Origin of the sequence: Methanoregula sp. (genome assembly GCF_049690535.1) — an archaeon.
In the GTDB taxonomy this organism is placed as follows: Archaea; Halobacteriota; Methanomicrobia; order Methanomicrobiales; family Methanospirillaceae; genus Methanoregula.
This window is the reverse complement of sequence record NZ_JBAVMX010000087.1, coordinates 1-57,671: the sequence shown is the minus strand read 5'-3', so window position 1 is coordinate 57,671 and position 57,671 is coordinate 1. Positions and strand designations below refer to the sequence as shown.

The 57,671-nt window shown below is 52.2% G+C and carries 44 protein-coding genes (1 of these 44 running past the window's edge); 35 read left to right on the top strand and 9 right to left on the bottom strand.

Annotated features, from left to right (window positions below):
• From wrbA to WCE46_RS06495, 4 genes are all read left to right on the top strand, one after another.
• On the top strand, window positions 1-102 hold the 3' portion of the coding sequence (wrbA, locus tag WCE46_RS06510) for an NAD(P)H:quinone oxidoreductase (RefSeq protein ID WP_424732892.1). Its footprint begins 513 nt before the window's first position; the window shows 102 of its 615 coding nt (coding positions 514-615); its start codon lies off the left edge, out of view; its stop codon occupies window positions 100-102.
• 170 nt (window positions 103-272) lie between these two features.
• Complete coding sequence (locus WCE46_RS06505; protein WP_424732891.1) at window positions 273-1,487, top strand: NAD(P)-dependent malic enzyme; 1,215 nt, start codon at window positions 273-275, stop codon at window positions 1,485-1,487.
• A gap of 199 nt (window positions 1,488-1,686) precedes the next feature.
• On the top strand, window positions 1,687-3,597 hold the full coding sequence (locus WCE46_RS06500) for a molybdopterin biosynthesis protein (protein ID WP_424732890.1): 1,911 nt from the start codon (window positions 1,687-1,689) through the stop codon (window positions 3,595-3,597).
• 82 nt (window positions 3,598-3,679) lie between these two features.
• Window positions 3,680-5,110, top strand: coding sequence for an aldehyde dehydrogenase family protein (locus WCE46_RS06495; protein ID WP_424732889.1), 1,431 nt, complete (start codon window positions 3,680-3,682; stop codon window positions 5,108-5,110).
• Window positions 5,111-5,124: 14 nt separating this feature from the next.
• Here the strand turns inward: WCE46_RS06495 and WCE46_RS06490 are convergent, their stop codons facing one another.
• The 3 genes from WCE46_RS06490 to WCE46_RS06480 all read right to left on the bottom strand — a co-directional run bounded on the left by WCE46_RS06490 (window position 5,125) and on the right by WCE46_RS06480 (window position 9,369).
• Complete coding sequence (locus WCE46_RS06490) at window positions 5,125-6,192, bottom strand: hypothetical protein (RefSeq protein WP_424732888.1); 1,068 nt, start codon at window positions 6,190-6,192, stop codon at window positions 5,125-5,127.
• Window positions 6,193-6,609: 417 nt separating this feature from the next.
• Window positions 6,610-6,993, bottom strand: coding sequence for a response regulator (locus tag WCE46_RS06485; protein ID WP_424732887.1), 384 nt, complete (start codon window positions 6,991-6,993; stop codon window positions 6,610-6,612).
• A gap of 312 nt (window positions 6,994-7,305) precedes the next feature.
• Window positions 7,306-9,369, bottom strand: a complete 2,064-nt coding sequence (locus WCE46_RS06480) for an acetate--CoA ligase family protein (RefSeq protein ID WP_424732886.1) — start codon at window positions 9,367-9,369, stop codon at window positions 7,306-7,308.
• A gap of 281 nt (window positions 9,370-9,650) precedes the next feature.
• Between WCE46_RS06480 and acs the strand changes: the two genes are divergently transcribed.
• From acs to WCE46_RS06465, 3 genes are all read left to right on the top strand, one after another.
• Window positions 9,651-11,546 carry an acetate--CoA ligase gene (acs, locus tag WCE46_RS06475; RefSeq protein WP_424732885.1) on the top strand — a complete coding sequence of 632 codons (1,896 nt, stop codon included), beginning with the start codon at window positions 9,651-9,653 and terminating at the stop codon, window positions 11,544-11,546.
• 409 nt (window positions 11,547-11,955) lie between these two features.
• Complete coding sequence (locus tag WCE46_RS06470; RefSeq protein ID WP_424732884.1) at window positions 11,956-12,516, top strand: TATA-box-binding protein; 561 nt, start codon at window positions 11,956-11,958, stop codon at window positions 12,514-12,516.
• Between the two features lie 214 nt (window positions 12,517-12,730).
• The gene (locus tag WCE46_RS06465) at window positions 12,731-13,105 is read left to right on the top strand and encodes an ArsR family transcriptional regulator (protein ID WP_424732883.1); all 375 of its coding nucleotides are present in this window, start codon (window positions 12,731-12,733) and stop codon (window positions 13,103-13,105) included.
• Here the strand turns inward: WCE46_RS06465 and rpiA are convergent.
• Window positions 13,085-13,798, bottom strand: coding sequence for a ribose-5-phosphate isomerase RpiA (rpiA, locus tag WCE46_RS06460; RefSeq protein WP_424732882.1), 714 nt, complete (start codon window positions 13,796-13,798; stop codon window positions 13,085-13,087). The two genes, WCE46_RS06465 and rpiA, sit on opposite strands and share 21 nt — an antisense overlap.
• Before the next feature lie 339 nt (window positions 13,799-14,137).
• Window positions 14,138-14,920, bottom strand: coding sequence for a 5'/3'-nucleotidase SurE (gene surE / locus WCE46_RS06455; RefSeq protein WP_424732881.1), 783 nt, complete (start codon window positions 14,918-14,920; stop codon window positions 14,138-14,140).
• A 109-nt stretch (window positions 14,921-15,029) separates the two neighbouring features.
• Here surE and WCE46_RS06450 point away from each other — a divergent pair, with 109 nt between their 5' ends.
• Together WCE46_RS06450 and WCE46_RS06445 are read left to right on the top strand one after the other, a co-directional pair.
• Window positions 15,030-15,917, top strand: a complete 888-nt coding sequence (locus WCE46_RS06450) for an ATP-grasp domain-containing protein (protein WP_424732880.1) — start codon at window positions 15,030-15,032, stop codon at window positions 15,915-15,917.
• Window positions 15,914-16,849, top strand: a complete 936-nt coding sequence (locus tag WCE46_RS06445; RefSeq protein ID WP_424732879.1) for a hydantoinase/oxoprolinase family protein — start codon at window positions 15,914-15,916, stop codon at window positions 16,847-16,849. The genes WCE46_RS06450 and WCE46_RS06445 overlap by 4 nt, the downstream gene beginning before the upstream one ends.
• A gap of 49 nt (window positions 16,850-16,898) precedes the next feature.
• Here the strand turns inward: WCE46_RS06445 and WCE46_RS06440 are convergent, their stop codons facing one another.
• Both WCE46_RS06440 and WCE46_RS06435 read right to left on the bottom strand, forming a co-directional pair.
• Entirely contained in the window at window positions 16,899-17,525 is a 627-nt protein-coding gene (locus WCE46_RS06440) for a hypothetical protein (protein ID WP_424732878.1), read from the bottom strand.
• A gap of 1 nt (window position 17,526) precedes the next feature.
• Window positions 17,527-17,703, bottom strand: coding sequence for a hypothetical protein (locus WCE46_RS06435; protein WP_424732876.1), 177 nt, complete (start codon window positions 17,701-17,703; stop codon window positions 17,527-17,529).
• Window positions 17,704-17,794: 91 nt separating this feature from the next.
• Between WCE46_RS06435 and WCE46_RS06430 the strand changes: the two genes are divergently transcribed.
• Entirely contained in the window at window positions 17,795-19,654 is a 1,860-nt protein-coding gene (locus tag WCE46_RS06430) for a molybdopterin oxidoreductase family protein (protein WP_424732875.1), read from the top strand.
• Window positions 19,655-19,656: 2 nt separating this feature from the next.
• Entirely contained in the window at window positions 19,657-20,907 is a 1,251-nt protein-coding gene (locus WCE46_RS06425) for a Coenzyme F420 hydrogenase/dehydrogenase, beta subunit C-terminal domain (RefSeq protein ID WP_424732874.1), read from the top strand.
• A 166-nt stretch (window positions 20,908-21,073) separates the two neighbouring features.
• Here WCE46_RS06425 and WCE46_RS06420 read toward each other — a convergent pair whose 3' ends face one another.
• Window positions 21,074-22,558, bottom strand: coding sequence for a hypothetical protein (locus WCE46_RS06420; RefSeq protein ID WP_424732873.1), 1,485 nt, complete (start codon window positions 22,556-22,558; stop codon window positions 21,074-21,076).
• A gap of 134 nt (window positions 22,559-22,692) precedes the next feature.
• Here WCE46_RS06420 and WCE46_RS06415 point away from each other — a divergent pair, with 134 nt between their 5' ends.
• From WCE46_RS06415 to WCE46_RS06375, 9 genes are all read left to right on the top strand, one after another.
• Window positions 22,693-23,274 carry a hypothetical protein gene (locus tag WCE46_RS06415; protein WP_424732872.1) on the top strand — a complete coding sequence of 194 codons (582 nt, stop codon included), beginning with the start codon at window positions 22,693-22,695 and terminating at the stop codon, window positions 23,272-23,274.
• Window positions 23,275-24,405: 1,131 nt separating this feature from the next.
• Window positions 24,406-25,320, top strand: a complete 915-nt coding sequence (locus WCE46_RS06410; RefSeq protein WP_424732871.1) for a hypothetical protein — start codon at window positions 24,406-24,408, stop codon at window positions 25,318-25,320.
• Window positions 25,321-25,419: 99 nt separating this feature from the next.
• The gene (locus tag WCE46_RS06405; protein ID WP_424732870.1) at window positions 25,420-27,462 is read left to right on the top strand and encodes a hypothetical protein; all 2,043 of its coding nucleotides are present in this window, start codon (window positions 25,420-25,422) and stop codon (window positions 27,460-27,462) included.
• Window positions 27,463-27,984: 522 nt separating this feature from the next.
• A complete protein-coding gene (locus WCE46_RS06400; RefSeq protein ID WP_424732869.1) occupies window positions 27,985-28,920 on the top strand; it encodes a hypothetical protein in 936 nt (311 codons plus the stop codon).
• Between the two features lie 121 nt (window positions 28,921-29,041).
• The gene (locus WCE46_RS06395) at window positions 29,042-30,586 is read left to right on the top strand and encodes a response regulator (protein WP_424732868.1); all 1,545 of its coding nucleotides are present in this window, start codon (window positions 29,042-29,044) and stop codon (window positions 30,584-30,586) included.
• Window positions 30,586-32,481, top strand: coding sequence for a PAS domain S-box protein (locus WCE46_RS06390; RefSeq protein WP_424732867.1), 1,896 nt, complete (start codon window positions 30,586-30,588; stop codon window positions 32,479-32,481). Before WCE46_RS06395 ends, WCE46_RS06390 begins: the two co-directional genes overlap by 1 nt.
• Window positions 32,481-33,695, top strand: a complete 1,215-nt coding sequence (locus tag WCE46_RS06385; protein WP_424732865.1) for a response regulator — start codon at window positions 32,481-32,483, stop codon at window positions 33,693-33,695. Before WCE46_RS06390 ends, WCE46_RS06385 begins: the two co-directional genes overlap by 1 nt.
• 114 nt (window positions 33,696-33,809) lie before the next feature.
• Window positions 33,810-34,187 (top strand): ArsR family transcriptional regulator, encoded by a 378-nt coding sequence (locus WCE46_RS06380; protein WP_424732864.1) that lies wholly within the window; start codon window positions 33,810-33,812, stop codon window positions 34,185-34,187.
• Window positions 34,188-34,453: 266 nt separating this feature from the next.
• Window positions 34,454-35,155: a PAS domain-containing protein gene (locus WCE46_RS06375; RefSeq protein WP_424732863.1), complete on the top strand. Its 702-nt coding sequence runs from the start codon at window positions 34,454-34,456 to the stop codon at window positions 35,153-35,155.
• Between the two features lie 54 nt (window positions 35,156-35,209).
• Here WCE46_RS06375 and WCE46_RS06370 read toward each other — a convergent pair whose 3' ends face one another.
• Window positions 35,210-36,253: a histone deacetylase family protein gene (locus tag WCE46_RS06370; protein ID WP_424732862.1), complete on the bottom strand. Its 1,044-nt coding sequence runs from the start codon at window positions 36,251-36,253 to the stop codon at window positions 35,210-35,212.
• A gap of 618 nt (window positions 36,254-36,871) precedes the next feature.
• Between WCE46_RS06370 and WCE46_RS06365 the strand changes: the two genes are divergently transcribed.
• From WCE46_RS06365 to WCE46_RS06295, 15 genes are all read left to right on the top strand, one after another.
• Entirely contained in the window at window positions 36,872-37,750 is an 879-nt protein-coding gene (locus WCE46_RS06365) for a formate/nitrite transporter family protein (RefSeq protein ID WP_424732861.1), read from the top strand.
• Window positions 37,751-37,776: 26 nt separating this feature from the next.
• Window positions 37,777-38,301, top strand: coding sequence for a nucleotide-binding protein (locus WCE46_RS06360; protein WP_424732860.1), 525 nt, complete (start codon window positions 37,777-37,779; stop codon window positions 38,299-38,301).
• 42 nt (window positions 38,302-38,343) lie between these two features.
• Window positions 38,344-39,189: a hypothetical protein gene (locus WCE46_RS06355; protein WP_424732859.1), complete on the top strand. Its 846-nt coding sequence runs from the start codon at window positions 38,344-38,346 to the stop codon at window positions 39,187-39,189.
• 419 nt (window positions 39,190-39,608) lie between these two features.
• On the top strand, window positions 39,609-40,460 hold the full coding sequence (locus WCE46_RS06350; protein WP_424732858.1) for an STAS domain-containing protein: 852 nt from the start codon (window positions 39,609-39,611) through the stop codon (window positions 40,458-40,460).
• A 22-nt stretch (window positions 40,461-40,482) separates the two neighbouring features.
• Window positions 40,483-40,863 (top strand): STAS domain-containing protein, encoded by a 381-nt coding sequence (locus tag WCE46_RS06345; protein WP_424732857.1) that lies wholly within the window; start codon window positions 40,483-40,485, stop codon window positions 40,861-40,863.
• Window positions 40,860-41,264 (top strand): anti-sigma regulatory factor, encoded by a 405-nt coding sequence (locus WCE46_RS06340; RefSeq protein ID WP_424732856.1) that lies wholly within the window; start codon window positions 40,860-40,862, stop codon window positions 41,262-41,264. Before WCE46_RS06345 ends, WCE46_RS06340 begins: the two co-directional genes overlap by 4 nt.
• Window positions 41,255-42,295 carry a SpoIIE family protein phosphatase gene (locus tag WCE46_RS06335; protein WP_424732855.1) on the top strand — a complete coding sequence of 347 codons (1,041 nt, stop codon included), beginning with the start codon at window positions 41,255-41,257 and terminating at the stop codon, window positions 42,293-42,295. The genes WCE46_RS06340 and WCE46_RS06335 overlap by 10 nt, the downstream gene beginning before the upstream one ends.
• Entirely contained in the window at window positions 42,292-44,469 is a 2,178-nt protein-coding gene (locus WCE46_RS06330) for a PAS domain S-box protein (RefSeq protein ID WP_424732854.1), read from the top strand. Before WCE46_RS06335 ends, WCE46_RS06330 begins: the two co-directional genes overlap by 4 nt.
• Window positions 44,470-44,762: 293 nt before the next feature.
• A complete protein-coding gene (locus WCE46_RS06325; protein WP_424732853.1) occupies window positions 44,763-46,253 on the top strand; it encodes a hypothetical protein in 1,491 nt (496 codons plus the stop codon).
• 38 nt (window positions 46,254-46,291) lie between these two features.
• Window positions 46,292-49,414, top strand: a complete 3,123-nt coding sequence (locus WCE46_RS06320) for a PD-(D/E)XK nuclease family protein (RefSeq protein ID WP_424732852.1) — start codon at window positions 46,292-46,294, stop codon at window positions 49,412-49,414.
• A gap of 1 nt (window position 49,415) precedes the next feature.
• On the top strand, window positions 49,416-52,730 hold the full coding sequence (locus tag WCE46_RS06315; protein ID WP_424732851.1) for a UvrD-helicase domain-containing protein: 3,315 nt from the start codon (window positions 49,416-49,418) through the stop codon (window positions 52,728-52,730).
• 366 nt (window positions 52,731-53,096) lie between these two features.
• Window positions 53,097-53,420 carry a nucleotidyltransferase family protein gene (locus WCE46_RS06310; protein WP_424732850.1) on the top strand — a complete coding sequence of 108 codons (324 nt, stop codon included), beginning with the start codon at window positions 53,097-53,099 and terminating at the stop codon, window positions 53,418-53,420.
• Entirely contained in the window at window positions 53,410-53,763 is a 354-nt protein-coding gene (locus tag WCE46_RS06305) for a DUF86 domain-containing protein (protein ID WP_424732849.1), read from the top strand. Before WCE46_RS06310 ends, WCE46_RS06305 begins: the two co-directional genes overlap by 11 nt.
• 591 nt (window positions 53,764-54,354) lie before the next feature.
• A complete protein-coding gene (locus WCE46_RS06300; RefSeq protein WP_424732848.1) occupies window positions 54,355-56,346 on the top strand; it encodes an ATP-dependent nuclease in 1,992 nt (663 codons plus the stop codon).
• 1 nt (window position 56,347) lies between these two features.
• A partial coding sequence (locus WCE46_RS06295) for a UvrD-helicase domain-containing protein (RefSeq protein ID WP_424732847.1) occupies window positions 56,348-57,671 on the top strand: 1,324 nt, incomplete at its 3' end.

Genomic DNA, 57,671 nt, shown 5'->3' with positions numbered 1-57,671 from the left:
GGCAATGACGGGAAGCGGTGGCCGACCGAACAGGAACTTGCCGGGGCCCGGTACCAGGGACGGTACGTTGCAGAGATCGCAACGAAACTGGTCAGGAAATAACGTTCCGGTGTCCGGTATTGTATCAGGCACCGGTATCGGTAATGCAGAACCGATGAACCACGGTACCCATTGTCTGCCCGCAAACATTAGAGGATTTACAAAACCAGCAGCCTGCCCCGGGGCAAGGTTCATTACCTTTCGCTGCTCTCATCTCGTATAAGGAGAGGGATATGCAGGTCACCACCGGCAGCGATGAGATCTACCGGGAGTCTCTCGCACTCCACGCTCGACACCGCGGGAAACTGGAGATTCGTTCCAAGGTCCCGCTCAGGAACCGGTACGATCTCTCCCGGGCCTACACACCCGGCGTGGCTGAAGTGTGTCGCAGGATTGCGCAGGATCCAAACCTGGCGTACCGCTACACCCTCAAGGCCAATACCATTGCGATCGTAACTGACGGGTCAGCTGTCCTTGGTCTCGGGAATATTGGTGGATATGCAGCGATCCCAGTGATGGAGGGAAAGGCGATCCTCTTCAAGGAGTTTGCCGGCATCGATGCATTCCCTATCTGTTTTGAGAATTATGAGACCGACTTTGTCGATCAGGTCAGGAATATTGCACCGGTCTTCGGGGGAATTAACCTTGAAGATATCGCAGCCCCGAAATGTTTCGAGGTCGAGGACGCCCTGCAGGACATCGGGATACCGGTCATGCACGACGACCAGCACGGCACCGCGGTGGTCGTGCTCGCGGCGCTCCTGAATGCCTGCCGGGTCACCGGGCGGAACTACGAAGATCTCAACATCGTGGTCTGCGGTGCAGGGGCGGCAGGGTATTCCATCACCCGGCTCCTCAAATGCATCGGGTACGACCCGCTCGTCTGCACGATGGTTCACGAGATCACAGTCTGCGACACACAGGGTATTATCCACCGAAGGCGTGAGGGTCTCTACCAGAACAAGTACAAGTTCATCTTAAGCGAAGAGACCAATCACGCGGGCCGGACCGGTTCGCTTGCCGATGCGATGGAAGGCGCGGATGTTGTTATCGGTGTCTCGGCACCGGGCATTATTACGCAGGACATGATCCGGTCGATGAACCGGGATCCTATTGTCTTTGCCATGGCAAACCCTGTGCCGGAGATCTGGCCGGACGCAGCAACTGATGCAGGAGCCGCAGTGGTCGGGACCGGAAGAAGTGATTTCCCGAACCAGATCAACAACGTGCTCGCATTCCCGGGCATATTCCGGGGGGCGCTCGATGCCTGTGCCACCCGTATCTCCGATGAGATGAAGATCGCCGCCGCCCATGCCATTGCCGGGTGTGTCAAAAAACCTCACCGCCGGCATATCCTGCCCAGTATCCTTAACAAGGCCGTGACCCGGGCTGTGGCACAGGCGGTTGCTGGTGCGGCAGCCTCCTCCGGGTGCAGGAGAATAATCTGATGTATCTGCGGCCAAAAATCCGGTTGCTGTTTTTTTAGTTCTGCTGCTATACTACAATCGAATCATTTATTGATGATTACCGGGATACGTTACCTGACTACCAGTCGGGGAATGAACATCCCCGGTTTTCATTGTGACTGATACCCATGACTTCACCCGCACTCTGTTGGCAGACAAAAATACATCCCGGTGATGCAGCATGGTGAAACGCTATCTCTCACTCATTACGTTTGACGAGGCCCTGCACATTCTCAAGACCTCTTTTGCCGTTCCGGGGCGGACAGAGTGCGTGTCTGTTACCCGATCGCTCGGCCGGGTCATCGCCACCCCGGTCTATGCACACTATTCCGTTCCTGAAGTCAACATTTCGGCCATGGACGGGATTGCCGTAAAAAGCCGGGATACGATCGGTGCTTCCGACCAGACGCCGGTTACCCTCAAGGAGTTTGCCCGAGTCAATACCGGGAATATTGTTCCCCCGCAGTTCGATGCCGTGATCATGATCGAAGATACCTGGGAGGCAGAGGATACATTCCAGATCCGGAAAGCCGCCGCCCCGTGGCAGCACGTGCGCCCGGCCGGCGAAGATATCCGGGAAGGCCGGCTCGTCCTCCCGACAGGGCACCAGGTACGGGCCTTTGATATCGGCGCCCTTGCAACCTTCGGGATCGCCGATCTGAATGCCAGAACTGCTCATATCGGGATCATCCCCACAGGAAGCGAACTTGTCCCTCTCGGGGTACGGCCGGCACCCGGGCAGGTCGTGGAAAGTAACACGGTCATGGCGCAGGTACTTCTCGAAGCGATGGGAGCACACTGTACCCGCCAGTCTATCGTGCGCGACGATCCTGACCTCATACAGGAAGCGCTCCGTACGGCGGCACAGGAGAACGATCTTGTCATTATTTCGGCGGGATCTTCGGCCGGAACACGCGATTATACGGCGGGGGCTATCGGGGCAGTCGGGGAACTGCTCTTTCACGGTGTCGCAGTCAAGCCAGGTAAACCGATGATGCTCGGGAAGATCAGGGGTAAACCGGTCATCGGGCTTCCGGGTTACCCGCTTGCCGCCCAGACCGTCCTTCGCGAATTCGTCGTTCCCCTCCTGGAATACTGGGGACTTGCGCCGGTCCCGAAATATTCGGTCAACGTAAAACTTGCGACCCCCTTAAGTTCAGATCTTGGCTTTGATGAGTTTGTCCCGGTCTCTGTTGGCAGGATCGGGACCCGGTACTGGGGCATGGCCCGGTCCCGGGGGACGGTGGTACAGATGTCCACGGTCAGGTCAAACGGCTATACCCATATCCCGGCACCGGTTGAAGGCTACGATGCGGAGCATGACCTGGAAGTTTTCCTTACGACCGATCCGGCAAATATCGAGCGGACCCTTATCTTTTCAGGCGCCATCGACCCGATCCTTGAAGAACTGGGAAACATCGCTCACGACCAGGGGCTCTTTATCCATACCGGAAGTGCCGGTAACACCGGTGCCATCCTTTCCCTCAAACGGAATTCCTGTCACGCAGCACCGATGAGCCTCCCGGCGTTCTCCCTGATGCAGGACTGCCGGTTCATCCAGCCGTATCTCACATCGATGGATCTTGTCTTTGTCAATATTGCCTCACAGGAGCAGGGAATAGCTTCGGTAAAGGAAATCTCCCCGGATGCGCTGGATGAAGTCTGCTGGATCAATTCCCGCAAAGATACCCCGGCACGGATCCTTTTTGATGCATTGCTTTCGTCCCATAATCTTACTCCCTCCCGGATCCGGGGTTATGACAATGAAGTGGCAACACCGGGGGCTGTGGCAGCAGCGATCCGGGCCGGACAGGCTGATGCCGGCATTTGTTCAAAGGGACTTGCAGAATCACACGACCTTCTGTTTTTGCCGGTTGCAGAGGAGCAGTATGAACTGGTGATGCGCCGGGAGATGCTGAACGATCCCCGGATCGTGACCCTTATTTCGCTCGTTAAAAGCCCGGAGTTCAGGGCCCATCTTGACCGGTCCGGTGCTTATTGTACCACACAAACCGGCAGGATACGGAGCCTGTCATCCGATAATATCGAGATCAGGATACCCCCGGCCTGCAATCCCCTGAATAATTCATAAAAAAAACCTACCGCTGCCATTTTATAGCCGGCTTGCGGACAGTTCAAGAGAGGCAGAAAAGATCAGACAGGGGATCGGTTTTATGGACATGCTCATTAACGGAACGGCAGCAATGGCCGCCGATGAAACATGGATCGAGGTTAACAACCCGGCAACCGGGGAATATATCGATAAAGTTCCCCGGGGATCAAAAGAGGACGTGAACGCAGCCGTTGAAGCGGCAGACGCGGCGTTTGGCGCATGGTCACAAAAGACCACACGGGACCGCGGACTCATCCTCTGCCGTGCAGCGGAACTGATCCGGCGGGATCATAAGGATCTTGCCCGGCTCCTGACCCGGGAACAGGGAAAACCGATCCGGGAATCGACTGACGAAGTCAGGGGCTGCGCAAATATTCTTGAATATTATGCGTCCATAGCCGGACAGCCTGACGGGGAGGCAATCAGCCTTGGTAAAGCCGGTGACTGCCTTGTGACCCGGGTCCCGCTCGGGGTCTGTGCGGCAATCATCCCCTGGAACATGCCGGTGATCATCATGGGATGGAAGGTGGGTCCTGCGCTGCTCGCGGGTAATACCCTTGTCCTCAAACCGTCATCCTCGACCCCCCTGACAAACCTTACGATAGCCGGGCTGTTGCAGGAAGCAGGCCTGCCGGCGGGTGTGCTCAATGTCGTGACCGGGCCGGGAGATACCACGGGGACAGCCTTGGTACAACATCCCCGGGTGAAGAAAATATCATTTACCGGGGACTGTGCGACCGGCCGCCGGATACGGGAGATGGCACAGGACCATATCAGGACGCTGACGCTGGAACTGGGTGGATCTGATCCGATGATCGTGATGGCCGATGCCGATATCCCAAATGCTGTTGAAGGGGCACTCCGGGGCCGGTTCTACAACGCCGGCCAGATCTGCACCGCAGTCAAACGGCTGTACCTGCACGAGAAGATCGCAGAGGAGTTTATAAGCCTGCTCACGGCAAAAGTCGAAGGTCTCACGATCGGAAACGGACTCCTGCCGGGCACAGATATGGGGCCGCTCAACAGCGCAGAACAACTCGGGAGGATCAGTTCGGTGGTCAGTGAAACGACCGGGCGGGAAGAAGGGACGATCCGGACCGGGGGTTGTCCACTCACGGGACCCGGATTCGAAAAGGGTTTTTTCTTTAAGCCGACCCTGATCACGGATGTCGCACCCGATGCAGCTCTTCTCAGAAACGAGGTGTTTGGGCCGGTTCTGCCGGTGATGACCGTGCCGGATCTCGGTGCTGCAATCCGGGAAGCAAACCACTCAAAGTACGGCCTTGGCGCATCGGTCTGGACAAAAGATCTCTCCACGGTAAAACAGGTATTCCGTGAAGTGAATGCCGGGATCATCTGGGTGAACCGTCACCTGACCGTTCCCCCTGAAGTTCCATTCGGGGGTACAAACGAGAGCGGGATTGGCCGGGAGAACGGTTTTAAGGCGCTTGACAGTTATACCCAGTCAAAAACACTCTATCTGGGCTGGTGATCAGCCCACTTTTTTTATGCAAACCTGCGGACCAGAAGAACTGCTGCGATGCTGCCGAGGCACAATGCCACCGGTACGGGCGAGCGTTGTGTTGTCACCGGGATACTGGTCGAGGGCACTGAAACGGTGGTGTCCGGGATCGTGGTCGTTGTTGCGGCGGTATTGGTGACTGCCGGAGCTGTGGTGGCAACCGTGGATGTCAGCGCAGGGAGACTACAGGTATCACCGGTACTGTTGCACACTACATTAAATGTGGTTGATGTCGTGACATCCTGCAGGACTCCGGAGACTTTCACGATGTACTCGTCCGGGGTAAAACTGGAAGTATCCACATCAAAGGACCAGGTATTTACACCGTTGCTACCGGCCACCACGTTCACCGTACTGCTTGCACCGGAAAAACCTGATGGCTGTGTTTTTGAAGTCGGGATATAGGATGATGACGTGATCTCGACCATGAGTTCGTCACCGGCGGCGAGGCTGGTCGTCCCGTTGATGGTAAACGTATCTCCGGTCTGTTTGTCGCTGATGGGGTTGATGGTCACGGTCGGCTGGCTGACATAAAACGTGACGGTGGCAAAGGTGTCGTCAATATTCTGGCTCCCGATCGCATTCATCAGCGCAGTTATGGAATCCGTACTCTGGAGGCTCCCGCTGCCGGTGAACTTATAGATTGTTTTACCGGTCTGCACATTGACGACGCTTCCGGAAGATGCGTCATAAACAACATCGAACCGGCCATTCATCATCGGGTGTTGGATCAGCACAAAGTACTGCCCGGGTGCAAGGTTTGCAGTCTCGGCTTTCTGGAGCTCGTATTCGTAGGTGTTGTCCTCGTTTACCTGAACGGTCGTGACCTTGGCAAAATTATACCCGATAAACCAGATCTGGAGGCCGGCCTGGGGGTGGCCGGTAGCGATACCCTCGATATAGACCGGGTCTCCCTGCGATATGGTGGTCGTGGTCGCCGAACTTCCGGGATTAAGAGTGATCGCTGCTGCACCAGGTATGCTGATGGCGATGGTAAGCAGCAGGAGGCAGGCCAAAAGAGACGCATTTTTCAGAGTCTGAGTGGAGGGCATGGCAGGAACTTCCTTATCGTCACTATAACGTCTCCGCCAGTCCAGAAAAAACAGCTTGTCATATGGGTGGAGGGGGTCATAAAAAATCCTGAACGTTCAGGTTCGCCCAAAGATCAAATCCGATGGCAATAAAGGAGAGGGAAACGACAACGCGTGGTTATTCACATGAATGATGACGGTATCATCAACAAGGCATACCACCGGGCACAGAGCAGGAAGCGGTTCTCATACCGGCCAAACGAGATTTTTTTTAGTTCAACAACGTTTCAGGATTTTTTTAATCTCGCAATCGCATCGTTCTTTTTCCAGGAAATCTCCGGCCCATAAAGGGTGCCCGCAGGTCCTCCAAAGGGAGAAAAATCGATGGCCGCGGTTATTTGTCGGACAGGACACATTTAAAAAAACAAGCAGGACCATTCAGTCAGAGGATTCCGTCCGAAGCGACATCTCGACTGCCACTTTGAGCTGGCGATCATCGAACGGTTTTAAGAGATATCCATCAGGAATGGTCCTCCGTGCCTGCTCGATGATCTTGGCATCGTCATGACCGGTCATATAGACAAACGGGATGTCGGTATTTGAAACAAGATAATCGCCGATCGCAAGTCCTTCCATTCTCCCGTGCAGTTCGATATCAACGAGCGCGATATCCGGTTTGCCAGTTTTGATACCATCTATTGCATCGCACGCATTGTCCGCACGTCCGCAGACAAGGTACCCGAGTTTTTTTAACCGGGCATCCAGGAGATCAGCAAGTTGCTTATCATCTTCAATATAATAAATTTTCAGCGGCTGATTCATACATTTCCTGATTACCGGTAAATAGTACCTCCTATATACAAATACTTTTTTAATAACAAATCGGGTGTTTTTGTACCGTTAAAACCTGCATGAACTGAAAAAGGATGCATATCAGTACCCTGGAACCCTTTACGAAGTATTTGGGGCAAATCCCTCCCACCTTGGGCTCATATGGGGTACAGCGGTACAGGGAATGAGTTCCAGGATTTTGTCATTGATCCTGCTGCAGGGACGGCGATCATCCCGGCACACTTTTGAGCACCGGGGGTACAGACAGGATCTCAAAAACAAAAAAAAATAAAGCAGATGTTCTTACAGCAGCCCCGGTGCCTTGACCCGGAATTTCTGCCAGAGCACGCGGCCCATGACCCGGAATGTGTAATCCAGTTCATCGAAACTGGGGATGTCGTGCTCTTTTAACATCTCCCGGCCCACGTTCAGCGAGTCCCCGCCGAGCATGGTCACGATCAACCGGTTCTCGGTTTTTTCGGAGAACCTGAGAATCTGCCGCGCCAGCTGTTCGGAGGTGAGCACAAGGTTGGGGAAGTCGACGATAAAGGCCATGTCCCAGAGGTCCCCGTGTTTTATTAAGACGTCAAAAGTCTTCTCAAACCGTTTTTCTGTGGCGTCGCCCAGGAGATCGATGGGGTTCCCCTTGTTCCAGAACTCGGGGAGGAACTCGTTAAGCTCTTCGATGACCTCTTTCGGGAGATCGATAATCTCGATACCGTACCGTTCCGAATAATCTGATGAGAGCACGGCAAACCCGCCAGCGTTCGTGATGACAACCGCACGCTTCCCCCTGGGATAACGCTTCGGGTGGGCGAGCATCCGGGCTGCAAGGAATGCGCCGGTCAGCGTGTGTACTGCAATAACGCCGGACTTGCGGAATGCTTCCATGTAGACATCATATGAACCGGAGAGCGAGCCGGTGTGCGATGACGCGGCTGCCGAACCCCGGCGGGAAGACCCGGACTTGATCGCGATGACCGGTTTTGACTGCGCCACTTTCGAAACAACCTCCATGAATGCCTTGCCGTCATTGATCTGCTCGATGTACATGATGATCGCTTTTGTTTTTGGATCCTTCTCCACGTACTGGAGGTAATCGAGGAAGTCGAGGTCGCACTGGTTACCGACCGAGATGACGTTCGAAAAGCCGATGTTCTGTGCAAGGCTCCAGTCCACGACCGTGTTGATGATGGCCCCGCTCTGTGAGAGGAACGCGATGTTGCCCGGCTTTGGTGACTGGCGGACGTAGGTGGTATCGATGCCGCGGGGAGGCACGATCAGGCCGAGGCAGTTGGGGCCAATGATCCGTATGCCGTGGCCTTTGGCGATTGCCACGACCCGGTCCTCAAGTGCCTTGCCCTGGGGGCCCATCTCTTTAAAACCCGCGCTGATGATGACAACCATCGGGACGCCTTTTGCGCCGCACTCTTCAACGACCGCAGGTACATGGAGGGCAGGAACCGTGATGACAGCCATATCAACCGGTGCCGGGATGGCCGAGATGTTGGGATATGCCTTGAGCCCCTGGATCTCGGAGCGCTTGTTGTTGACCGGGTAGAGTTGTCCCGGGAAGTGCAGGAGGTTGTGCATGACCGCGTACCCCATCTTTGACGAGTCCTGCGAGGCACCGACCACCGCGATTGAACGCGGGGTAAAATATTCTATTGGTACCGGGATGCGCTCTTTCTTCTCTACCTCCTGCACGGTGTCCACAACAATCACGCGGGCATCCACCGCACAGGCACCGGATTCATACAGCCGTAAGGGATTGATATCGAATTCAACAATGTGCTCATTCTCTTCAAAGAAACGGCAGACATTCCCAATGATCCGTACGAGGGTATCCTCATCACGGGGTTTTGATCCCCGGTAACCGGCGATGAGCGGGTATGCGTTGATCTCGTGGATCATCTGCCGGATCTCCTCTTCGGTTACCGGCAGGATGCGCAGGGTCACGTCTTTCATGAGCTCGACCATCGTCCCGCCCATCCCGAACGTGATAACTTTTCCAAAGGCCGGGTCCGTTCTCCCGCCGATGATCAGTTCTAAGCCCGGCTCTGCCTGCTGCTCGACCATGACCCCGTCGATTTCAGCCTCGGCATTGTAGGCCTTTGCGTTATCGATGATCCGGGTAAACGCCCCAAGGGCCGCCTTTTTGCTGCCAATCCCGACCATCACACCGCCGGCATCGCTTTTGTGGACAATCTGCGGGGAGATGATCTTCATGACCACCGGGCATCCCATCTTCTCGGCCGCGGTCGCTGCATCCTCGCCGTTTTTCACGATCTGGTACTCGGGGACCGGGATCTCATATTTCCGTAAAATATCATATCCTTCAGCTTCAGAGAGCATCTTCTGGGTCACAATGTTCACCTCGTTTCATGGGGTACGGAGATTTTGCATTTTTCTAAATCTCCACGGACTGTTAGCGGCATGCAGGAAAAAGGTCCATGTGCGGGACACTGATGCATACCCGGATTAAATGATATAATAAGAAATTTGGCGATGCCTCATTTAAATGTGCTGAATTGTAAGCAATGCGCGAGATAGGGTAAACGGGCGAATATTTGAGCGATTTTGGCTATTCTGACCACAAAGATTAACTTTAATTCATCATTATTGATAATGTAGATTAGGAGTGTGTTATGGACAAGAGCGCAGATTCCGGCCAGCAGCCAAAGTACTACACACCGGATCCTTCATACCGCGTGCACAGCTGGATGGGAGATTACACCTGGACCTACAATGAATTTGTCAAGGACCCTGACAAATTCTGGGACAACATCGCAAAGAAACTCCACTGGTTTTCACCCTATGATAAAGTCAGCGAGTTGAATTACCCGTACGCGAAATGGTTCGTGAACGGCAAGACCAACATCACGTACAACTGCCTGGACCGGCACGTGCTGGGCGAGCGGCGCAACAAGGTTGCACTGATCTGGAAAGGCGAGCACAACAACGAAGAACGGGTCTTTACCTACCGGCAGTTGTACCGGGAAGTGCAACGGTTTGCAAACGGTTTAAAGAAACTCGGCGTGGTAAAAGGCGACCGGGTCTGCATCTACATGCCGGTCATCCCCGAACAGGTTATCGCCATGCTCGCCTGCACCCGGATCGGTGCGATCCATTCTGTGGTATTCGGGGGATATGGTTCGGCGGCCCTCAACCAGCGGATCGTCGGCGCCGGTGCGAAGATTGTGATCACCGCCGATATGGCGATCCGGCGAGGCAAGTCGATCCCTCTCATGCATGTCATCCAGGAAGCGATCATCAATGCGCCTATGGTCGAGCACCTGATCATCCTGCGCCGGGAGCAGCGTATCCCGGTCGAACTCCACAGCGAGATGGAGATCGATTTCTACGATGTGATGGCGGACGTGGACAATGACTGCCCGGCAGAAGTCATGGATGCGGAAGATCCGCTCTTTATCCTGTACACAAGCGGGACGACCGGTGCCCCGAAGGGGATTGTCCATACCTGCGGCGGGTACATGGTCGGCGTATACTATACAACCAAGTACATCTTCGACATCAAGGAGCACGATGTCTACTGGTGCACCGCAGACCCCGGCTGGATCACCGGTCATTCGTACGTGGTCTACGGCCCGCTCTCGGTCGGCGCCACGATCCTCATCACCGAGAGTACGCCAGATTACCCGGACCCGGGGATCTGGTGGAAGATCGTTGAAGAGTACGGCGTCAACATCCTGTACACCGCGCCAACCGCGATCCGGATGTTCATGAAACTCGGGCAGGAATGGCCGGACAAGTACAACCTCAGCTCCCTGCGCGTTCTCGGATCGGTCGGCGAGCCGCTCAACCCTGAGGCATTCGAGTGGTTCTACCACGTGATCGGGAAGGACCGGTGCCCCATCGTGGATACCTGGTGGCAGACCGAGACCGGCATGCATATGGTAACCACGGTGCTTGGCGAACCCATGCGGCCGGGGTATGTGGGCAAATCTGTTCCCGGCGTTGTGGCAGATGTCGTGGATAAGGAGGGCAAAAGCGTCGAGCCGGGGAAGAGCGGCTTTTTGGTGATCCGCCAGCCGTGGCCCTCCATGATGCGGACGATCTGGAATAATGACGAGCGGTACCGCAAGTACTGGGAGACGATTCCCGGATGCTACCAGGTTGGTGACCTCGCGATCAGGAGAGAGGATGGCTACATCATGGTGATCGGAAGATCAGACGATCTTATCATTGTCTCGGGCCACAACATCGGGACGGCCGAGGTCGAGAGTGCGCTTGTGTCCCACAAGGCAGTTGCGGAAGCGGCCGTGATCGGGAAGCCCGACCCCCTCAAAGGGAATACGATCAAGGCGTTTGTTACGCTCCGGGTCGGCCATACCCCAAGCGAGAAGCTCAAGAACGAACTGATCTACCACGTGCGGATAACACTCGGGCCCATTGCCATGCCTTCGGAGATCGAGTTTACGGACTCGCTCCCCAAAACCCGGAGCGGCAAGATTGTCCGGCGCATCCTCAAGGCAAAAGAGATGGGCATGGACCCCGGAGACATCTCCACGCTTGACGAGTGATATCAGCCCGGCCCCGGGTTCATCACTTTTTTATTAGGACGAAGGTTTTGTGCCCGACAACCAGCACCGGGCCGGATATTTGTTCAGAGGATCATCCAATCCAGAGTACCCATGCATCATTCCCGGTTGTGCCACCGGCATTCGCAAAAATGACCTATGAAGGGCACGTTACCCTGACGGTCTCCACAGAGCATAAAAAAATGTTATCCTGACGGGAGATCACATGGTCAGGCTTTTGACAAAAACGGATCCTGCCCGAAGTCCCTTCCGTTATGCGAGCCCCGATGGGTAACCCGATGCATTTTTATATCGCGCTTGCCTTTCTTTATATGCTTTATATACGGGGATAGACTAAAAACGATCTCCCCGATTGAGAAAAGACATCGTTAACAAAAAGGAGATAGATGCCATGAAGGTCAAACCAGAGGATTCCCTCAAGATAGAAAACATCGTTGCTTCCGCAAAAGTGACCGATTATCTCGACCTGCCGGAACTTGCATCCAAGATCGATGGTGCGGAATATAACAAGAAACGGTTCCCCGGCGTCGTGCTGCGCATGCAGAACCCGAAGATTGCTGCGCTTGTCTTTGGTTCGGGAAAGGTGGTTCTGACCGGAGCAAAGAGTCTCGACAGCCTTTCAAAAGGGCTCACGATTCTCGGAAACCAGCTCCGCAGTTTCAATATCGATATCCCAAAAAAACTTACCTACAAGGTCCAGAACATCGTCACCTCTGCCGATCTTGCGACCCCGATTAACCTCAACAAGATCGCGGTCGGGTTTAACCTTGACCGGATCGAGTACGAACCCGAACAGTTCCCGGGGCTGGTCTACCGTCTTGAAGACCCCAAGGTTGTCGTCCTTCTCTTCGGCTCGGGAAAACTGATCATCACCGGTGGCAAGGTAACGGATGACGCAAAGAAAGCCGTGGTGAAGATCCTCGCGGATCTCCGCAGCCTTGGCCTGATGTAATACTTTTTATTAAAGATCTCTGCCGGATGGAAACCGGTTATTTTAAAATGGATTTAATGAGTTTTACCCGAAATTTTACGAGCGTTTTTTAAAAACACCTAAAACAATATTATATAAATTTATCTCTCATTGTGTATCAATCATAGTCTATATATAAGATTTTCAAGATAAATTGTATTGAAATATCAGTGTGTATAATGTGGAGGAGAATAGTTTGCGAACAGAGAATGTAATGTATTTCACCGAGAAGGAAGAAGAGTTTGCGAACCTTCTCATCGAGATCGGAACAAAGAAAAACGTGGCAAAGGTCTTGGTATTCTTAGCCAATATTCCCGAAGCAACATCGCGTGCGATCGAACGGGGAACCGACCTGCGCCAGCCCGAAGTAAGTATCGCCATGCGCTACTTACTGGAGCAGGGCTGGATATCCAGCCGCGAGAGCAAGGCCGAGAGCAAGGGACGCCCGGTCAAGATCTACGAACTTGCAAAGCCCATCACGGATATCATGGACAGCATCGAAAAAGAGAAGAAGAAAGAGGCGACCAACCAGCTCGCCATGATACAGAAATTACGAGACTACATCGTCTGATGTCAGTATCGTACACTTTTTTTCATTCCCGACAATAACCGTCGTGTTCCCGCAAAACCGGGAAAAGATCCCGCTTTCGACAACCCCGGGGATCATCGCTATGGCCGCTTCAAGGGCCGCAGGATCAGCGATCTCCTCAAACTGGCAGTCGACAATAAAGTTCCCGTTGTCCGTTATAACCGGGCCGTCCTTTTTCACCGCTTCACGGATGAACGGCCGGCACCCAAGCCCCCGCAGCTGCGCCATCGCTGTCTTTGTTGCAAACGGGATCGTTTCAACCGGTACCACACCGGACAACCGGGGCACCATCTTGGCCTCATCTGCCACGACAATAAACCGGAAGGCGGCTGCAGCCACGCATTTTTCCCGGGTAAGGGCTGCGCCGCGTCCCTTAATCATACGGAACTGCGGATCGATCTGGTCGGCGCCATCGATCGCAAGATCGAGCACCGGGTTATCATCCAGCGTGGTCAGGGAAACCCCGTACTCGCGCGCCCTCATTGCCGTCTGGTAAGAGGTCGGGACACCCGAAACCGAGAGCCCGTCCCTGATCCGGCCGGAGAGGCATTCGATCGCGTAAAAAACCGTGGAGCCGGTCCCAAGACCGATCACCATGCCGTCCTCCACCAGGTCTGCGGCCTGGTATCCCGCGGCACGCTTCGCCGCGGCGACTGCTTCTGTTGTGCCAGCCATGTCAATGATAGGGTTCGGTGCCGGGATAATTAAAACTGGTGAAGGGCGGAACTGGAAAAACAGGAATGATCCAACCCACTAGCACATGAATAACAAAATCATTCAGAGAATACGATGCCTCCCCGCCTCAGGGCCCCTCCGGGGCACGGCGGGGCAAGGGATTTTATTTTAATATTTTTATGTCACTGATCCGCCGCGGGGGCGTCCCTTTTTGGTGCGGTGGCGTCTATCATATTTCAATGATGATATCAGCCGTGACAGACATGAGATCTCAACCGGAGTTTCTGTAAAAAAGGAAAACCGTCTTTTACCAGATAAAACAGGTATTGTCAGTTGAGATTAATCAAAAAAAATCTTTTTCGTCTCGTCATCTGCCGCGTACGCGGTGCAGTCCAGCGTGATGGGCGTGATCGAGACATTGCCCTTCCTGACCGCATGCACATCTGTGCCTTCCTCGGCATCTTCGTACAGCGGGCCGTTGATCCAGAAATACGGCCGGCCCCGGGGGTCGAGCCGTTTTTCGACACCGGTGTGGAAGAGCTTGCGGGCGAGCCGGGTAACCTCGTATCCTCCGCTGATCTTTGAGGGGATGTTGACATTGATCACATCCGCATTCGGGCAGAAACCGGATTTCAGCACGCGGCTGACCACGTCCCGCACGACCTTCTTTGCCTCATCAAAACTCTGCGCTGACTGGCCAGGATCGTCAAACTTGTCACCCTGGTCTTCCACCTGCAGGGAAAACGCGATCCCTTTTGTCCCCTGGTTGGACGCTTCAAGGGCCGCGCCCATAGTACCTGATGTCATGATAGATTCAAACGAGAGGTTCTCACCGATGTTTATCCCGCTCACGACGAGGACCGGCGCAAGTTTCAGCGCGTACAGCCCGATGATCACCGCATCGGTGGGCTTACCCGCAACCGCCCATGCGTTAAAACCGTTGATCTTAATCTTGTTTGCCCGGATGGGCTCGAAGATCGAGATCGAGCGGCCGACCGCGCTCTGCTGGGTCGCCGGCGCGACCACGGTCACATCCGCGATCGGGGCGAGCGCTTCGTAGGCCGCCCAGATACCAAGGGAGTTCACGCCGTCATCATTGGTGAGGAGGATCGCGGGTTTCATAAGCAACGGGTACTTATAGCGCCGCCTTATCAAATAACTCACCGATCAGGGCCGGTCGCGGACAGGGAAACGGATAGGGTAATTTTATGCAGGTGCAATAGTACCTGCAATGAAAGTCCTGCTCGCCGAGTACACAACTGCCTGCGATCCCGCCCTTGCTCCTGAAGGGGCGGCAATGCTTGATGTCCTGCACAAAAGTTTTACCCGGTGCGGCTACGATGTGGTACTGCCGGGGACCGGGGATTTTTACGAGGAAATCGTGCGACTCGCTCCTGGCTGCGACATGGGCCTTGTGATTGCACCCGATTCCCTGCTTGCAAAATTTACCCTCCCGGTCGAACAGTACTCCCACAACCTCGGGTGCGGCAGCATGAATGCCGCACTCTGTGCAAACAAAGTGACAACGGGAAAACTCTTAAAAAACCACGGCATCCCGGTGCCGGGAGAGGCAGGCGAAGGCAGGCATATTGTAAAACCGGTGGCCGGCTGTGATTCACAAGGTGTACGCCTCACCATGGATGCACCGGGCACAGGAGAATTCGCGCAGGAATATATCGAGGGCGAGCACTACTCGGTCAGTCTTATCATGAGCCGGGTTGTCGGTGAAGCCTGCCTGTACTTCTCCGGTAACCCGCCGCTTGTCCTTGCCATCAACCGGCAGTTTGTTACCCTTGGGTGCGATGGCGCATTTTCCTACAACGGCGGGGAGACACCGGTCCATCCCGCACACGAACAGGAGATCATCGAGACCGCAGTAAAAGCCGCGACCGTGCTCGGCTGCCAGGGATACTGCGGCATCGATGTCGTTCTTGCGGACAAAGTCTATATCGTTGATGTGAACCCCCGGATTACCACGAGCCTTGTCGGAATTGCAGCCTGCATGGAAGAGGAGATTGCCGCACTGCTCGTGGAAGCCTCGCACGGCAGCGCGCCAAAAGAGGTCCACCTGACCGGGAAAGTGCGGTTCGACACGCACGGGACGGTCACGCCGGCATGATCGGTATCGATGTAGGAGGTGCAAACCTCAAGGTTGCGGACGAAAACGGCGTCCACATCCACTACTGCCCGCTCTGGACCGGTGCCCCGATCACCGATCTGCTGCGGCAGTACGCAAGCCGGAATGACGGGGCCGCAGCGGTTGTGATGAGCGGCGAGCTTGCCGACTGCTTTGAGAACAAACTGCAGGGAATAACATTCATCACCCGTGCGGTGCAGGAAGTTTTTCCTGACGCCTTGTTCTACGGCACCGATGCACAATTCCATGATGGCCCGGTGCCGGCGCTTGCCGCTGCAAACTGGCTGGCATCCGCTGATTTCCTCCGGGAAAAGTACCCGGATGCGGTGCTGCTCGATGTGGGGAGCACAACTGCAGACATTATCCCGCTCTCCCGTTTTCCTGATCTCGTGGGCCTCTCTGACCTCTCAAGGCTGCAGCGAGGATACCTCGTGTACACCGGAATGCTCCGGACCCCGGTAGCAACCCTCATTTCATCCGTGGACCTTGCGGGAACAGTGACACCGGTCAGCACGGAGTATTTTGCCGCGAGTGCCGATGTCCACCTCGTGCTCGGACACATAACTGCGGAGGAATATACCTGCGACACACCGGACCACAAGGAGAAGACGCCTGCCGCGTCTCTCCGCCGGCTTGCCCGGGTGGTCTGCGCAGATCTCGAGGAGATTGGAAATGATGGTGCCCTGCAGATCGCAGCGGAGTTCTGGGCCCGGCAGCGGGCGCTCGTTTGCGACACCGTGCGCCGCGTGGCAGAAGAATGCAATGCCTCTTCAGTTATTGTGGCGGGTATTGGCGCGGCGCTTTTTGCACGTGAATGCGGCGGGATCAATCTTATGCAGGAACTCGGAGAAGCTGCCGATGCACTGCCCGCCTATGCGGTCCGGGAAATATCCTTACGGACACGGGGAAAATAAGCCTGTGGCCGGTGCAGGCTCCCCCAGTCCTGCACCCGCTCTCCGGGTGTTACCCGTTTCGTTCTATTTTCTCTTCACTTGAATCCTGTTCTTCATGTTCACCGTCAGGAACCGGCAGATTACGTGCCACCCGGCCCGCATACGGGTAATTGCAGGCGGCAAGGACATCTGCCCCGCTGATGGGACTTGCCGCTCCAGCCCGGGCTGCAAGGGTGGAGAGTGCAACCACCGACATCGGCATCCTGATACCAAAGAGATCTGATGAGGGGATAGCGTGGGCGTGCTCCCGGACATACAACCGGCAGCTGGTCCGGTTGACGACAACACCCATCGCATCGAGCCATGTTGCCGTACGGCTCACCGGCATGATGGTCGCAAGAGAGAGGCAGATGTCGATCACCGGTGAACCGATCCGGGTGTCCGGATAGAACGGTTCATCGGCATTGAAAATGCGATCGCACCTGCGGCAGTAAAACCTTTTTACCACAACCCTGATGGTGCGCTCCTCTGCGCCTTCGCGGATCACGGCAAACACCCTTTTTTTAGTGTCGTATCCCGATACCGGTCCTCCGCAGACCGGGCAGGCGTTCAGTTCTCCAAAAGTTACGCCATCGACTGCCACAAGTCCTGCCTGGACAATTGTCGAAAGCATCGGGGGAATGCGGGGGGGTTTCATCTCACCGGCACCCTGCGGGCCCGCCATGCGCGAACCGGTACAGGTGCGAGAATTGAGAAGCCCGGTACCCTGCCGCTGCACACCCCGAGAAGACCGCGAACGGGGCTGACTGCCGGAACCCTGTACCGGCTGCGCGATCGCGGACCCGCCCGCACCTGTCTTTTACCGGGATGTCCACACCTAAACCCACTAATAATCATCATATTTTTAATTCATTTGAACAGCATTAAATATGTTCATGACAGACCGTTGTTGTTCGAGGTTAGAACATGGATTTCAAATATGTACCAAGCACCTGCCCCTACTGTGGCAACGGGTGCGGTGTCAACCTTGTCGTAAAAGACGGCAAGTTTGTCGGGATCTCCCCGTGGCACCGCAACCCGGTGAACGAGGGTAAGGTCTGTATCCGCGGGAACAAGTCCTACGAGTTTGTCAACAGCCCCGACCGGCTTGTGGCACCCCTCATCAAGAAGGGCGACAAGTTTGAGGAAGCCAGCTGGGAAGACGCGTACAAGGAGATCGCCGCTGCATTCAAGTCCGTCAAAGGAGATGCAATCGGTGTTGTCGCATCAGCCCGGAACAGCAACGAGGACTCCTTTGTCTTAAAGAACTTCGCGGCAAACGTGCTCAAGACCGCAAATATCGACTACTGCGGCCGGCGCTGCAATGCCGACGCGGTCAAGGGCCTTGCTGATGCATTCGGCAGTGGGGCTACCACCAACTCGCTTGCCGACCTCTCCGAGGCAAAGGCAATTCTTATCGTGGGCAGCAACCCCTTAGAGGAAAACCCGCTTGCAGGACGGAGAATTATTATTGCAAAGCAGAACGGCGCAAAGATCATCGTCGCCGACGCCCGCAAGACCGCCACTGCACGGCTCGCTGACATCCACATTGCCTGCAACCCGGGCACCGGTGTCGCGCTCGTGAATGGTATCATCACCGCGATCATCAAGGCCGGAAAAGAGAACAAAGACTTCATTGCAAAGAAGACCAAGGACTTCGAGAAGGCAAAGGCCGCAGCAGCAGCCTGCACTCCCGACGCGGTCGCAAAGGTCGCCGGTATCGATGCTGATGTTGTCACAAAGGCAGCCGAAATGTTTGCCGCAGCACAGCCGGCAGCAGTCGTCACCTCCGCAGGCGCAGGCTCAGGAGACCTGATCCGGGCCCTTGCAAACCTCCAGCTGGTCACCGGCAATGTCGGTAAAGCCGGCGCAGGAGTCAACCTCCTCCGCGGCAAGACCAACGCACAGGGTGCAGCCGATGTCGGCGCAGTCCCCGGTGAGGGTGGCCTTACCGTCCCGGCCATGATCGAAGCGGCAGCAGCCGGCAAGATCAAGGCACTGTACGTTGTCGGGGAGAACATCGCCTCGGCAGGCGCCCATGTCGCCGATGCCCTTGGCAAGCTCGACTTTTTGGTCGTGCAGGATCTCTTTATGACCGAGACCGCCGCAAAGGCAAATGTCGTTCTTCCCTCTGCCTCCTTTGCAGAGCGCGACGGTACCGTCACGAACGCCGAGCGCCGTGTCCAGCGGATCCGCAAGGCCATCGAACCCGTCGGCTCCTCAAAGCCCGACTGGCAGATCACAAGCGAGATCGCAAAGGCCATGGGCCACGAGAAGGACTTCGCGTTCAAGGACGCTGAAGCCATCTTTGGCGAGATTGCAAAGACCGTTCCTGCCTATGCAGGCATTACCTATGCGAAACTCGAGAGGCCGGAGGCCATCCAGTGGCCGGAGGCCGGTGGTGTATTCGGTACAGCAATTCTCTATGCAGACAAGTTCGGCACCAAGGACGGCAAGGCCGCCTTTGCCGCAGTCGAGTACAAGGCCGTCGAGGCAGCAGCGGGAGAGTTCCCGTTCGCGGTGGCCGCACAGTGGCCGATGGGTACGCTCTCAAAGAACACCTCCTCCATCATGCGCGAGTGGCCCGAGGCAAGAGTCCAGATCAATGCCGACGATGCAAAGGCACTGGGTGTCCGGGACGGTTCACGCGTCAAGGTCACCGGTAAGGCAGGCTCACTCGAGCTTGCAGCCGATGTAACGAAAGGCATCAAGAAAGGTGTCGTCTCAATGCCCGCCGCCATCAACGCTGCGGCTGTCAAAATCGAGAAATCCACAGGAGGGAACTAACCATGGCAAAGAAAGGCGACATGATCTACGCGTGGACAAACGACGCAGAGATCCAGAAGAAAGCCGAGCTCGGTGGTGCGGTCACCACCCTCTGGAAGTATGCACTGGAATCAAAGATGGTCGACGCGGTCCTTGTCATCTCAAAAGGTAAGGACCTCTACGATGCAAAGCCGACCCTGATCACCGACCCGGCACAGCTCGCGACAACCGCCGGCTCGCTCCACTGCGGTACGCTCCTCCTCCCGAAGCTCATCAAGAAGTACTTCGATGGCGCAGAAAACATGAAGATCGGCGTCACCGTCAAGGGCTGCGATGCGATGGCATTCTACGAACTTGCAAAGCGCAAGCAGATCAACCTCGACAATGTCGTCATGATCGGTGTCAACTGCGGAGGGTCGGTCAGCCCGGTCCTTGCCCGTAAGATGATTGCCGAGAAGTACGAAGTCGACCCCGACACGGTCCACAAGGAAGAGATCGACAAGGGTCAGTTCATCATCGAGTACGAAGGCGGACACAAGGGTATTTCCGTTGACGAACTCGAAGAGCACGGGTACGGCCGCCGGCCCAACTGCCGCCGCTGCAAGATGAAGATCCCACGCCAGGCAGACCTTGCCTGCGGTAACTGGGGTGTCATCGGTCCACGCGCCGGAAAAGCGACCTTTGTTGAAGTCTGCTCCGAGAAGGGTGCAAACCTCATCGATGGTGCGGTAAAGAAGGGGCTCCTTGCGACCGAGGCAGCAAACCCCAAGGGCCTCGAGATCCGCGGGAAAGTCGAAGGCGCCATGTTCAAGCTCGGCGACAAGTGCCGGGCAAAGGACTTTACCGGTCTTGGCGAAGGCAAGGACCGGTTAAAGAAGATCATGGAGGAGACCAGCCGATGCATCAAGTGCTACTCGTGCATCTCCGCTTGCCCGATCTGCTACTGCGTTGACTGCACAACAAAGAACCCGGTCTATGTAAAGCCCGGCGAGGTACCGCCAGACTTCATGTTCCACCTCATCCGGTTCGCCCACATCGCAGATTCCTGCGTGAACTGCGGCCAGTGCCAGGAACTCTGCCCGGCAGAGATCCCAAACGCGCTCTTCATGCATGCCCAGCAGGTTGAACTCGAAAAGATGTTCGGCCACGTCCCGGGTGTTTCCATGGAACTGCCGCTCATGGCATTTGTCGAGGAGAAAACAGAAAGGGCACGGCTTAAGAATACCGGCAGCGACATGATCTACGAGAACGTGTTCAACCCGGTGCCAAAGTAATACTATTATTTTTTTTGAGTCTTTTTATCGGTGGAGAACCGGTTCCGGTGCGTTCATCGTTAGTGAGCGGGAGTTCCTGCGTTAAAATTATCCGGTCAACAGCGGACGCAACAGTACTCTTGCAACGGATGATACGTTACATGCATCAGTGCTGTTCCAGCAGCACCTATATGGTTACCTTTCCAAAAACCTCATTGAATCCCTGTTGACTTGCCTGGGCTCTCTCTATGCATTGCTGATGCCATACTTTCAATGCCAGAAGCGTGCAAATCATTTCAAGTTTCTCCCGATCAATCACGGATGCATCCCCATAGGATTTGGGATGCCAGCTGAACCATCCCAGAGTCTCTTTGTTTTTCCTGATCGGAATTCGTAATAACCCTTCATAATTCTTTGAAATGAACCTCTGAGTCACCGAATCTAGTTTCTCAAATGGTAATAGAGAAGAGGAGGATACATCCAACGATTTTAATCCGGTATCGGTGCCATGTGAGGTTTGCGATGCACGCCAGCAATACGAACAACGGAAATTATCCATATCCCGGATATATATGTCCAGAATGCATTCATCGGAATTGAGAAGTGAATGCAAATACTCCAGTGCCCAGGGTATCAATACTGCGCACGATTCCCTCTCATAAATCTGGAGTCGGGTTAAAAGCTCCTTCAGGTAATTATCCCATTCCGAAGATACCTGTTGTAAAAGAGTTGTTTCCATACGTTGGGAAGTTGTCTTACGAAGCACCCCAATCACTGCCCGTGAGTCCATATAGGGAATCCATCCAAAGTGGAATGAATAGTTCCCTGCGATTCCCGTTTCCGGACTAACCAGAGTAATATCCAGTGGTGGAGTGGTAGTACATATTCCTTTACTGATGGATGAGATGCAGTTTTCAAGCGCAAGCCCTGATGATGCCTGAAAAAAACGTTTGATGTTGCACCCTTTTATTGAATCAAGCGGTCTTCCGAGGATCCTGGAAAATGACGGGCTGGCATGGACAATATACATATCCTGTAAAATAATGATACAATCATCGGTCTCTGTGGTACTCTCATCGAAGGGAGGATAAGTACAGTTCCTTGCTCCCCGGGGGGTCGTTTTGTGGGATCGCGTCGTATACACTACCACGAGAGGTTCTATCCCCTCAAGAGGAATGGGAAAAGCCCGGTAGAGAATCACGGCACTACTAGCATCATCCGTTTTTTTGATTTCATAAAGAGAGTGAAGAGATCCCTCTGCCGTTTTTATCCCGGAAAGCCATTGAAGAAATTGCCCGGACTCAAGAACTGCAGATATTTCCTGTGGGAACTGAAGTTCTTCTGTTTGTTCAGAAGTTAAACGGGAGATCGAATTTTTCTGGCATGTTTTATCAAAGATTAACAGGGACCGGGAAGTATCGATGATAAGAATTAATTCCTGAATATTGTTTTCCGTGTGGCCGGGCGATTCCTTTGAATGAATGTAAAACTTTTTTGCCATCCCATGATGTATAATTGAGACACTACCGTTCACTACCATTCCATCGAGATACTTTGAGAGTGTATTTCGTGAAATGCCGGTTTTTCGGGCGAGAGCAGAAATTGACACCGGTTTGTTGGTTGTCTTCAGAAAGGATACAATGATATCCCGTATTTCAGCAGATCCTCTCATTGAATTGAGGATATATATAAAACAAGTATTTAATAGTATTTTCATTGTTGAGCAATTTCTTTGATTTTATCATCTCCAGATTGGTAGAATCCTTGTTATACGATCGTTTCGATCGTAAGAGGGGGTTTTCGAACATGAAAACAAAACTATTGATTATTGCTGGCCTTCTGGTCATAGCGTTTGCAGTGATGATTACACCGGTGATGGCAGGTAATACTGCGACAGTTACGGCAAATCCATCGAAGGTGATATCCGTTACGGTTAATGGTGGGATCACTAATTGGGCTTTAGATCCAACAAACAGCCCGAAAATAGATGCATCAGATGTAACCCTAACGGTGTCATCTAATGACCCGGGGTGGACGGTAGCAGTTAAAGATGCTTTAGATCAGGATACTGGATCAAATTCAAAGCCTAACGCAGGATATCTGGTAGACTATAATACCAATACAAATTTATGGGGAACAACTCACCTGGGATCACCCCTTAAGGTTGAAAGTGCATCGGTAACTGGGATTACCGGCAACCCCGGATCACCTGTTATACTATCCAACACCGATCAGACTATTGAAACAGGGGCAAGTGACTCAACCGGTACCGGCACATTCACAACAACACCACTTACCTTTACTCAACCGGTTGCTTATACCGATCAGGTACTGGGAAGCAATCATGTCTACAGAATAATTGTTACGTTTACCGGTACCGCAACCTGAATGTTAAAACAGTACACTCTACAAATTTTTTACTTATATCCAATCATCTTATGGAGTAGGGCATGAAAAATTATTCTCGGAAATTTCGTAGAATGATATTTTCTGTTCCTTTATTCCTAGTTCTCACGTTTATATGTGTTTCCCAAGCATCCGCGTCGACAATATCCATCGATGAGTCAGGAACTATTAATAATTGGGCTTTAAATCCGGTAACAAGTCCAAACAACGATGCATCATCTATCTCATTAACCGTGCAATCGGATACTCAGCCATGGTACGTGAAAGTGAACGATGCTCTGGATGGCAACAAACCGGAATCTTCTGCTGGTCATTTAGCAGAATGGAATACGACATCCTCGTCCTATGTTACGAATCCTCATGTTCTGACTAATAATATGAATGTTGCCGCTTCAGCGGGGTCAGGGTATTCCGTGGGGTCCGCGATCAGCCTTAGTAACACAAATCAAAATATCGTGACGGGATCCGTTATAAACACCCCCGTTACTATCCCAATTAATGTCTCCCAGCAGGTAATCTACTCAGATATGCACCTGACCAATGATCGTGTATATAGGCTTGTCGTCACCTTCTCCGGAGGCTTTTCCTGATTATAGGGAAAAAAAGATTTGTATCGTTTATCACCAATTTGGCAGGAAGAGATATACAATGACACTCCGGTTTCAAAAATTCCTTTCTGGAATAATCCCTATTCTAGCAATGTTGATCCTATTCATGGCATGTATGCCCATAGTATCCGCAATCAGTGTGTCGGGAGCCAAGTATATGGGCAGCATCAGTCCGGGTGGAACTGATATTCACACCATGACGGTGAGTATCGGTTCCGGGGAAGACCCGACTGACATATCGGTGGAGGTATTCGGTTTTGGTCAGAATATGGATCAGGGTTATACTCCTTTAACCTCGAAAGATGATGTAAGTCCTTATTCTGCTCGTTCCTTTATCACGCTTGATAACAGCTCTCTTCACCTTGAACCCGGTGTTGCACAGAGCGTAAATGCAAAAATCACGATTCCTGTAAATTCCGGCCCGGGCGGAAGGTATGCTCTCATTTATATTCACGCTCTGCCAGGTAAGGGAAAATCATTCACCACTGCAATAATGGTCCCTGTAATGGTTACAATTTCCGGCTCAACACCAACAGAGACAGGGAGCATCACCAACCTTTCTGTGAGCGATGTAACCATCGGCCAGCTGATTTCAGTTACAACAACGCTCAATAATAACGGGAATTATCACTATTATCATACAGTGAACATCGTCACAATAAGCGATGCAAACGGGAACCACGTAGGAAACTTTTCAACCCAACCCTCAGTTTATGCCATTATCCCGGGAAGTACTGTCCAGTATATCGCAACTCCCACAATCCAGAACCTCCCTGTAGGGACCTACACCGCAGATTCCAAAGTTCTTCTTGAAAGCGGCACGGTTCTTGATGAGAAGACTACGACATTTACTGTAAAAACGAATTACATCCCCCCGGTGACAGAGTCTAACATCACGCTCACACCGGGAAGCGCAGGAACCCTGACATCCCCGGATGGCCGGTATTCGATCATGTTTCCGCAGGGCGCGGTACTAGGTGATGCTGTGGTGACATTAAAACCGTATACCAGAGATCAACTTCCCTCCGCACCAGCGGGTGCAACGCTTGGGGCAACCTGTTTTGAGATTACCGGGCTCTCCGGGTTACTCAGCAAGGACGCCACAGTTCAGGTGAAATATTCTGCGGATGATCTTGCAGCTGCCGGCGGAGATGCATCCCACCTGAAACTCACCTACTACGACGCTGCCCAGAATGCGTGGGTGATCCTGCCCACGCAGGTAGATACCGGGAGCACAACGCTGACTGCCACCACCAACCACCTGAGTGTCTGGGCTGTCATGGTTTCATCGTCAACCACCGGTGGCAGCTCGGCACCACAGGCCACAGCCACCAAGAGTCCCCTTTCCCTGACCGTGATTCTCACATCACTCATTATTGCCGGTATTGCCGTCGGGAAGAGTGCCAGAAAACGGAAATGAATGAGAAATAATTTTTTGGTTTTGGTCGTTATCTGCTTTTTTCTCTGTCTGACTTCAGGCTTTCTCCGGGCTCCTGCAGATGCGGGAAACACAGGTGACGTGCTGATTACCGGAACAATCCCACTTATTGCTTATAATATTTCGGCCACCGGAATCGGTTCCGACAATGCCACAATTACCTGGAATACGAACGGTGATGCGAACAGCACAGTTGAGTACGGTCTCACAACCAGTTATGGTTCTATAGGTTTTGACACGGTAATGGGGATCAGTCACACAATAACCCTGAACGGCCTGTCATCACATACGGTATACCACTTCCGGGCTGTGTCAACCAACCTTGACGGTGAACGATATGCGAGCGCCGATTCCACATTTCAGACATTAGCTCTCTCAGATACCGTTGTTTCTTCGGCCACTCCGTCGACAACCTTTACCGGGACCACCATCCAGACAGTCGGCGGCGTTCAGCAGGTCAGCCTCAACGAGGCACTCACCCAGGGAACCATCCAGGTTTACGGAAATACGGTTACTGTCAGTAATCCCGGCAACGGCTGGTCCAAACTGCAATATGTCGGCTCGAACGTCATTACGGATAATGGCAATGTCAGTACCGGCCCGATCCAGAGCGTGAGCATGCAGAGCGATCCGGTCACCGCATCGCTCGGTGGTGCCATTGGCACGGTCAGCACGCAGATCGAGATAGATCTGAAGCAGGTTGTTTCCGGTGTTACCATCCAGCAGAGTATTATCCAAGGAGCAAGTGCCACGGTGGCTGATGCCTTTCAGGTTGCAGCAACAAACAACAATCTCGATGTGAAGGCAATTGCCTATACGGTAGAGTTCCAGAACACCGCACCGTTGGATGCCAACCTGAACTCATACGGCGTCACCCTGAATTTAAGTGTCGATAATGCCTGGGTGGTCGCAAATGCCCCGGACGGCAGTGTGAATAACGTAAAGATCATACGGCTCGGAGACGATGGAACACCAGAAGTCCTCAGTACGACGTATCTCGGCAGTCAGGGTACCACCGATTATTTCGAAGCTATCTCGCCCCACGGGATTTCCACGTTCGGTATCGTTGCCGTGGCCTCCAGCAGTACACCTGGTGGAGGCGGGGGCAGCAGTTCCAGTGGGGGGACAGGGGGCGGAAGCACGGGTGGAGGTGGAGGTGAGAGTGTTGGGGGAAGTGTCCTGGTTGCCAGCCAGCCGGAAGCTCCATCCGCCCAGAAGGGTCAGCCGATACTGGCGCCCCCCCAGAACGGACCCACAACAGTACAGTCATTGGCCGTTGCAGGACTGATCGCAATCACGGGATCCTCAGGAGTTCAGACATTTACCCTTGACACTACCCTCGCGGCGCAATCCGGTGTTTCGGTAACTGTCGAGAATAACGTGATCACTATTACCCAGCCCGGTCTTACCCAGACGATTGTGACAAGCGGGAACCCTTCGGTACAGAATGGAATAATTTCGGGCACTGTTCAATCGGTCAGCATAACCACAACTCCCTCGATCGCCACCTTAAGTTTTGGTACCGTATCGGTGTCTATCGATGCTTCGCTTGCCACAATTCCGGAAAATGCGGTGATTACCACCACTCTCTCTGATACGGTGAGCTCGGATACACAAAGCGCGTTCCAGCTGGCTGCACAGAATGACAACCGGCAGGTTGACGCAATTGCCTATGTTATGACCGTTGAGACGACTAACTTCGTGGCAACCGGGCCGGCACTCGTGACCATGACGGTCCCCTCAAACTGGGTTACAAACCATGGCGGAACTGAATCGGTATTTATTGCACGATGGGGTGAGGATAAGTCCGTTGAGATTCTGGACACATCCTATAAGGGGATGGATGCGAAGGGTGCTATGGTCTTCGAATGTCGGTCTCCTCATGGATTGTCTATCTTTGGTATTACATCTTTAAGGCCTCTCGAAACGGCTCAAAAGAAACAAACGGGGGTTGCTTCAGGAGGATTGCCCCAACAGGGAGCCCTCGGTAATGCCAGTATTATAATCGCAGAAATCGGTTTGCTGATGATAAGCAATTATATTGTTATCATAGTAGCCGCAGGTTTGACTGCGCTCTGTATCATGCTTATCGTGATCTATATCAACCGGGATACCATTGAGTGAAGTCGGAATAAGCGCAGGTAAACCGGTTAACACTTTTTCGGTGTGTACTGCGACAATGTCACGGCCTGATGAGTGAGATCTTCAATAAATCGGATCACCAATGGTCTGAACTGGTGTATCTTGTCGCGGGCATCGGGTGACCGGAAAACAGTGATCGGAAATGGGAATTGAGGATGGCTGGTCGTGGCGCCACACGACATCGTGTCCATGAGCATGGGTTCTGTTGCACTTGACGGGAGTTTGAAGAGGAGGCCCCCATCGTATTACCTGCTTTTTGTAATAGTTAAACAGTCCCCATAAATGAAACAGAACTTTAAGAATAATTCTTATCAGTAAAACCGAGCACATCCAAACTAGTATTTAATGGTATTTTTATCGCTGTGCAATTTCTTTGGTTTTATCTTCTCAAAACAGGGTAAATTTTCTTTTATATTATCCATGAAAAATATCCCGCCCTGAAGGTATGATCCGATACCGGATGATGGAAACAAACAACTGTACCCGGTGCAGGTAAAAGAGTCGGTGAAGTGCATGATCTCGGTAGCCTATATCAATGACAATCATGCCATGCTGGAGTATGGCAGACAATATCTCGAAGGCCGCGGGGATTACCTGGTCGAAACGTTCGATACCCTGAATTACATCCGGGAATGGATCCCGTTTCATACCTATGACGTGATTATATCCAAGGAATACATTACCGGCATCAGCGTACCCGAAAAGATCCTACCGGCACTTCCCAAAGATGATACGACACCGGTCATTATCCTGCTGGACAAAGGTTATCCCCTGCAGGTTCCTGAAAAAGGGATACCCCGGCAACCAGTGTTCTCTTTAAGGATCCGCCGTGATTACCTGGCATTCTTCTTTGAGGTGCACCAGCTGATCAGACAGGTTATATGCAACCGGAAAGCAACGGCTGGCGTTAAGGCTCTCGATACCCTTCTGAAACGCTCTGAATTATTGCCGGAAAGTACCGTTGAAGAAAATATCAAAGCCATTGTTGAAACGTGCGGCAGGTGTCTCCCGGCAATTTTCACTGCATATTACCGGAACTCTGACAGAGCAGGACCTCCCGTTGCCGTGTGGCATGCCGGGGGGATTCCACTCTATTATGTCATGGATGATCAGAGCTGGAGAAAGATCAAGCCTCAAAAAATTAAAAAATGCAGGATTTCTTCAGGATGGTCCTGCTCACCGGACGGCAGGATCAAGCAAGCCGAAAATGAAGGACTGTTCTCCGTTGCCATGTATCCGGTTACCTGGCATGAGATGCTGGAAGGCATTCTCTTCAATATTTTTTCATCCAACCCTGTACTAACCGACCATGAATGCCTGATGCTGGAGACTTTTTCGGATATGATAACCTGGAATGAACACATGGCGTCCCGGTACCAAAACAGGAGTGAATGCATGATAGTACCTGGTGCTGACTGGGGAAGCAATCCAAAAGCATGAATCCGATAAACCGTGGCCGTAAGAAACGGCGGGAAAACAGGGTACCTCTTTCAGGGCAGTATGACACCGGAGGGGGGGACGGACCTTGAACCAGGAAATGAATGGTGGGAAAAACCTGAAAATGCATCTCATTACCCCCTCCAGAAGGAGTACTATTGTCAATAATCTTTCCTGCACGCCGAATGATGACACAAAAAATAACTCCCCCTTGCCGTTCTCCCCGCAGTTGCAGACAACAAAGGACCCGGTATCAGCAGGAATAACCCACGTACTGTACGTTGATGATGAACCTGCTCTGCTTGACATAACCCGGCAGTTATTAGAGAGTACCGGTGAATTCAGGGTTGACACGGTAACTTCCGTCAGTGATGCAATGAAGGCGCTCATGGAACGGACATATGACGCAGTCGTGTCTGATTACCAGATGCCAGAGACAGACGGCATCGCATTTTTAAAACAACTCCGGCACCAGGGAAACACGCTCCCGTTTATCATTTTTACCGGGAAAGGCAGGGAAAATGTGGTTGTTGAGGCACTCAATGCCGGCGCGGATTTCTACATCCAGAAAGGGGAGGATCCGAAGGTGCAGTTTGCCGATCTCGGGAATAAAATCCGGCAGGCGGTCCGGAGGAGCACAGCGGAACGCGCCCTCATGGAGAGTGAAGAACGGTTCCGGAATGTGGTTGAAGACCAGACTGAACTCATCTCCCGGTTCAGGCCTGACGGGATCCTCCTCTTTGTCAACGACGCATTCTGCCGGTATTTTGGTGTACTGCGGGAACATATTCTCGGCCGCCGGTTCGAGATACAGAGTCCCGGTGAAGACGGTAATGTCGTGAAATCTCATCTCAGATCGCTGACCCGGCAGCACCCGTTTGCGACCATTGAGTACCGGGTCATCATACCGACCGGGATCATCCGCTGGCAGCAGCGAAATGACAGGGCTATTTTCGATGATACCGGCACGCTGGTCGGGTACCAGTCTGTCGGCCGGGACATCACAGATCTAAAAACTGCACAAGAGGCACTGAAAACGTCACTTGTAGAGAAAAATATGCTTCTTAAAGAGATCCATCACCGGGTCAAGAACAACATGCAGGTCATCATCGGTCTTCTCCAGTTCCAGGCATCGACCGTCTCATCGCCTGAGATCGCGCGCATCGTTCTCGATACCGAGACCCGCATCCGGTCAATGGTTCTTATCCATGAACGGCTCTATAAGTCCGAGGATTTCGTTAACATCGATCTGGGGATATATATAAAAGATCTCATTGACAGTCTTATCTACACGTACAAAACGAAAACTGCCATTACTATCGAATATAGTATCGATAAATTTCTGATCGATCAACCTATGCTGATTCACCTGGGGCTTCTTATCACGGAAGTTGTCTCAAATTCACTTAAACATGCATTTCCTGATCGGAGTACCGGAACCATTTCCGTGGTGTTCCACCGGGAAAAAACTAATCGTCTGATCCTTTCCATTCATGATGATGGGATCGGAATCCCCGATTCCTGCATGCGGGAAAAACCAACAACGATGGGTTTGCAGCTTATCTATATGCTTGGCCGCGACCAGCTCAACGGGGAAATCCAGATTGAAGGCAATAACGGGACGACCTTCACTTTTACCTTTAACCCGGCGTTACCGGAGGGGGTATAATGGTTCCGGAGACCTCCCCTCAGGTCATGCACCGTGACAACAAGTTCTACCAGATGATGTTCGAATTGTCACGGGATGCAATCCTGACCATTGAACCACCATCATGGTGCGTTACCGCGTGCAATATTGCATCAGTGAAGTTATTCAATGCGTCCTGTAAAGAGGATTTACTCACAAAAGAATTCCCGCAAATCTCCCCTCATTATCAACCGGATGGGGAACTGTCTTTGGAAAAAGCCAGGAGAATAATCGAACATGCATTTCAGGAAGGACGCATTGTTTTCGACTGGAGATGTAAACGGTTCACGGGCCAGGAATTCCCCGCATCCATCCAGATTAACCGCATTGAAATAAACGGAGAAAAAGTTCTTCAGGCCACGATCAGGGATGTAACTGAAGAGCAACATCTCAAAGAGGAACAGCAGGCAACCCAGCAGCAGCTCGTCGCTACGGAGGAGGAACTGCGAGTCAGATACAACGAACTGAAACACGTTGAAAACAAACTGCGTGCATCAGAGGCAAAATACCGTACGCTCACAGAAAATACCTTAGATATTATTTATTCCATCGATCCTCAGGGCATAATAACGTATATCGGACCACAGGTTGCCAGGTACGGATTTATGCCGGAGGATTTCATTTCTCATAATATCAGGGAGATAATCCTGGAGGAAGATCTGGGGAGAATCCTCAAGGAAGGAAAAACGACGATTTTAACCGGTAAACCGATACGGACAGCCTTCCGTACCAGAGATCGCGCGGGAAATATCGTCTGGTTTGAGGACAATAGTTCATTTCTCGTAGATCCAACGGGAAAAACCGGCGTAAGAACCGGAGTCCTCCGTGATATCACAGAACAGAAAGAGACTGAAGAGCGGGTAAGAAAGAGCGAAGAATTATACCATTCCCTCGCAGAGACTTCGCAGGACTTAATCTACATCATTAATGCACAGGATCGAATCGAATACGTCAACAGCTATGCGGCCGCTGCACTGGGGAAGACGTATGAAGAAATTATCAACATGGACCGGGGCGCTGTCTTTCCACCGGAAATTAGTCTGGGGCAGCAGCAATACCTGAACATGGTTTTTGCGACCGGTAAGCCGAGCCGGTTCGAAAGCCAGATCCTGCTTTTGGGAGTGACACGGTGGTTGGATCATGCACTCAATCCATTAAAATACCCGGATGGAACCGTCAGGGCGGTTCTCTGCATATCACGTGACATCACCGATCTTAAACAGACGGAAGATGCATTGAAGGCATCGCTGGACGCAAAGAACGCACTCTTACGGGAGATCCACCACCAGGTCAAGAACAACCTGCAGGTCGTTATCGGCCTGCTCCTGTTCCAGGCATCGACCGTCTCGTCGCCTGAGATTGCACGTATCGTCCTCGATACCGAGACCCGCATCCGGTCCATGGTTCTTATCCATGAGCGGCTTTATAAATCAGAGGATTTTGTCAATATCAGTCTGGATACCTACATAAAGGACCTTGTTAATAGCCTGATCTGCGCATACGGAACAAAAACGTACATCAACGTAAAATATTCTGTCGATAAAATCCAGATTGACCAGTCCACCCTGCTTCACCTGGGGCTGCTCATCACGGAAGTCATTTCCAACTGTATCCGGCACGCCTTTACCGGTCGGAGCATCGGGACCATTTCCCTGGCATTCCACCGTAAAGAAAACAACGGTCTGATCCTTTCTATCCATGATGACGGAATCGGAATCCCCGAGTCCTGTCTGAACAAAAAAGCATCGACCGTCGGTTTGCAGCTCATATCCCTGCTCGGCCAGGATCAACTTGACGGAAAAATCCTGATTGAACGCGAGAACGGGACTACGTTTACGTTTACGTTTGATTACACATCCCAAAAGGAGGAAAAATAATGGTACATGAAAAAATTCTGATTGTTGAAGACGAAGTCATAATTGCCAAGATTCTCGAGGATCTCCTTGTTTCCCTTGGGTACACCGTAATAGCGCGGGTGAAAACCGGAGAAAATGCAATAAAAGCCGTCGGGCAGCATCATCCGGATCTCATCCTTATGGATATCCTGCTTGAAGGTAAGATGGATGGGATTGATGCTGCAGCGCAAATTAAAAAACGGTTTGGGATTCCGGTTATTTACCTGACATCATTCTCCGATGATGCCACGCTTGGCCGGGCAAAAGAGACCGACCCGTATGGGTACCTGGTTAAACCGTTTGTCAAGGAGACCATTCATGCAACGATCCAGATCGCTGCTGCAAAAAAATTATTCGACGAGCGTATACGCACGGCATCCATCTGGCTTAACCGGACAATTCAGATCCTGGATCGGGGGATCATAACAATAGACAAAAACGGAAGAACGATTTTGATCAATGCATACGCGGAACAGTTGACCGGCTGGAACATCCGCGATGCATACTTAAAACCGCTTGACGAAGTCCTGCAGTTTTATGATGCCATCACGGATCAACCTTTTATTCTTCACATCTCCCCGACACTCAATAAAGGGGTTGTCTCAGTGTTCCCCTCAGATGTGTACATCATCTCCCGGAACGGAGGACGGCAGTTATTGAAGGACTGCGTGCTTTCTCCGGTAACCGACACAAAAGGATTAATAATCGGCGCTCTCGTGGCGTTTTCTGTTGTCGATGACAGTCGTTCAAAGGGAGAACTGACCAATACCTATCTGAAAATTTCACAAAAAGAACCAGCTTCCGAAGGTAGTAATGAACCCTCCCCGGCAGCGCAAGCGTCGTTGAAATCGCTCTCTTCGAAACGGATAAACCAGATCCATGAAGAGATCACAGACCTTATGCATCTTGAACAGGCTAACTCGCTCTCTGTCATGGGGAAATTTGAGGATGCAATTCTGGAATACCAGAAGGCCCTGAAGATTCGGGCAAGTAATATCCAGGCCTGGCATAATATGGGCGTTATCCTGGAGAAGTGCGGCAGGAATGAGAGGGCCCTGAATGCCTTTGACAAGGCGCTTGAGATAAATCCCCGGTCTCTTGAAGCACTCCGCCATAAAGGAGATATCCTTCACAAACTCGGAAAGACGACCGAATCACAACAGATTTTTCATCAACTGGAGTTGTATTCGAAGTAAAAAATGGGGATGTAATGTCCTCGCGTCGATGGTTGGCGGGGTGCATTTCTTATCGTTAAAATTTTTAAGACCCACCGCCAGAGAAAATGACACCGTCTTTGAGCAGAGGGATACATGGTAACGAAGAACGTGATGTATTTTACGGACAGGGAGGTGGAATTTGTGCACCTCCTTGTTAAGATCGGGATCCAAAGGACGGTTGCCATGGTACTGGTATTCCTGGCAAATACTACCGGGGCAACCTCCCGCGACATCGAGCGCGGAACCGACCTGCGCCAGCCTGAAGTCAGCTCGGCAATGAAGTTCCTGACGTGTCGGGCATGGGTCAAAAGCCATGAGATCCCCCAAGAGCACAAGAGCGGCCGGCCGAGCAGAGTCTACGAGCTGGCAAAGCCAATAACCGGGATTATGGACTGCATCGAGAAAGAGACAAAAGACAAAGCCAATGATAAGCTCGCTCTCTTCAGGAAATTACAGGAATACCTCCCCTGATATCATCCAAAAACCAAAAATTAAGTACAAACGATTCAGCTCCCTCGACACATCAGATCTCCCCCTGCAGGGATTTTTTACCAGGTTATCCCGGTCCGTATACAATTTTAGCGACTAAAAAAATTTAAAAAACCAAAAAACAACCGTTAACAACGAGACCCGGGGCCGGCCGGCTCAAGTGTTCCCCGGGTTCTGGTACCTCTCATCGCGTCTGACCACGGCCGCCATCCACCAGATTTTTATAATAAAATCCGAAAGGATCCTATATGGTGGACACGGGAAGGCTCACATGGCCAGTTCAACGAAGGGAGGATTTTCTCCGTATTGTCGTGTATATCATTCTTTCAACCGCACTCATCTTTATCGTGGATATTATTACGCCTCTCGGCGTGATGATCTGGATCCTGTACCTCATCCCCCTCTTTTTAACCGTGTATCTCAGCTGGAAGTATGCACCGATCCTGATGACCGGCGTTTTTATTCTCCTTATGGCAGCGAGCCTTTTTTTGTCCCCGCGTGACCTTTCGATAGAATACGCGCTGATCGATCGGATCTTCTTTGCGCTGATCCTCGTCATTGCATCGTTTTTTATCAAGGATTACATCGCGAACGTCGAAGATATTGTCTCAAGTGAAGAGCGGTACCGTTCTCTTATCGAGTGGCTGCCCGAAGGAGTCGTGGTATACCGGCAGGGAGGGATCGCATACATAAATCCTGCCGGCAGCCGGTTGATCGGAGCGGACAGCGGGAAAAACCTGGCTGGCTGTGACATTGTCAGCATGGTCGATCCGGATTTCCAGGCCCTTTTCCGGCAGCGGGTAGACCAGGCCGCCCACGGTGCACGGATGAATCTCGATAAAGTGAAATTGATCAGGCAGGACAACAGCGATGTGGTTGTCGATATGTTTCTTGGGACGGTATTCTGGGACAACGGGACCGCGGTACAGATTGTGATGAGACCGGCCTGAACAGGAAAGGACTTGGCCAGGATCATCATACTTTTAACGGTGCTGCTTTTTTAGTCAGTGATTGATGCCGTGAAGTTTCCTCAGCATCTGCACCCGCTCGCGGGCCCCGGCGGTTGGCTCCGGCACCGGCTCCGTACTCCGCCTCCCGCCCACTGCACCAAGGATGGCATTGATGGCGGCGGGCTGGGACGGGCCGTACCCGCCTTCGAGCACGAACGCAGGTGGCAGGTCAAGCGCATCGATCAGCATCCCGGCAAAAATGCCGTAATCGGCCGGAACAAGTCCCATGCCACCGACCGGATCGTCCGCGAGCGCGTCCTGGCCGGCCGAGATGATAAGGAGGTCAGGGTGCGCCCGTTCGAGTACCGGGATAATGACCCCGGAAAAGACGTGCACGTAATCCCCGAGAGTACTCTTCTGCGGCAGCGGGGCATTTACCGTGTATCCCCGGCCGGCGCCGGTCCCGATTTCGGTTGCCGCGCCGGAGTGGGGGAAGAAATCCTCTGCATGGACCGAGCAGTACAGCACCCTGTCGCTCCCGGAGAAGATCTCCTGTGTACCGTTCCCGTGGTGCACGTCCCAGTCGACGATCGCCACGCGGTCCACGGAGGTGAGCGCCTTTGCCGCGGCGATCGCCACATTGTTGATGAGGCAAAAGCCCATCGCCCAGCCTGACGCGGCGTGGTGACCCGGGGGACGGACGAGTGCAAAACAGCTCTCGCCGGCGAGCGCACGCTCCGTGGCGGCGATCGCCGAGCCTGCCGCAAACGTTGCGACCTCGTACGACCGCGGGTTGAGGTAGGTATTTGCATCCAGAAATCCCGGCACATACAGGTTCCCGGTAAAGTACCCGCCGGTGCACCCGTACTCGTCGACCGTGTCGTACGCAGCATGGAGGGTGCACTGCTGGCGCAGCCATGCAAGATAGCCGGGCAGGTGGACGCGGCGGAGATCCTCTTCTCCTGTAGCCACCGGGGCACGGACAGGAATGCCATCAGGTACCTGTTCGGTAATCGCACGGAGACGATCCTGGCATTCAATATGGCCCGGACGGTTGTGGTGTTCAAAGACCGGCCCGGTGACAAGAGAACATTTCATGAGAAACCCGGCTTTTGATCGTAACAGATGGTTATCGGCCGATTCACCAGATGAATATTATGGATCCGGCCGGGACACGTTTTACAGGAAGGACAAACTACACGGAAACGATCGGGCCGGATCCCGCCTGAGTCCCAGTGAGTTTCCCGACATACGGTTTGGCGGGGCCACTCAGGAAAAACCCTGTCCTGATCCCGGAAATCCGGATCCGGTTTATCTGGCACAAAAGTGAAATAAAGATTTTAAATCCGTGCTTTCCTGAACATGACGCGCATAAGGCCATGACCGTATATCTGGAGGGTCACCCGCGTTTGTTCCGGGGCGGGCACCACTGGAGAGTCTATCCCTGTGCCCGGATAAGCCGGTGTTTCTTTTTTGTGATTTCCAAAAGATCCGGGCCGGCCAGAATAACCGGGATCGGTAACAGAAAACCGGTTACAAAATGTAATCATTCTCCGGCGTAAACCGACCGGAAAGCATTTAGAAAGGTATTAATAACGACAAACGGATGATCAAATTAGCCTATATCGAGCAATATTCGACTCTCTCTGGCTGGAAAACAGCTGTTCCCGGTTGCCCGAGATAGGTTGAAACGTTTCAAAAGAGGTGTGTAAGAGAATGGTGTTTCATCCTCCGGTAGCTGTTGTCGCCAAGGCCGGCGACGCCGGGAAATACAAAGTAGGCCTGCCTGCATGGAACCTGCTGCTCCGTGGGTTTATGGCCGGCGCGTACATCGCGATGGGCGGTGCCCTTGCAACAGTGTGCAGTACGGGAATCATGGCCACTGATGCCGCTGCGCGGTACGGTGCGGCAAGCGCCGGGTTTGCCCAGCTGATCCTGGGGTCGGTCTTCCCGGTCGGTCTTATTATCATCGTGCTCACGGGTGCAGAACTTTTTACCGGTGACGCGATGCTTGCCCCGATGGCGGCATTCATCCACAAGGTGAGCTGGCCGCAGGTCATCAACCTGTGGATACTGGTGTATATCGGGAACTTCATTGGTTCGATCGTCTTTGCCTACATCATGGCATACGGGCCTTTTGTCTCGTTCGACTCCACGGGAGCCGCAACGGTGACCGCGTTTGGTACCCGGGCGATTGCCATTGCGAGCGCAAAGGTCAGTTATGTCGGAATGCTTGGCATGTGGTCCGCGTTCCTCAAAGCCGTCGCTTGTAACTGGCTTGTGAACCTCGCCATCCTGCTCGGCATCTGTGCCGATGACCTGATTGGCAAGTTCTTCGGGATCTGGTTCCCGATCATGGCCTTTGTCTCGAGCGGCTTTGAGCACAGTGTCGCGAACATGTACTTCATTCCCGCTGGTATCCTCACGCAGGGATTCATCACTGATCCAACTAAGATCAATGCCGGCCTGACCTGGGTCACGATGTGGACCAACAACCTGATTATTGTCTCGATCGGAAACATCGTCGGCGGGTTGTTCTTCGTCGGTGTGATCTACTGGGTTGCGTTCAGGAAAGAGATCGCAGCACTGAAGTAGGAAAAACTGCAATAGATCTTCTTATAATGAAGATCGGTAATGTCGAAGTGAAGGTCTCAATCCTCGCGATTGCGGTCTTTGTGATCTTCACTCTTTTTTTACTGGCTGCTTCCGTGTTCAGCACCGGTGTGAGATCGCAGCTGATCTGGATGATCCCGGGACTTTTTCTGCTGCTTGTGATCCCCATTGTCCTCAACTACATGAGCCGCAGCCAGTATGCAGATGTTAAGCCGGTCTACGAGATCGAAGCAAAAAGTGTCCGGGTCAAGCTGATAAACGAGAATATGATCGGAAAGCCGGTCCGGATCGAGGGCGTGGTGGAGAAGGTGCGTTTCCAGTTCCTGAACCGTCCGCAGTTTATCGTTGCCGACCGGTCGGGTGAGATTTCCGTCAAGATGTTTACGAGCCCATCAGAGGACATTCACGAACACGACGTGGTAGAAGTCGTCGGCATGGTGATCCGCCGCTATGTCGTTGTCGGTGACCCGGTGATCAACTGCGTCTCGATAAAGAAAATTGAGAGAAAGGCCGGGCCGGCAAAAGATCGCTAAACCTTTTGAGGCCGAATGCGATCCCATCCGTTTCGAGGTACCATGTCACATCCTGATGCGCCAGCCGGAACCCCCGCTGTCACGGCGATATACGACATTCTGGTGCCGGTGCTCTCGTTTGGGGGAGCGGCGCTTGCAATCCTCGTGTGGACAAACGGGATTGCCATTGACCTGCGCTTTACGGCAGCAGGCTGCGTGATCGCATCTATTGTCCTCGCGTATCTCGCATGGGTCCGGCCAAAAAAGGACATCGTTGCGCTGACGACACCCATCTATGCCCTCATCTTTTTTGCCGTGCCACTGGACGATGCCGTGGCGACAATTATCCTCGAACTGCTCTACGCGGTGAGCCTGTCGATCCTGCTCGTGCGGCTGAAGTACCGGTTCGGTAAGCCAGCTGCTTCCATCACTGAAAAGGGAGAACTGAGCGGCCCGCTCAAAGAGTACGTGGACAGAACGCACCAGGCCTGCGCCCGCCTGCCGACCGCCGCTGCGCACCGGGCTGCACTTGCGTTCCTGCGCTTTGCGGCCGGCGACTATGGCGACGTGCCACCGGAGGCACACGAGGGGGTCCGCGAGCTTGAAGGGTCGGGCTGTGCACCCGCCTTTACAACGGCATTTGAGATTGTGGCAGAGCAGGCGGAGACCACGGAGATGTCCCGCTCGCGGCCGTCGCGGTACAAAGAGTTTACCGCATCCGATGCAGGATTACTCGCCCGGCCCCTGCAACCCCGCAAGAAGAGCGACGACGGGTACGACCCGGCCTTCGATGCAGCGCTCGATAATGCGCTTCTCCTGCTCTTTGCCGCCGGGTGGACATCCTCGGAAGCGGACCGTACTCACCTCTGCAGGGCAGAGGCGTTTGCGGCAAAGGTGCTGGAAGAGTAACCCTCTTTTCGGGGTCATTAACTCGAAAACTTCCCACGTTGCTATCCGATTATTTTTTTTTATGTGTCGGGTCGGGCACTGTTTTTGTGATCCGGCCGGATCACGGATTTATTGCCGGAAAATCCGGCCCAAAAAACGATCCGGACGAACCGGTTCAGGTGCATAGTAATGACGTTGTGATTGGGTAACCGTCAAAAAGAAGCGCCGGAACCGTTGGGAGGGAATGATACTCTCTCCGGATTATATTACAAAAATTGGAAAGTACCCCAGCCCTTAACATCACAAACAGGTGATTTGGGTGATAAATAGGGTACAGTACCCCCATGCAATGACACAACCGGCACCTTTTACCCCGCAATCCCGTGTGATTGTATTCGAAATTTTAAAGAGTAGACCTGGAATTTGGGAGACTAACAAAAATGGCTAAACAAAAAAGCAAACTGATTGATATCTTCACGAATAACGAACAGGAGATCCTTGAGGACTGGATGCGTGAACAGATCGTTTCGATTACCTACCGAAAAGACCTTCTCACCGAGGCCGAACTCCGTACGCAGTCCGCAGAACTGATGGGTCTGATCATCGCCGCGACCCGCAGCGGGAATGTCACCGACATCACCACGCTTGAATGGAAACCGGTGCTTGATTTTCTTGCGGCCACTTCAAAGACCCGGGCTGCGCAGGGCTTTACCACCCAGGAGACGGCGACCTTTATCTTCTCCTTAAAGCAGCCGGTCTTTGCGCGCATGAAGTCAGAACTGGGGACCAATGCTTCGGCACTGGCAGAAGAGATCTGGATCGCAACGGTCCTTTTGGACAAACTGGGACTCTTTACCGCCGAAACCTACCAGAAGAGCAGGGAGGATATCATCCGGCGCCAGCAGCTGGAACTCCTAGAACTCTCGACACCGGTCATCAAGATCTGGGAGGGTATTCTCGTCCTCCCGCTCATCGGCACGCTGGACGATTCCCGGACGCAGGTCGTCATGGAGAACCTTCTCCAGAGCATCGTCGAAACGAACAGTGCCATTGCCATCATCGATATCACCGGGGTACCGGCTGTTGACACGCTCGTTGCCCAGAACCTGATAAAAACGGTCTCTGCTGCACGGCTCATGGGAGCGCACTGCATTATTTCCGGCATCCGCCCGCAAATCGCCCAGACGATGGTACATCTCGGAGTGGCGTTTGGAGACGTAGTCACGAAGTCATCCCTCGCCGATGCCCTGAAATATGCATTCCAGCAGTCCGGTATAACCGTTACCGGATAGGTATAACCAGGCGAGGGCAAGGATGGATAAGATACCCGTACTGAAAATAGGCGACATCCTGTTGATCACGATTCAGGTTGACATGCACGACCAGCTCGCCATTTCCCTCCAGGATGACCTCACGGCCCGGATTGTCAAGGATCATGCCAAGGGCGTACTCATCGACATCTCATCGCTCGAGATGGTCGACTCGTTTATCGGGAGGATGCTGGGGAACATTGCTGCGATGAGCCAGGCGTTGGGGGCACAGACGGTTGTCGTTGGTATGCGTCCGGCAGTGGCGATTACGATCGTGGAGCTCGGACTCCCCATGGAGAATATCCAGACCGCTTTAAATGTCGAGAGGGGTGTCAGGAAACTCAAGAGCGCCATGGATGAATCTGATAAAGGGTTCCAAAGATGAATCAACCGGAGCCCGAAACCGTTGAGATCAAAACAGGTGAAGATATCGTTAGTGCCCGAAAAAAAGTCCGCACCGGTATGATTGAGTTGGGATTCACCCTCATTGACCAGACGAAGATGGTGACTGCCGCAAGCGAACTGGCACGAAACACCATTGACTATGGCAAAGGGGGGACCATGCGCATCGAACACCTTGTAAACGGGGAACGGATCGGAATCCGGCTCATTTTTCTCGACCACGGCCCGGGTATCCCGGACATCCAGCAGGCGTTAAAAGACGGTTTCACTACCGGTTCCGGGCTTGGGCTTGGGCTGGGCGGTTCAAAGCGGCTGGTAAACGAGTTTAATATCAGGTCAGAACCGGGCAAGGGTACACAGATAACTGTGACGCGATGGCGATGAACGAAAGGGCGTGCATCCACATCAGGGAAATGAGCGACGTCGTGGAAGCCCGGCAGAAAGCAATGACTATCTGCGAGGTACAGGGGTTCACCGGGGCTCAATCCGGGAACGTTGCCGCCATCGTGACTGAACTTGCAACAAACCTCGTGAATCATGCCGGGGAGGGAGACATCCTCCTTCGTCTCTACACGGATGCAGAGGTTTCCGGGATCGAATGCCTCGCGCTTGACCGGGGTAAGGGAATAAAGGATATCGGCAGGAGCCTCAAGGACGCAGATCCTGCCGGGACCGGGCAAGGAAACGGCCTTACCTCAGTCCGGCGGCTCTCTTCTTTTTTTGATCTCTACTCCCAGCCGGAGAAGGGCACTGCAGTCCTCTCGCGGATCGCTAAAGAACCGTCTGCACACGAATCCGATCCACAGCATCCACGGTATACCTCCCGTATCGAGAATGGTGTGATCTGCCTTCCTCTCCAGCCGGGTGAGCCCTGCGGCGACGGGTGGGAGATAATCCGGTTACCGGGCAGGACCGTCATCCTTGTGGTCGACGGGCTGGGCCACGGGCTCGAAGCATCGAAGGTTCAGGAAGAAGCGATCAGGATCTTCCGGAAGAACCCGGCCCGTGAACCGGTAGAAATTCTCAGGATCCTGCATGCCGCACTCATGGGCACCCGTGGGGGAGCGGTAGCGGTTGCCGTGATCGATGAAATAAAAGGCATGGTCACGTTCGCAGGCGCTGGCAATATATCAGGACGGATCATCACCGGTCCTGACTCACGGGGCATGGTATCGTTAAACGGGACGGCGGGTATCGAGATCCGGAAGTTTCTGGAGGACTCACACTCCTGGGAATCAGAGTCCCTGTTAATCCTGCACTCCGACGGGCTTACCATGCAATGGGACCTGGAAAACTACCCGGGACTTCAGCGAAAGCACCCGGCTCTCATCGCAGGTGTCCTGTTCCGGGATCACAGGCGGGGAGGAGACGATGTGACGGTTCTTGCCGTAAAACAGGTTGAGATGAATGTATGAACCCCGTGATCACGAAAGTTGCATTGCAAAATGTTCAGGACATTGTCTCAGCCGGGTTCCGGACATGCATCATTGCAGAACAACTTGGATTTGATAAGGACGACCAGACCCGTATCAGTACCGCAGTATCAGAGATTGCGAGGACCGCGTTTGAGTATACCGGCGGGGGGGAGATAGAATTTTTCATCGATACTGATGTGGAACCCCATGTCTTTGGCATCACCGTCCGTGACCACGGGAACGAGGGCCCCCTGATTGAAGTACCCGGGGGCGGGGTTACATCAGAAACCGGGATGATGGAGGGCATAAACGGCGCGAAAGGCCTGGTGGACCATTTTCACATCGATGCGTATCCAACCGGCAGCACGGTTTTCCTGGGGAAGAACTTTTCACCTGCCACCCTGCAGGTGACCCCGGAACTTATCGCCCGGATCGCCGATGTGCTGGTAAAGACTGCCCTCCAGAACCCTTTCGAAGAGATCCGGGACCGGAACCAGAACCTCATCCGTATTCTGGAGGAACTGCACGTAAAGCAGGTGGACCTGATCAATGCCAACGATGAACTCGACAGCACCAACCGGGGTGTTGTGGCACTGTATGCGGAACTGGACGACAAAGCCCTCTCACTCAAAGCATTCGGTGAGGGCCTTGAGAAACGTGTAGAGGAACGGACGAGCGAACTCCAGAAGGCCAACACAGAACTGAAAAATGCCAAGGAAGAACTGCATATGCAGTTTGATGGACTGGCAGAGCGGGACAGGCTGCTTGGTGAGAGCGAGGAGCGGTTCCGCATCAGTGCACAGAGTGTCAGCGATGTCATCTGGGACTGGAATATTCCTGATGGCAGGGTGGACTGGTATGGCCGTATTGATGAGATACTGGGCTACGCCCCGGGTGAATTTCCCCGGACACTGGATGCATGGGAGAAGATCATTTTCCCCGATGACCGGGACCGGGTATTATCGATACGGGACCGGCATGTAATGATGCAGACTCCCTATACTGCAGAGTACCGGGTGGTACGGAAAGACGGGGAGATCCGCTCCTGGACCGATAAGGGCACTGCAATGCGGGATGAAAAAGGAAGAGCACACAGGGTGGTGGGTTCCTGCAGTGATATCACCGACAGCAAACGTGCAAAAGAGGCGAAAATTGCTTCAGAGATGCGGTACCGCCGGCTTTTTGAGACGGCCCAGGATGGCATCCTCATCCTTGACGACGAGACCGGCCAGATCGACGATGTTAATCCCTTTTTGATTACCATGCTGGGATTCACCCGCGAAGAGTTCCTGGGTAAAAAAATCTGGGAGATCGGGCTCTTTAAGGACATCGTTGCCAACAAAGACAATTTCGAATTACTGCAACGGAAAGAATATATCCGGTACGAAGATATGCCCCTTGAAACAGCCGATGGGCGGCATATAAACGTGGAGTTTGTCAGTAACGTCTATGAGGTGAATAACAAAAAGGTTATCCAGTGCAATATCCGGGACATTACCGACCGGAAGAAGATGACCGATCTGGTCGAAGCGTCGCTTGCCGAGAAAGAGACCCTGCTCCGGGAGATTCACCACCGGGTCAAGAACAACCTCCAGATTATATCGAGTCTCCTCAACCTGCAGATCCGTAAAATAGACGATAAGAGGACCATTGAAGTCTTAAAAGACGGCCAGGCCCGGGTGCTGTCCATGGCGCTCGTCCACGAACACCTTTACAAGAGCAAAGACTTCTCCCATATTGACCTGAAAAATTATATCCATTCGCTGGGAATGGAGCTCCTGCAGTCGTACGGAACCGCAAACGAAATTGTCCGGTTCGACCTGAACATCCCTGAGATTTATGTAGATATCAATACCGCAATTCCCCTTGGTCTCATCATCAACGAACTGATCACCAACAGCTTAAAGTATGGATTTAAAGGCAGGAAAGTGGGGAACATCTCCATTACTGCTACTGAAGATCTCCAGGCACTCACAATTATCGTTGCAGACGATGGTGTCGGAATGCCGGAGGACATCACGCTGGAGAACCAGACGTCGTCACTGGGACTCCGGCTCGTAAAATCACTTACCGGCCAGCTCCACGGGACGGTCGCGATCGATCGCACCTGGGGTACGAAGTTTGTGTTTGTTATTCCCAAACAGACCAAAACTCATGGGGAGACTGTCCCGTGAGGATCAATACCCCCGGAAAACGAGAGGGGTTTTAAATGGCCTAGACGGTCACCAGGTACCCGTTAGAGAAACATGTCAGGAAAAGCCGGTCGAGAGGCCGTCCCTGATACCGGTCTTTTTTTCTTTGTTCAGGTGGGAGATATACACCTCGAACTGGTTGTTTTTCACTGCGAACATACAGAAAATAGACCTCGACCTTTTCATTTTCACCATCTGCCCGGTATATTAATAAGATTTATTCGCGAGAACTCCTCATCGATTAGATGAACAGTAGTTCCTCCAGGTGCACCTCAATGGATTCTCCCCTTTTCGAACATCTCGGCAGATTTCTGGAACGAATAAAAAATGTAGGATTTTTCGAGCGGCTTTTCTCTTGGAGAACGATCGTCTCCCTCAGTTACGACGCCTACGGGGACTACCAGAAAGTCCAGGATACCTTAAGGAAAACGGATCAGGATATTTCAGATCTGACAGGAAAAATACGGGATCTCTCAAAGGATCTTGAAATACAGAAGCAGAACTTCGGGCAGGCACAGACCGATCTGGCAAGAGAACAGGGCCGTGTGCAATCGCTCAGCGATAAGGTGGGGGAGAAAGAAAGCGAGCGGGCAAAACTCGAAACAAGACTCTCCGAAACGATCACCAAAACGGACGAGACGATCCTCAGGCTCAAGGGAGAACTGATCGATCTCAAATCGAAAAATGAGGATCTGACACGAAGGATTGGGGAACGGGAGAACGAGGTTGGCGGGCTCAGAGAATCTGAAAGAAAAAACAGTGAAAATATTCAAAATAAGAAAGAAGAAATTGCGTCGCTTACGACAAAGATCGATCAGCTCAACCGACAATTCACTGAAGCCAAGGAAACGATAGCAAAGTTCAGCGAAAACGAGGAGGAACGCACTCGTATATATGATGCCCGGGTTACCGAAATCAACGCACTCAAAAAACAGCTGGACGATGACCGGCTCCGGGTGCAGGCTGAGCGGGACGCCGAGATCCACCGGCAGTACGAGGCTATGGAGCAGACCTGGAGGAAACACGAGGAAGTCGTCGAGCAGTCACTCCGGTCCATCTGCCAGCGCCACACGCTGGAATACTGCGACAAGGAAAAGTTCCCGGTGGCCGGGAAGAAACCGGATAATGCGATCCTGATCTGCGACCAGTACGTGATCTTCGATGCGAAAAGCCCGAAGAATTCCGAAGATCTCTCCAATTTCCCGTTATATATCCGAAACCAGGCCGAGGCAGCGAAAAAGTATGCAAAAGAAGAGAATGTCAAGAAGGAAATCTTCCTTGTCGTCCCGGCAAACACGGTTGAATACCTCGATGAATTCCACCTGGACATGGCCGATTACCAGGTCTATGTCGTCACCTATGACAGCCTTGAACCAATCATCCTCGCCTTAAGAAAGATCGAGGACTACCAGTTCGTTGATCAGTTAAGCCCGGAGGATCGCGAAAACATCTGTAACGTGATCGGCAAATTCGCGCATGCGACCAAACGAAGGATGCAGATTGACACGTACTTCTTCAACGAATTTTTAGGCCTGCTCCGGTCCTGCGAGTCACTTCCTGAAGATATCCTGAAAAAGGTTGTGGAATTCGAGAAGGCAGAAAAGATGAATCCCCCGATGGAGAAGCGCAAGAAATTGATCCCGACAAAAGATCTTGAACATGAGGTTAAAAGCATTACAAAGAAAGCGGAAGCCTACGAGATCGATGTAACTGCGGTGACAAAAGAGAAGATCGAGACGATCCCGCTCGATAAGTACCTGGAATAAATCCCTGCCTTTTTCTTCCCGCAGAATAACCACATATCATGCCAGCACAGTCTTCCCCTGAGTCATGTGAAGGGGCGGTCGTATACGATTATGCGCTCCCCGGGGAACAGCTGGATAACGTCATCAGCGGTTTTGTATCTGCAGCAAAGGAAGATCCTTTCACGAGCTGGCTCCTTCTCCCCACGGAGAGGCTGGTCCTTCATGTCACCCGGTCCCTGACGGAGAATAAGATCCCGATTGTCTCTTCCCGCATCTGTACGCTCGAAGGATTCTGTAAAATCCTGTTTGAAGAGAACCGGACCATCGACCGGTTCCTGTCAAAGGGCGAAGCGAAGCTGTTGCTCGCGCAGATTCTTGAGAACCTGGCAGCGAATGTCCCGCTCTTTGCAGCACGCGATCATCCGACATCCGGCACGATCGATGATCTTATGACCTTCATGAATGTCATCCTGACACGGAAAGTCCCGTTCCCGGAATGTCTTCTGACACTTGAGAGCGAGAAGAGCGATCAGCTTGACACGATCATCACCGCATACCGGAACCGGCTTAGGGAACTGGACCTTGTCGACAGCAGTACGATCCTCGAATGGACGATCGATCACCTGTACCGTTCCGGCACTGCCCCGCTCGGGACGGTCTTTGCCTACGGGTTCCACGATACCCTGCCCCTTGAAGAGGATCTCTTCGGGGCCATACGGGAGCGTGCAGAAAAAGTCCATTTCTCCGTTCCCGATGGCATTGATCCGACAATTTTCAGGAACCGGCGTAAAGCGGGAGACCCGCCCGCACCGGTTGTGCCCTCCCTGCAATCAACGATCACCGGTCTTTTTTTAAAAACCGATGCCCTTCAGGCCGGGGAGCGTTTCCGGGTACGTACAGTTCCCACGCGGTATGCAGAAGTAGCCGGCATCGCTGCAGAGATCGGCCGGCTGAACCGCACAATGCCGCTTTCCGATATTGCGGTTGTGTTCCCGGAGATCCGCGAGAATCTCGGACTCATCGAAGAGGTATTTGCCGATTCCGGGATCCCGTGGAACGCGGCAGTCGGGCCCCGGCTCTCACAGGCACCAGTGGTCCGGTTCTTCCTGGATATCGCGGGTCTTGCCGCCACCGGGTATACCCGAGAAAATATTGTCCGGCTGATTGCAAGCCCATTCTTCCGGAAGGGGCCGGTTCCCGGCGGGTCGGGGTACCTGGATGCGGCCGAAGTCGATCTTGTGTCCCGGTATGCCGGGATCGACGGCCCCCACCCACCCTGGAAAAAACAACTGGCTTGGCTCCATAACGAGATGCAGGACGCAGAAAAGGCAAAGAACTTCCCCGGGATCACGGTTCAGTCCGTTGTACGTGTCCAGGAAGGAATGGGGATCCTTCTTGCCGGCCTCGATTATCTCTCAAAAAAGAAACGGCTCAGGGATCATATCGCCGGACTCAGGGAATTTTTGGATCTGTGGAATATCCCATACCTCTTCGGCGCACCGGAGGAGGATCTGAAGGCTCATGAGATCCGGATCGCTACGACATTCCGGTCCCGTATCGAAGCTCTCGCCCGGATTGCATGGATGCCGGCCGATACCCCCATCACCGCGTCGGAGTTTTTCCGGCTTGTCTCCACGGTTGCAGAAGAGCGGGACGGTGCCCTCCGGCAGGATGCCGATGGTGTTGCAGTTCTCGGTCTCCACGAATGCCAGCACCTGAAGTTTGGCGTGGTCTTTATCGGCGGACTCACCGAAGGTGTTGTTCCCCGGCTGACGACCCGGCTTCCGTTCACAAACTCCTTAGAGAACACCCGGATGGGAACCCGTACGCTTGCCGAGGTTCTCCGTGAAGAACAATATTATTTCATCGCGGCCCTGCTCGCCGCAGATCAGACCGTATACCTGAGCGCCCCGCTTGCCGATGGGGAGAAAACCCTGCTCACCTCGGCATTTTTCGAGCGGGTCAGGATGCGAACCGGGGAATGCCCGTGGCCTGCGTCCCCACAAAATCCATGTGTATCCCGGCGGACGGCAGCGATTGTGGCAGGGAACGGGATCCGCGAGGAAAACGCCTGCGGAGTTCTTGGCCTCATCCCGGGTTCGCAGGACATCAGCGATCTTACCCGGCGCATCAACATGGAACGGTATTACCGTAGGGGCGGATGCGATTCGCCGTATGACGGGATCCTCTACGGGGACGATGCGATTAGTGCAGTTCTTGCCGGGCAGTACGGTCCGGATCATGTTTATTCCCCGACAAGCCTTGAGACCTATGCCACCTGCCCGTTTGCCTATTTCCTCAGCCGCGTGATCGGGCTCGATGCCCTGCCTGAGGTGGAGCCGAACCTCTCGGCAAGCGATCGCGGGACTGCCATCCACCATGTCCTGAACACCTTTTACCGGCAGTGGCTGGCCTGCGGCAAAAGGGTCAGCCTCTCCACGCTCGCGGATGCAACGGAGATGATCCTCCGGATCGCAAAGGCCGAACTGGACACGTTTTCATTCCAGAGCCCGCTCTGGGATGCGACAAAGATCCAGATGCTTGGCGATCCCCGGACCGGTCCCGGGTGTTTCGAACGGTTCCTTGCAAGCGAAACGCAGGAAGAGAGTTCACCGCTCGTTCCATCGCGCTTTGAGTTCTCCTTTGGCATGGGAACCGAAGCGTCTGACGATCCCGCATCGTCACCGGAACCGGTTGAACTTGTGTCCCCGGATGGTGCAAAGAACCTGCGGATCCGGGGCCGGATCGACCGGATCGATATCACACCTTCGGGAGAGTTCCTCATCTATGATTACAAATCCGGCTCCACGCATCCAAAGGCAAAGGATATCGAGGCGGGAACTGCCCTGCAGCTGCCGCTCTATCTCTTGGCATTCGCACAGATCACCGGCTCGCACGGGATCGGCGGGGGATACTATACTATCCGGCGCGAGGTGGAGCGAAACATTGTCCTTGCAGATGCATCAGTAAGAGACCTGCTGATCACCCGGTTCAAACCGTCACCGGATTTTGCCGGTACGATCCGGCACTCCTGCGACTGTGCCTTTGCCTACATTGAAGGGATACGGAACGGGCGGTTCCCGCTTCCCCCGGAAGAGGAATGCCCGAATACATATTGCGACTTCAGGCGCATCTGCCGCTTCGATCCGTACCGGATTCTGGAGACCGGGGAGGAGACCTGATATGACAGCGACACCTCGGCAGGGAGAGGCGATCACCTTACACGACAAGAGCATGGTGGTCACTGCAGGTGCCGGGACCGGGAAGACGTACGTGCTCGTCCAGAAATATATCGACCTCCTGAAAACAAAAGGCGTGAGCGTGCCGCAGATCCTCGCCCTGACGTTTACCGACAAAGCCGCGGCCGAGATGAAGGACAGGATCCGTAAGGAGATCCTCCGGGAGGAAGGCCCGCAGTGGGAGAAGGCGGCGGAAGATTTCATGATTGCACCGGTCCAGACCTTCCATTCCTTCTGTGCGCAGGTGCTCCGGGAGTTCCCGATCGAGGCCGGTCTCGAACCCGGCTTTTCTGTTCTTGACGAGCAGCAGGTCTCCCGCATCCACAGCACCGCATACGAGGACCTGATCCATACCCGGCAGGAGGAGCCGGTGAATGCTGCAATCGTCCAGGTACTCGCCATCACCGAGCAGTACAACCTAAAGACGATACTTTCTGTACTGTACGCGAAACGGGAGCGCTATGCCCGGTTCTTCGCGGCCCTTAGTAAGGACGAGAGCCATGTGCTTGCAGTCTGGAAGACCGAGGTCAGTACATTCCGCGATGAGGAGATTAGTGCGCTGCGAAAGGATCCCTCGTTCTCCTCCCGGGTCCGTACGCTGCTTACCCTTGCTGCCGCGTACGATGGCGTGGATGACAAGGCGGCATTCTTCCTCCATGAGATCCGGCCGCTGCTTTCCGTGCTTGAAAATGCCGGTGACCCGGAGGAATTCTGCCGGGCTGCACTTGTACTTGCACAAAAGAGACCGGGCAATGTCGGGAGCAAAAAAGTCTGGAAGCCGGACGATCTTGCGGAGTTCAAAGGCTGCTGGAAAGATCTTGCCGGGATCCTGAACCGGAAGCACTCCCTCTTCCTGATGACCTTTGACGCATCCGATCCGGTCATTTTCGGCTCGGTGCAGTTCCTCAGAGCGCTGTCGCTTGTCTTCTCCCGGTATGCAGAGATTGTCGGCAGCGGGAAGGCGGCACTTGGCGGTCTTGACTTTGCCGACCTGATCCTCCATGCCCGAACATTATTCCTCGAACAGGGCGACCTCGTTGCCACGCACTTCATGCCCCGGTTCCGGTACATCCTTGTCGATGAGTTCCAGGACACGGACCCGTCGCAGGCCGATATCATCCGGGCGATTGTCGGGACACCCTCGCCTGAAACAGACTGCCTCTTTATTGTCGGCGACCCCAAGCAGTCGATCTATCTCTTCCGCGATGCGGACGTGACGCGCTTTAAGGAGGCGCAGGAGATTATCACGGCTGCGTGCAGGGGCCGGAAGGTGACGCTCGACACCAGCTTCCGGAGCACAAAGGAAGTGATCGGCCTTGCAAACATTATCTTCTCCCGACTGCTTGCCTCCGCAGAGAAGCCGTGGGAGTTCGGATACGAGCCGGTCGGGATTGCCGATAACCGGGCCGGTCATTCCGGTTCGGTGGAACTGCTTCTCCCGCCCAAAGGGTGCGATGCGGCCGGGACAAAACGGAGCGAGGCCGGCATGGTGGCCCGGCGGATCCACAGCATCACAAATGCGCAGCCGCTTTCCGTGTACGAAGAACTACCGGACCATTCGTTTATCTCCCGCCCGGCCCGGTACGGCGATATCGCGATCCTGCTCGAAGCGCGGACCAATCTTTCGTATTACCTTGCGGCTCTCGGCGAGTACGGGATCCCGTTCTATGTCCACGGCGGAACCGGGTTCTACCACCGGCAGGAAGTGTACGATCTCGCAAACATCCTCTCGTTCCTCGAACACCGGCACGACAGCGTGAGTCTTGCCGGGATCCTGCGGTCGCCGTACTTCGGCCTCCCGGATACGGAACTCTTCCGTATTGTGCAGGAACGCGGGAATACGCTCTGGGACAAACTCGGGAAGTACGCGGAACAGGATGGGCCGGCAGCGCACGCACGCGACCTTCTCGCTTCGTGGCAGCAGTACGCCGGCCATGTGGGGCTCGTCGCACTGCTCCGCCGGATCCTGTACGAGTCCGGTGTCTGCACCGTGTATGCCGCGCTCCCGGCCGGGGAACAGGTCCTCGCAAACATCGAGAAGCTTGTTGCCATGGCCCGGAACCGCGAGGAGGCCGGGCCGTATGCACTCGCCGATTTCACCGCCGATCTCCGACAGGCGATGGACGAGGACGAGCGGGAGGGCGAGGCGCAGCTCGATGCGCTTGCTAAAAACGCGGTCAACATCATGACCGTGCATGCGGCAAAGGGATTAGAGTTCCCGGTGGTTTTCGTGCCTGACATGGGCGCGTCCTTCCGCGAGACCTATCCCCCGATCATGATCGGCGAGAACCCGCTGGTGGTGGGGGTAAAGGTCCCAAACCCTGCGGACAATTTTGCATTGACAGAGAGCGCCGTGCTCCTTACCCTGCGCGAGCAGCAGCGCCAGAAGGAGCGGGCCGAGAGGAAACGGCTGCTCTACGTGGCCCTGACCCGGGCCCGCGATCATCTCTTCATGAGCGGGACGGCCCCGGAGGATCCCGGGCTCTCGTTCGATCTCGCCCGGTCCCGGATCGAGTGGATCGTTCTGGCCCTTGGCGTGACCGGGGATGCGATTGCTGCCGGCGGCCTCGCGCTGCCGGACGGTCCCAGGCTTGCGATTGTTTCGGACCCGGCAGCGATCCCGGCCGAGACCGGGCGGGTCGAGCCTTCTCTTATCATTGTACCGGAGGAATGTGCGGGGAAGTCCGGGACCCGGGCAGAGCCGGTGTACGATGCCGGGCCGGGGCGGGTGAAGGTTGTTTCCGTTTCGGAGCTGGAGCGGGGAACAGCAGAGGGACCGGTGCCGGCCCGGGAGCCCGGTGCATCGAAGTACCTGCCGGGCGTTGAAGGGACAGTCAAGGGCACGATCATCCATGAAGTCCTGCGGGGCCGGGATGCTGCGACCGTGCTCAAAGAGTACGGGGAATTTTCGGAGGAGCATCTCCGGCAGTGCGAGGAGATCTGCGCTGCTTTTTTCTCTTCGGATCTGATGAAGCGGGTGAAACGGTCGTATTGTGAAGTGCCGTTTGTGATCGCGTGGGAGGGACAGCCGGTGACGGGGGATATTGACCGACTCTGTGAACTCGACGATGGCTCGTGGGCCGTGATCGATTACAAGAGCGAGCCGGTTTCTCCGGAAGAGTATGCTTTGGTTGCGGAGGAGTACCGGGTCTCGATGGATGTTTATGGAGAGGCGGCGAAGCGGCTGGTGTCGGGGAAGGAGGTTGCCGCTTATTTGTACTTCACAGAGACCGGGGAATTTTTGCCGATGAAGTCCTGAAACGATTTGGATCTTTTTTTCTAAACCCGTCGAATTGGACGGGATTAACAGACGAATTTTTCCCCAACCCTATCCTTATTGTAACAGAATCGCCCGGCTCCTGTTCAAAGACAGTTCAGCCCCCTGCAAACACCCTCCCTGGCCGGCCCGTTTACAAAAGCGCAGGTACATTTCCCGGTTAGCTAACTGCACCCACAATTTCGGTTGGATCGGACCTCAACCAGATCAATATGCCCGCCGCTGGTCCGGTAAATGACAAAGGCATTCCCAAACGATCGGTCATATGTGGAGTCCCGGTCGCTGATCTGACCAAACTCTTATTTTCAAGGAATCACTTAATTCCATACAAGGACTATGGTGATCCAGATGCCCGAACAGGTAATCTCCCGAAAGCGGAAAAGTCTCATCATAAAAAAGCTGGAAACCGCAGCACCAGCCATCCGCACAAAATTCGGGGTGAAGCGTATCGGCATCTTTGGCTCCTTTGCCCGTGGCGAACAGACGCGGAAAAGTGATATTGACGTTCTCATCGATTTCCAGCCGGGAAAAGAAACGTACACCAATTTCATGAACCTCGCTGACTTCTTAGAGGATCTCTGCGGCAGGAAGGTGGACATCCTCTCGGAAAAATGGGTATCCCCGCTCCTGAAGCCCTTCATCAGCCAGGATGTGATCTGGATTGAAATCTGACAGGGTTCTCCTCATCCACATTAAAAACGAGATGGTGTTTCTCCAGCGAATTGCAAAAGGCCGGACCCTGGACGATCTGGTCCATGACGACTATTTTTCTCATGCCGTAAGAAGTGCGATTGAAGTGATCGGTGAGGCGTCGAAAAATATCTCCCCCGCGGTACGAGAACAATACCCCGCCATAGAATGGAAAAGGATGTCCCAGACGCGTGATCGGATTATCCACCGGTATTTTGATATCAACTGGCAGATTGTGTGGGATCTGATCACCATTGAGCTCCCGGTTCTCGAACCAAAGATTTCCGCAATCATCCGGGATCTGGATCGAAATTCTTCTTTGTAACGTCGGAATTCGACACAACCCGGTTGCCACTCCGCCTATCGGGATCTTCCTTTGTAAAGCCCTCTTTCGGCTATGACCGGCAGACCGTAACCCAAATACGCCCTATACGGCCCCGGATTGGCAATCCGGCGATCCCATTTTCCGGTTCCACAGGAAACAGTGTCCACGCCCACGGAAGAAACGGCATTTTGGGAGTATTTTACAAAACTGGGCAAAATGAAGGCCACTTCAACCTGCAATACAGTGGGCCTGTACAGGCCACGGTTTTCCGGAGGGGTTATTGTATGTGGGAGGGGCTAAAAAGGGCGCTATTGTCTCCGAGACCTCTGGGCCGGGATACGGAGACCGTGCTCAAAGAGTACGGGGAATTTTCGGAGGTGCTAGGAGATTCACGCTGCGTTTTTCTCATCCGATCTCATGAAACGGGTGAAGCGGTCGTACTGTGAAGTGTCGTTTTTGGTGACGGTTGACGGGAAGCCTGTAACGGGGAAGTTCTATATTTTAAAATTAAATTCATCTATTCTTTTATAGTTTAGAATTGAATAACAAAAATAATTTAAGCCATTTAATAGAGTAAAGGGAAGAGCTCTCATGAAATTGAAAACAGTTCATATTGAAAAGTTTCGAAATATCGATGAACTAAAACTAGATGTAGAACCTTTGACTGTGCTAATTGGAGAAAACAATATTGGAAAAACAAATATTTTGTTAGCCATTCAAAAAATTTTAAAAATGGATGAGAGTCCAACCAGAATTAGATTTGATGAAGAAGATTTTTTTTACGATCCAATCACAAAAATCCGTTGTGATGAGATTAAAATTGAACTCATGTTTTCAGATTTAACTGATAATGACACTTCAGCTTTTGTAGATTCTGGAATTGATATTGAAAAAAACCAAATAACATTAAGACTTCATGCAAAATGGGAACCAGACAATAACGATGCGAGTATTGAGGTTTATTTTGTCAGACCTGATGACATTACTGACGATAAAGGAGAGAAATTAACGCTTGCCTTAAAAAAATATATGCCCTTTTTCTATATTTCTGCATATAGGGACATTTACCGAGAAACAAAATACTCTAACAGTGACTTAAAACAAATTTTTAAAAATTATAATACCCATTTTCTGAAACCACTTGAAGATCAATTAACCTTATGTAATAACACTATTGATGAGTATATTCAAGATTACGAATCAACAGAAGATCCAAAATTAATCTCTATTTTCAAAGGAATTAAAACCAAATTAAATGAAACGGAGATCAAGTTTCTCTTAACCAAGAAAGATGAGATCGATTCGTTAATTCCTAACATACGCATACAGGATGAACAGTTATTCAAAAAAATTTATGATTTGCTTGTTTTGTTATTGAAGAAGATTAAGATTCAAAAAAATTTAATTGACATTCAATCTATCGTGAACAATCTCGAAGATGTGGAAAAAATCAAGCATACGTTGAAAGAGTATCTGCATCTTTTTGTCCCTCAAGGTGAACTTGAATTTACACTAGGTGCGATTGATGAGTCTGATCTTTTTGAAGAGAGTAATGTCGATTTTAAGGAAATATCAATATTGAAGCAGGGCACGGGTCTCCAAAGTTCATTTGTCATTGCTCTAAAAATCTGCAAATTATTAAGCCAAATAGAGTTTTCTGACGAAACTATAACGAACCTCTTTATTGCTTTAGAGGAGCCCGAAGCCCACATGCATCCACATCTCCAACGAAGCCTAATCAAGAAATTAAAAAGAAAACAGATTGAACTTCAAGAAAGTGGTTTGGATGTTCAGTTTTTAATTTCCACTCATTCACCCTTCATTTTATCGCAAGTCGAGAAAAATGAAATTTGTTTATTAAAAAGAGATACTCATCTCACAGTTACAAAGTTTGATAATGAATTTTTCCAAAGACTGGCAGGTAAATTTTCGAAAGATAAATTAAAACATTTTGATCATATTTTCAGAATTTATCCTGAAATTTTCCTATCTCGGGGTGTTCTTATAGTAGAGGGACATACTGAATTTGGAGCCATACCCGAATTTGCAAAAAAAATTCCCGATTACGATTTAGATGAATTGGGACTAACTATCGTTAATGCTGAAAGTAAAGACACTGTGATGCCACTTTATCTTATATTAAAGGAATTTAGTCGATGCATTGCAATTAGGGATAATGAGGGAACAAATCAAGATGAACATCTAATTCGAGATCAAAATGAGTTTTATTCTAAAACTCAATTGAAGGACTATGAAGAAGAATTAATGAGAAGTGCAGGTCCTTTAAAATTAATTAAAATTTTTATAAAGATCGATCCGGATCAAACTGGGCAAAAATGCTTTAATCATCTTCAGAAATTTGTTCCCGAACTTCAAAAACTGGATGCCAGTACTTGTTTAGCTCAATGGGATTTGTTCGACTTTTCAAAAGTTCCTATTGATAACACAAAATTTAAAAAATTATTAGTTGAAAAAGGAAAAACTTCCCTTACAAGTTCTCTTATCGCAAAAGAATTGAACGAAAATGAAATTCCTCAATGCTATAAAGATTTTTTAACGAATGCTAAACAAATGGTGACTTAACGTGACTATCGACTTATCTCAAATTGATGTAATAAAATTACCAATTGAGTCTTCTGTTTTTGTGACAGCACCACCAGGATTTGGAAAAACATACTTAATGACAGAACGAATTAGTTCAATATTATCTAAAAATATAATCCGACCCCCGAATAAGATTTTGGCATTAACTTTCTCGAATGCTGCAGCAAACGAATTAAAAGATCGAGTAAAAGATCGAATACATGAACCTGAAAAATATATTGATGTAATGACCTTCCATACCCTTGCCTTTTTTTTATTGAAGATATATGGGCCTCTTGTCGGAGTAAAACGGAATTTTTTAATTGTAAATGAGAATAAAATTGATGAATGTAAAAAGGATTTTTTTCAGAAATACATATCCCAAACAAATCCCTCTAAAAAGGATGACATAAATGAATTATTCACACTTATTCAAAATTATGATGACTGGTACAAAAATAAATTTATTCAACTAAAGGATGAAAAATATCAAAATCCTGAATTATTTTATCAACTAAACGAAAAAATTCGAACTGAATTTGTAAACGATGAAAATCTCACATTCGATTTTTTATTGTTTAAATCGATTGAATTGCTAAAAACGAAACCCAATCTCAAAGAGATTTATCATAAAAAATATTCTCTGATATTTGCGGATGAATTTCAAGACACAAACTATCTCCAGTATATGTTTCTCAAAGAAATCGCAATCAGCGCAAACTCAAGAAAAAGACCGGTATTTGTAGTTGGAGATAAAAAACAAGCAATTATGAAATTTCAAGGTGCAAATCCTGAAAATATTGAGTATTTAGTTGAAGATTTTAATTGCGTAAAAAAAGAGTTGAAGAAAAACCATCGAACAAATTCTCGATTGGTATTATCTTTAACTAATAAATTACGAAATCCAACGGATGAAATTCCAACAGATATTAAATGCAAAATGTATCTTCATAGAACAATAGAAGAAGAAACCGCCCGTCTGGTAGAAATAGTAACCCAACTAAAAAATAATGGAACCAAACTTGATGATATTTGTATTTTGGTTCCTGTATTAAAAACTGCGATTCCCATAAAAAAAGCGTTTATTGAGAGGTCGATCGATTTTTTTATCATTAACGAATTTAAATTTGATTTTGTTTCAGAAAATTACCCGAAAATATTTACAGAATTTGAAAAACGAATCCGCGCCAAAAGTACCCGTGGAAGCGTAAGTCGAGTCTTATCAAATGTACTCAAAAAATTTTATGCGGAGAATATGAATGAAGATCCCGTTCTTAAAAATCTTCAAAAATTTGCGGTAAAATTTGATTCGAGCACTTATAAAT

Excerpts from the sequence above, each read along its gene's own strand:
- WCE46_RS06315 (WP_424732851.1), top strand. The coding sequence starts at position 49,416 with ATGACAGCGACACCTCGGCAGGGAGAGGCGATCACCTTACACGACAAG.
- acs (WP_424732885.1), top strand. The coding sequence starts at position 9,651 with ATGGACAAGAGCGCAGATTCCGGCCAGCAGCCAAAGTACTACACACCG.
- WCE46_RS06350 (WP_424732858.1), top strand. The coding sequence starts at position 39,609 with ATGGCTAAACAAAAAAGCAAACTGATTGATATCTTCACGAATAACGAA.
- WCE46_RS06440 (WP_424732878.1), bottom strand. The coding sequence starts at position 17,525 with ATGAAACCCCCCCGCATTCCCCCGATGCTTTCGACAATTGTCCAGGCA.
- WCE46_RS06470 (WP_424732884.1), top strand. The coding sequence starts at position 11,956 with ATGAAGGTCAAACCAGAGGATTCCCTCAAGATAGAAAACATCGTTGCT.
- WCE46_RS06345 (WP_424732857.1), top strand. The coding sequence starts at position 40,483 with ATGGATAAGATACCCGTACTGAAAATAGGCGACATCCTGTTGATCACG.
- WCE46_RS06365 (WP_424732861.1), top strand. The coding sequence starts at position 36,872 with ATGGTGTTTCATCCTCCGGTAGCTGTTGTCGCCAAGGCCGGCGACGCC.
- WCE46_RS06505 (WP_424732891.1), top strand. The coding sequence starts at position 273 with ATGCAGGTCACCACCGGCAGCGATGAGATCTACCGGGAGTCTCTCGCA.
- WCE46_RS06370 (WP_424732862.1), bottom strand. The coding sequence starts at position 36,253 with ATGAAATGTTCTCTTGTCACCGGGCCGGTCTTTGAACACCACAACCGT.
- WCE46_RS06330 (WP_424732854.1), top strand. The coding sequence starts at position 42,292 with ATGAACCCCGTGATCACGAAAGTTGCATTGCAAAATGTTCAGGACATT.
- WCE46_RS06310 (WP_424732850.1), top strand. The coding sequence starts at position 53,097 with ATGCCCGAACAGGTAATCTCCCGAAAGCGGAAAAGTCTCATCATAAAA.
- WCE46_RS06380 (WP_424732864.1), top strand. The coding sequence starts at position 33,810 with ATGGTAACGAAGAACGTGATGTATTTTACGGACAGGGAGGTGGAATTT.
- WCE46_RS06320 (WP_424732852.1), top strand. The coding sequence starts at position 46,292 with ATGCCAGCACAGTCTTCCCCTGAGTCATGTGAAGGGGCGGTCGTATAC.
- WCE46_RS06500 (WP_424732890.1), top strand. The coding sequence starts at position 1,687 with ATGGTGAAACGCTATCTCTCACTCATTACGTTTGACGAGGCCCTGCAC.
- WCE46_RS06420 (WP_424732873.1), bottom strand. The coding sequence starts at position 22,558 with ATGAGAGGATCTGCTGAAATACGGGATATCATTGTATCCTTTCTGAAG.
- WCE46_RS06415 (WP_424732872.1), top strand. The coding sequence starts at position 22,693 with ATGAAAACAAAACTATTGATTATTGCTGGCCTTCTGGTCATAGCGTTT.
- WCE46_RS06485 (WP_424732887.1), bottom strand. The coding sequence starts at position 6,993 with ATGAATCAGCCGCTGAAAATTTATTATATTGAAGATGATAAGCAACTT.
- WCE46_RS06385 (WP_424732865.1), top strand. The coding sequence starts at position 32,481 with ATGGTACATGAAAAAATTCTGATTGTTGAAGACGAAGTCATAATTGCC.
- WCE46_RS06325 (WP_424732853.1), top strand. The coding sequence starts at position 44,763 with ATGGATTCTCCCCTTTTCGAACATCTCGGCAGATTTCTGGAACGAATA.
- WCE46_RS06450 (WP_424732880.1), top strand. The coding sequence starts at position 15,030 with ATGAAAGTCCTGCTCGCCGAGTACACAACTGCCTGCGATCCCGCCCTT.
- WCE46_RS06430 (WP_424732875.1), top strand. The coding sequence starts at position 17,795 with ATGGATTTCAAATATGTACCAAGCACCTGCCCCTACTGTGGCAACGGG.
- WCE46_RS06425 (WP_424732874.1), top strand. The coding sequence starts at position 19,657 with ATGGCAAAGAAAGGCGACATGATCTACGCGTGGACAAACGACGCAGAG.
- rpiA (WP_424732882.1), bottom strand. The coding sequence starts at position 13,798 with ATGGCTGGCACAACAGAAGCAGTCGCCGCGGCGAAGCGTGCCGCGGGA.
- WCE46_RS06445 (WP_424732879.1), top strand. The coding sequence starts at position 15,914 with ATGATCGGTATCGATGTAGGAGGTGCAAACCTCAAGGTTGCGGACGAA.
- WCE46_RS06410 (WP_424732871.1), top strand. The coding sequence starts at position 24,406 with ATGGTTACAATTTCCGGCTCAACACCAACAGAGACAGGGAGCATCACC.
- WCE46_RS06360 (WP_424732860.1), top strand. The coding sequence starts at position 37,777 with ATGAAGATCGGTAATGTCGAAGTGAAGGTCTCAATCCTCGCGATTGCG.
- WCE46_RS06300 (WP_424732848.1), top strand. The coding sequence starts at position 54,355 with ATGAAATTGAAAACAGTTCATATTGAAAAGTTTCGAAATATCGATGAA.
- WCE46_RS06490 (WP_424732888.1), bottom strand. The coding sequence starts at position 6,192 with ATGCCCTCCACTCAGACTCTGAAAAATGCGTCTCTTTTGGCCTGCCTC.
- surE (WP_424732881.1), bottom strand. The coding sequence starts at position 14,920 with ATGAAACCCGCGATCCTCCTCACCAATGATGACGGCGTGAACTCCCTT.
- WCE46_RS06335 (WP_424732855.1), top strand. The coding sequence starts at position 41,255 with ATGGCGATGAACGAAAGGGCGTGCATCCACATCAGGGAAATGAGCGAC.
- WCE46_RS06495 (WP_424732889.1), top strand. The coding sequence starts at position 3,680 with ATGGACATGCTCATTAACGGAACGGCAGCAATGGCCGCCGATGAAACA.
- WCE46_RS06375 (WP_424732863.1), top strand. The coding sequence starts at position 34,454 with ATGGTGGACACGGGAAGGCTCACATGGCCAGTTCAACGAAGGGAGGAT.
- WCE46_RS06390 (WP_424732867.1), top strand. The coding sequence starts at position 30,586 with ATGGTTCCGGAGACCTCCCCTCAGGTCATGCACCGTGACAACAAGTTC.
- WCE46_RS06340 (WP_424732856.1), top strand. The coding sequence starts at position 40,860 with ATGAATCAACCGGAGCCCGAAACCGTTGAGATCAAAACAGGTGAAGAT.
- WCE46_RS06355 (WP_424732859.1), top strand. The coding sequence starts at position 38,344 with ATGTCACATCCTGATGCGCCAGCCGGAACCCCCGCTGTCACGGCGATA.
- WCE46_RS06395 (WP_424732868.1), top strand. The coding sequence starts at position 29,042 with ATGCATCTCATTACCCCCTCCAGAAGGAGTACTATTGTCAATAATCTT.